The 55,673-nt window shown below is 65.1% G+C and carries 52 protein-coding genes and 1 pseudogene (2 of these 53 running past the window's edge); 13 read left to right on the forward strand and 40 right to left on the reverse strand.

The genetic code is table 11. The annotated features are described in order from the left end of the window. Window positions 1-1,143 carry the 3' portion of a WD40 repeat domain-containing protein gene (locus tag DNA98_RS06675; RefSeq protein WP_158531615.1) on the forward strand. 42 nt of this gene lie to the left of the window's left edge, so 1,143 of the gene's 1,185 nt are visible here — the last part of the coding sequence; its start codon lies beyond the left edge, outside the window; it ends in the stop codon at window positions 1,141-1,143. Between the two features lie 2 nt (window positions 1,144-1,145). Here DNA98_RS06675 and DNA98_RS06680 read toward each other — a convergent pair whose 3' ends face one another. After that, entirely contained in the window at window positions 1,146-1,574 is a 429-nt protein-coding gene (locus DNA98_RS06680) for a hypothetical protein (protein ID WP_110527994.1), read from the reverse strand. 130 nt (window positions 1,575-1,704) lie between these two features. Here DNA98_RS06680 and DNA98_RS06685 point away from each other — a divergent pair, with 130 nt between their 5' ends. The 5 genes from DNA98_RS06685 to DNA98_RS06705 all read left to right on the forward strand — a co-directional run bounded on the left by DNA98_RS06685 (window position 1,705) and on the right by DNA98_RS06705 (window position 7,711). After that, on the forward strand, window positions 1,705-2,415 hold the full coding sequence (locus DNA98_RS06685) for a PucR family transcriptional regulator (protein ID WP_110527997.1): 711 nt from the start codon (window positions 1,705-1,707) through the stop codon (window positions 2,413-2,415). A gap of 402 nt (window positions 2,416-2,817) precedes the next feature. Continuing rightward, entirely contained in the window at window positions 2,818-4,152 is a 1,335-nt protein-coding gene (locus DNA98_RS06690; RefSeq protein ID WP_110528000.1) for an aminotransferase class III-fold pyridoxal phosphate-dependent enzyme, read from the forward strand. 100 nt (window positions 4,153-4,252) lie between these two features. Continuing rightward, window positions 4,253-4,678, forward strand: a complete 426-nt coding sequence (locus DNA98_RS06695) for a bacteriohemerythrin (RefSeq protein ID WP_233493118.1) — start codon at window positions 4,253-4,255, stop codon at window positions 4,676-4,678. 71 nt (window positions 4,679-4,749) lie between these two features. After that, window positions 4,750-6,267, forward strand: a complete 1,518-nt coding sequence (locus DNA98_RS06700) for a CoA-acylating methylmalonate-semialdehyde dehydrogenase (RefSeq protein WP_110528003.1) — start codon at window positions 4,750-4,752, stop codon at window positions 6,265-6,267. Window positions 6,268-6,298: 31 nt separating this feature from the next. After that, window positions 6,299-7,711, forward strand: a complete 1,413-nt coding sequence (locus DNA98_RS06705) for a tetratricopeptide repeat protein (protein ID WP_110528006.1) — start codon at window positions 6,299-6,301, stop codon at window positions 7,709-7,711. Between the two features lie 14 nt (window positions 7,712-7,725). Here DNA98_RS06705 and DNA98_RS06710 read toward each other — a convergent pair whose 3' ends face one another. Next, complete coding sequence (locus DNA98_RS06710) at window positions 7,726-8,208, reverse strand: hypothetical protein (protein WP_110528009.1); 483 nt, start codon at window positions 8,206-8,208, stop codon at window positions 7,726-7,728. Window positions 8,209-8,289: 81 nt separating this feature from the next. On the opposite strand from DNA98_RS06710, the gene DNA98_RS06715 reads away from it, so the two are divergent. Next, entirely contained in the window at window positions 8,290-9,360 is a 1,071-nt protein-coding gene (locus DNA98_RS06715; RefSeq protein WP_370444436.1) for a quinone-dependent dihydroorotate dehydrogenase, read from the forward strand. 10 nt (window positions 9,361-9,370) lie between these two features. Here the strand turns inward: DNA98_RS06715 and DNA98_RS06720 are convergent, their stop codons facing one another. From DNA98_RS06720 to pyrR, 3 genes are read right to left on the reverse strand one after another with little or no spacing between them, the layout of a single operon-like run. After that, a complete protein-coding gene (locus tag DNA98_RS06720) occupies window positions 9,371-10,678 on the reverse strand; it encodes a dihydroorotase (protein WP_110528015.1) in 1,308 nt (435 codons plus the stop codon). 24 nt (window positions 10,679-10,702) lie between these two features. Further along, window positions 10,703-11,647, reverse strand: a complete 945-nt coding sequence (locus tag DNA98_RS06725) for an aspartate carbamoyltransferase catalytic subunit (RefSeq protein WP_110528019.1) — start codon at window positions 11,645-11,647, stop codon at window positions 10,703-10,705. Between the two features lie 27 nt (window positions 11,648-11,674). After that, window positions 11,675-12,214, reverse strand: a complete 540-nt coding sequence (gene pyrR, locus DNA98_RS06730) for a bifunctional pyr operon transcriptional regulator/uracil phosphoribosyltransferase PyrR (protein WP_110528021.1) — start codon at window positions 12,212-12,214, stop codon at window positions 11,675-11,677. A gap of 227 nt (window positions 12,215-12,441) precedes the next feature. Here pyrR and DNA98_RS06735 point away from each other — a divergent pair, with 227 nt between their 5' ends. The 4 genes from DNA98_RS06735 to murJ all read left to right on the forward strand — a co-directional run bounded on the left by DNA98_RS06735 (window position 12,442) and on the right by murJ (window position 18,876). Then, a complete protein-coding gene (locus tag DNA98_RS06735) occupies window positions 12,442-13,146 on the forward strand; it encodes a hypothetical protein (protein WP_110528025.1) in 705 nt (234 codons plus the stop codon). A 35-nt stretch (window positions 13,147-13,181) separates the two neighbouring features. Then, window positions 13,182-14,342 (forward strand): exonuclease SbcCD subunit D, encoded by a 1,161-nt coding sequence (locus DNA98_RS06740; protein WP_110528028.1) that lies wholly within the window; start codon window positions 13,182-13,184, stop codon window positions 14,340-14,342. A 20-nt stretch (window positions 14,343-14,362) separates the two neighbouring features. Beyond that, window positions 14,363-17,077 carry an AAA family ATPase gene (locus DNA98_RS06745; protein ID WP_110528031.1) on the forward strand — a complete coding sequence of 905 codons (2,715 nt, stop codon included), beginning with the start codon at window positions 14,363-14,365 and terminating at the stop codon, window positions 17,075-17,077. 320 nt (window positions 17,078-17,397) lie between these two features. Continuing rightward, complete coding sequence (murJ, locus tag DNA98_RS06750) at window positions 17,398-18,876, forward strand: murein biosynthesis integral membrane protein MurJ (protein ID WP_110528035.1); 1,479 nt, start codon at window positions 17,398-17,400, stop codon at window positions 18,874-18,876. Here murJ and aspS read toward each other — a convergent pair. The 11 genes from aspS to coxB all read right to left on the reverse strand — a co-directional run bounded on the left by aspS (window position 18,866) and on the right by coxB (window position 28,499). Next, complete coding sequence (gene aspS, locus DNA98_RS06755) at window positions 18,866-20,137, reverse strand: aspartate--tRNA(Asn) ligase (RefSeq protein WP_110528038.1); 1,272 nt, start codon at window positions 20,135-20,137, stop codon at window positions 18,866-18,868. The genes murJ and aspS overlap by 11 nt on opposite strands. Before the next feature lie 133 nt (window positions 20,138-20,270). Beyond that, window positions 20,271-21,038 (reverse strand): TatD family hydrolase, encoded by a 768-nt coding sequence (locus tag DNA98_RS06760; RefSeq protein ID WP_110528041.1) that lies wholly within the window; start codon window positions 21,036-21,038, stop codon window positions 20,271-20,273. A gap of 255 nt (window positions 21,039-21,293) precedes the next feature. Beyond that, entirely contained in the window at window positions 21,294-21,770 is a 477-nt protein-coding gene (locus DNA98_RS06765; protein ID WP_110528044.1) for an SRPBCC family protein, read from the reverse strand. A gap of 359 nt (window positions 21,771-22,129) precedes the next feature. Next, window positions 22,130-23,461, reverse strand: coding sequence for a methylenetetrahydrofolate--tRNA-(uracil(54)-C(5))-methyltransferase (FADH(2)-oxidizing) TrmFO (gene trmFO, locus DNA98_RS06770; RefSeq protein ID WP_110528046.1), 1,332 nt, complete (start codon window positions 23,459-23,461; stop codon window positions 22,130-22,132). Between the two features lie 4 nt (window positions 23,462-23,465). Further along, complete coding sequence (locus DNA98_RS06775; protein ID WP_110528049.1) at window positions 23,466-23,870, reverse strand: hypothetical protein; 405 nt, start codon at window positions 23,868-23,870, stop codon at window positions 23,466-23,468. Beyond that, window positions 23,854-24,171: a hypothetical protein gene (locus DNA98_RS06780; protein WP_129865679.1), complete on the reverse strand. Its 318-nt coding sequence runs from the start codon at window positions 24,169-24,171 to the stop codon at window positions 23,854-23,856. The genes DNA98_RS06775 and DNA98_RS06780 overlap by 17 nt, the downstream gene beginning before the upstream one ends. A 12-nt stretch (window positions 24,172-24,183) precedes the next feature. Beyond that, entirely contained in the window at window positions 24,184-24,528 is a 345-nt protein-coding gene (locus tag DNA98_RS06785) for a cytochrome C oxidase subunit IV family protein (protein WP_110528357.1), read from the reverse strand. 27 nt (window positions 24,529-24,555) lie between these two features. Continuing rightward, the gene (locus DNA98_RS06790) at window positions 24,556-25,233 is read right to left on the reverse strand and encodes a cytochrome c oxidase subunit 3 (RefSeq protein WP_110528055.1); all 678 of its coding nucleotides are present in this window, start codon (window positions 25,231-25,233) and stop codon (window positions 24,556-24,558) included. A 24-nt stretch (window positions 25,234-25,257) separates the two neighbouring features. Next, the gene (locus tag DNA98_RS06795) at window positions 25,258-25,866 is read right to left on the reverse strand and encodes a cytochrome c oxidase subunit 3 (RefSeq protein ID WP_110528058.1); all 609 of its coding nucleotides are present in this window, start codon (window positions 25,864-25,866) and stop codon (window positions 25,258-25,260) included. 3 nt (window positions 25,867-25,869) lie between these two features. After that, the gene (locus DNA98_RS06800) at window positions 25,870-27,624 is read right to left on the reverse strand and encodes a cbb3-type cytochrome c oxidase subunit I (RefSeq protein WP_110528061.1); all 1,755 of its coding nucleotides are present in this window, start codon (window positions 27,622-27,624) and stop codon (window positions 25,870-25,872) included. Window positions 27,625-27,677: 53 nt separating this feature from the next. Then, entirely contained in the window at window positions 27,678-28,499 is an 822-nt protein-coding gene (coxB, locus tag DNA98_RS06805) for a cytochrome c oxidase subunit II (RefSeq protein WP_110528064.1), read from the reverse strand. 213 nt (window positions 28,500-28,712) lie between these two features. Here coxB and DNA98_RS06810 point away from each other — a divergent pair. Then, window positions 28,713-30,346 (forward strand): annotated as a pseudogene (locus tag DNA98_RS06810) (IS1634 family transposase). A 166-nt stretch (window positions 30,347-30,512) separates the two neighbouring features. On the opposite strand, the gene DNA98_RS06815 reads toward DNA98_RS06810, so the two are convergent. The 10 genes from DNA98_RS06815 to DNA98_RS06860 form a co-directional block, all read right to left on the reverse strand. Beyond that, window positions 30,513-31,271, reverse strand: coding sequence for a 3-hydroxybutyrate dehydrogenase (locus DNA98_RS06815; protein ID WP_110528067.1), 759 nt, complete (start codon window positions 31,269-31,271; stop codon window positions 30,513-30,515). A 9-nt stretch (window positions 31,272-31,280) separates the two neighbouring features. Next, a complete protein-coding gene (locus DNA98_RS06820) occupies window positions 31,281-31,985 on the reverse strand; it encodes an ABC transporter ATP-binding protein (protein WP_110528069.1) in 705 nt (234 codons plus the stop codon). A gap of 84 nt (window positions 31,986-32,069) precedes the next feature. After that, window positions 32,070-32,801, reverse strand: coding sequence for an ABC transporter ATP-binding protein (locus tag DNA98_RS06825; protein WP_110528074.1), 732 nt, complete (start codon window positions 32,799-32,801; stop codon window positions 32,070-32,072). After that, window positions 32,794-33,753 (reverse strand): branched-chain amino acid ABC transporter permease, encoded by a 960-nt coding sequence (locus tag DNA98_RS06830; protein ID WP_174720050.1) that lies wholly within the window; start codon window positions 33,751-33,753, stop codon window positions 32,794-32,796. Before DNA98_RS06830 ends, DNA98_RS06825 begins: the two co-directional genes overlap by 8 nt. Next, window positions 33,729-34,619, reverse strand: coding sequence for a branched-chain amino acid ABC transporter permease (locus DNA98_RS06835; RefSeq protein ID WP_110528077.1), 891 nt, complete (start codon window positions 34,617-34,619; stop codon window positions 33,729-33,731). Before DNA98_RS06835 ends, DNA98_RS06830 begins: the two co-directional genes overlap by 25 nt. Window positions 34,620-34,627: 8 nt before the next feature. Beyond that, the gene (locus DNA98_RS06840; RefSeq protein ID WP_110528080.1) at window positions 34,628-35,788 is read right to left on the reverse strand and encodes an ABC transporter substrate-binding protein; all 1,161 of its coding nucleotides are present in this window, start codon (window positions 35,786-35,788) and stop codon (window positions 34,628-34,630) included. After that, window positions 35,785-36,189 carry a MaoC family dehydratase gene (locus DNA98_RS06845; protein ID WP_110528083.1) on the reverse strand — a complete coding sequence of 135 codons (405 nt, stop codon included), beginning with the start codon at window positions 36,187-36,189 and terminating at the stop codon, window positions 35,785-35,787. The genes DNA98_RS06840 and DNA98_RS06845 overlap by 4 nt, the downstream gene beginning before the upstream one ends. Next, window positions 36,186-36,989 (reverse strand): alpha/beta fold hydrolase, encoded by an 804-nt coding sequence (locus DNA98_RS06850; protein ID WP_110528086.1) that lies wholly within the window; start codon window positions 36,987-36,989, stop codon window positions 36,186-36,188. The genes DNA98_RS06845 and DNA98_RS06850 overlap by 4 nt, the downstream gene beginning before the upstream one ends. Then, the gene (locus DNA98_RS06855; protein WP_110528089.1) at window positions 36,982-38,472 is read right to left on the reverse strand and encodes a class I adenylate-forming enzyme family protein; all 1,491 of its coding nucleotides are present in this window, start codon (window positions 38,470-38,472) and stop codon (window positions 36,982-36,984) included. Before DNA98_RS06855 ends, DNA98_RS06850 begins: the two co-directional genes overlap by 8 nt. Further along, window positions 38,462-39,472, reverse strand: coding sequence for a 3-oxoacyl-ACP synthase (locus tag DNA98_RS06860; protein ID WP_110528091.1), 1,011 nt, complete (start codon window positions 39,470-39,472; stop codon window positions 38,462-38,464). The genes DNA98_RS06855 and DNA98_RS06860 overlap by 11 nt, the downstream gene beginning before the upstream one ends. Before the next feature lie 83 nt (window positions 39,473-39,555). Here DNA98_RS06860 and DNA98_RS06865 point away from each other — a divergent pair, with 83 nt between their 5' ends. Further along, a complete protein-coding gene (locus DNA98_RS06865) occupies window positions 39,556-42,231 on the forward strand; it encodes a hypothetical protein (protein ID WP_110528094.1) in 2,676 nt (891 codons plus the stop codon). Here the strand turns inward: DNA98_RS06865 and DNA98_RS06870 are convergent. The 14 genes from DNA98_RS06870 to hpaB form a co-directional block, all read right to left on the reverse strand. Then, complete coding sequence (locus DNA98_RS06870; protein WP_110528097.1) at window positions 42,188-42,799, reverse strand: LON peptidase substrate-binding domain-containing protein; 612 nt, start codon at window positions 42,797-42,799, stop codon at window positions 42,188-42,190. The two genes, DNA98_RS06865 and DNA98_RS06870, sit on opposite strands and share 44 nt — an antisense overlap. Before the next feature lie 44 nt (window positions 42,800-42,843). Next, complete coding sequence (locus tag DNA98_RS06875; RefSeq protein ID WP_110528102.1) at window positions 42,844-43,287, reverse strand: thioesterase family protein; 444 nt, start codon at window positions 43,285-43,287, stop codon at window positions 42,844-42,846. Beyond that, window positions 43,284-44,633, reverse strand: a complete 1,350-nt coding sequence (locus DNA98_RS06880) for a phenylacetate--CoA ligase family protein (RefSeq protein ID WP_110528105.1) — start codon at window positions 44,631-44,633, stop codon at window positions 43,284-43,286. The genes DNA98_RS06875 and DNA98_RS06880 overlap by 4 nt, the downstream gene beginning before the upstream one ends. A 65-nt stretch (window positions 44,634-44,698) precedes the next feature. Further along, on the reverse strand, window positions 44,699-45,460 hold the full coding sequence (locus tag DNA98_RS06885; protein WP_110528108.1) for an SDR family oxidoreductase: 762 nt from the start codon (window positions 45,458-45,460) through the stop codon (window positions 44,699-44,701). Further along, window positions 45,457-46,662, reverse strand: a complete 1,206-nt coding sequence (pcaF, locus tag DNA98_RS06890) for a 3-oxoadipyl-CoA thiolase (RefSeq protein WP_110528111.1) — start codon at window positions 46,660-46,662, stop codon at window positions 45,457-45,459. Before pcaF ends, DNA98_RS06885 begins: the two co-directional genes overlap by 4 nt. Further along, window positions 46,659-47,030 carry a hydroxyphenylacetyl-CoA thioesterase PaaI gene (gene paaI / locus DNA98_RS06895; RefSeq protein WP_110528114.1) on the reverse strand — a complete coding sequence of 124 codons (372 nt, stop codon included), beginning with the start codon at window positions 47,028-47,030 and terminating at the stop codon, window positions 46,659-46,661. Before paaI ends, pcaF begins: the two co-directional genes overlap by 4 nt. A 10-nt stretch (window positions 47,031-47,040) precedes the next feature. Further along, a complete protein-coding gene (locus DNA98_RS06900) occupies window positions 47,041-47,790 on the reverse strand; it encodes an ABC transporter ATP-binding protein (RefSeq protein WP_110528117.1) in 750 nt (249 codons plus the stop codon). Between the two features lie 64 nt (window positions 47,791-47,854). After that, window positions 47,855-49,624, reverse strand: a complete 1,770-nt coding sequence (locus DNA98_RS06905; RefSeq protein ID WP_110528120.1) for an ATP-binding cassette domain-containing protein — start codon at window positions 49,622-49,624, stop codon at window positions 47,855-47,857. Between the two features lie 61 nt (window positions 49,625-49,685). Continuing rightward, window positions 49,686-50,717, reverse strand: a complete 1,032-nt coding sequence (locus DNA98_RS06910; RefSeq protein ID WP_110528123.1) for a branched-chain amino acid ABC transporter permease — start codon at window positions 50,715-50,717, stop codon at window positions 49,686-49,688. Beyond that, window positions 50,718-51,911, reverse strand: a complete 1,194-nt coding sequence (locus DNA98_RS06915; RefSeq protein WP_110528126.1) for an ABC transporter substrate-binding protein — start codon at window positions 51,909-51,911, stop codon at window positions 50,718-50,720. After that, on the reverse strand, window positions 51,908-53,503 hold the full coding sequence (locus DNA98_RS06920) for a 3-hydroxyacyl-CoA dehydrogenase (RefSeq protein WP_233493120.1): 1,596 nt from the start codon (window positions 53,501-53,503) through the stop codon (window positions 51,908-51,910). The genes DNA98_RS06915 and DNA98_RS06920 overlap by 4 nt, the downstream gene beginning before the upstream one ends. Before the next feature lie 48 nt (window positions 53,504-53,551). Beyond that, complete coding sequence (gene hpaD, locus DNA98_RS06925) at window positions 53,552-54,523, reverse strand: 3,4-dihydroxyphenylacetate 2,3-dioxygenase (protein WP_110528129.1); 972 nt, start codon at window positions 54,521-54,523, stop codon at window positions 53,552-53,554. Between the two features lie 6 nt (window positions 54,524-54,529). Then, on the reverse strand, window positions 54,530-54,976 hold the full coding sequence (hpaC, locus tag DNA98_RS06930) for a 4-hydroxyphenylacetate 3-monooxygenase reductase subunit (protein WP_174720043.1): 447 nt from the start codon (window positions 54,974-54,976) through the stop codon (window positions 54,530-54,532). Between the two features lie 23 nt (window positions 54,977-54,999). Continuing rightward, window positions 55,000-55,673, reverse strand: partial view of a 4-hydroxyphenylacetate 3-monooxygenase, oxygenase component gene (gene hpaB, locus DNA98_RS06935; RefSeq protein WP_110528135.1) — the end only. 784 nt of this gene lie beyond the right edge of the window; only the last 674 of its 1,458 coding nucleotides appear in the window; its start codon lies beyond the right edge, outside the window; the stop codon is at window positions 55,000-55,002.

Consider the following 55,673-nt stretch of genomic DNA (forward strand, 5'->3'; position numbering starts at 1 on the left):
GGGGCCTTGGCCCAAGGAGGAACCAGCCTCGAGATCCGGTGCCTCTTTCAAGGAGCTTCGTTGGAGGCCGCCCCCATTCTCCTCAACGGGATCCAAGTGGGAACCTGCCCCCAGGTAACTCTGCCCATGCCCTCGGGCAAAAGTAAGATTAGCATCCGAGCGAGCCAGAACGACGGTACCTTTTTGCAGTACGAGCGCAGCTTTCAAGGACCCATTCCCTCTCCCCTCGAGGCTACTCTCGAGCGCTTCGACCCTAGGGTTACCTTAAGCCTCAACACCAAAGCCCCCGGCCTTTATGACAGCGCCATCGCCCCCGATAACCGCTGGCTAGCGGTGGGTGGAAGCGACGGGCTTCTACGCTTGTGGGACTTGGGGGCGGCCCGGGAGGTGCGCGTTTTCAAGGGGCACACCAAGTATATTCGCTCTGTGGCCTATAGCCCCGACGGCAAATGGATTGCCAGCGGTTCGGGAGACGCCACTGTACGGTTGTGGGATGCAGTCAGCGGCAAAGAGCTCAAGAACTTCAAACTGGCCAAAAGCGTGTGGGCGGTGACCTTCGACACCTCGGGCAAACACCTGTTGGTGATTCAGCTGGGGGGCGAGGCCATGTTGCTGGACGTCGCCAGCGGGAAGCCCCTAAAGAGGTGGCAGACCTCGAGCTTCCTGTTCTCTACGGCGTTTTCTCCCTCGGGCCGCACCCTGGTGGTGGGGCGATCCAACGGCGGGGTGGAGTTTTGGGACTTGGCCAACACCCGCCTGGTCAATCAGCTACAGCTCGGCGGAGGGCCGGTCTACGCCATGGCCTTTAGCCCCGACAGCCGCTTTTTAGCGGCTGGCCGGGATAGCGGAGAGGTGATGATCTACGACCTGCTGACACCCGGCGGAGCCCAGCTCGTCGCCACCCTAACAGGGCATACGGATGCGGTGAGCAGCTTAGCCTACAGCCCTGACGGCCGGTGGCTAGCCTCCGGCAGCGCCGACCGTACCGTGCGGCTTTGGGAGCTGGCGCCAGGCGAGGCCCCCAGGCTCAACCGAGTCTGGGTGGGGCATACCGCCACCCTCAACAGCGTGTACTTCCGCAAGAACCTGCTCTACACCACGAGCAATTCCGGCAACATCCTGATATGGGCATTGCCCCAGTAGGATCACTGCCCTGCTTCCACCGCGGCCGCCTGGGCTGCCCAGCGCTCGGCTTCGGCGGGGTCGTTGCGCTGTTTGGCGTAAAAGGCCAGCTGACGCGCCGCTTGGGCAGCCGCCGTGCGCGCGGCGCTATCCCACTCGCCCCCCTTGCTGCGGTAGTCGCTCCAGGCGTTCCAGGCCCGAATGGAGAACTTGGTCTCGCCGTACAGCTCCGCCAGCAAGCGCAAGGCTGCGAGGTTGCCAGGCTCCTTGGCCACCAGGGCCTCGGCCTTTTCCACCGCCGCCTTCCAGGGGGCCAGGTCGAAGAAGCCATTGGGGTAGACCTTGCGGGCCTCTTCTCTAGCCTGCTGCACTTCTTGCAACGTCTGGGCCGAACCGAGACTGAGGACTCCCAGGGTTATCGGGACTGCCAAGCGAATCCAGAGCTTTTTCATCTTGGGCCTCCTAATCGACCTGTAGGGAAAACATCGTTCCCTTGGGAATCATACCGTAGGACCGGCTCCTCCATGTGAGGTACCCCTCAGCAGGGGCTTTTTGCGATAGACTGCGGGCGCACATCGGTTTATGAGCCTGCCTACCCTGCGTCAGATCCTCGAGCTGCCCGCCTTCGCTGGGGCGGAACTCCTGTCGGGCCATTCCCGCCTCGACCAGCTCATCACCTGGGTTCACGTCGCGGAAGTCATGGACGCTTGGCGCTTTTTGTCGGGCGGGGAACTGCTGCTTTCCACGGGGCTGGAGCTGGCTCGAGCCACCCCGGAAGCCCAGGTCACCTACCTGCGCGCGCTGGCCCAGGCCGGGGCGCACGGCTTGGCGTTGGAACTGGTGCAGTGGATGCGGGAGGTGCCCGCCGAACTGCTACAAACGGCGCGGCTGCTCGAGTTCCCCATCTTGGTCTTCCGGAAGGAGGTCCGCTTCGCCGACCTCACCCGCGCCGCCCACGAGCGCATCCTGCGCCCGCATGGGGCGGGGGAAGAGGAGCCCTTGCTCGAGTCCCTCCTGGACGCTTTGATCGAAACGGGCCGGAGCCAGGGCTTCCTCCGGCGCCAGCTCGGCCCCATCCTCTCCCTGCCCAGCCGCCCGCGTTCGACGCTGCTCTCGACGCTCGAGGCCCTGCTGGCTTCGCAGTTCAACATCGCCGAAACGGCCCGGCGGCTTGGGGTGCGGCGGCAGAGCATCTACTACCGCCTGGAGCAGCTAAAGGGCATGTTGGGCGACCTCGACAGCACCGAGCGTCGGCTGGGGCTGTGGGTGGCGCTCGAGCTGCTCAAGCGGTAATCTTGGCTTCGCCGGCTTAGAATGTAGGGAATCTACCCCTAGGTGTACGAGCTTTGCTCGTCCTGACAGGGAATCTACCTCCGGGTGTACGGAGCTTGCTCCGTCCCGAAAGGAATCTACCTCTGGGTGTACCGGCCCTGCCGGTCCCGACAGGGGATCGTCCTCCGGGTGTACGGGCACCGCCCGTCCCGAGACGCTTCCTTCGCCGCCGGTAGGCGGGGTAGGGAATCTACCCCCGCGTTTAGGGTAAGACGTACGACGTACGACGTAAGTCGCGTTTAGCGTACGACGTACGACCTAAGTCGCGGGCGTACCAGACCCCCCGGCTTTTACACACTGTCCATTGCATCCTTTCACCTAGCGGGGCTACCATTGGGGGAACCAAGGCACAGGAGGTCTTTGATGGAACGCCCCTCGTCGGAAATCATCCAGGAGAACCGCGACTACACCCTCTTCTCCTGGTCGGTGCAGAGTCAGGCCAACCCCATCCACATGACGCACGCCCAGGGGGTGTGGTTCTGGGACGGCGACGGCAACAAGTGGCTCGACTTCAGCTCCCAGCTCATCAACATCAACGTGGGGCACCAGCACCCCAAGGTACTCGAGGCCATCAAGCGCCAGGTGGATGAACTTTGCTTCGCCGGGCCTTCCTTCGCCACCGAGCCGCGCGGGAAGCTGGGCAAGAAGCTGGCCGAGGTCACCGGGTTGGCCAAGAGCTTCTTCACCCTGGGCGGGGCCGAGGCCAACGAGAACGCCATGAAGATCGCCCGGCTTTTCACCGGGCGCGACAAGATCATCACCCGCTACCGCTCCTACCATGGGGCCACCATGGGCGCCATGACCGCTTCCGGCGATCCCCGCCGCTGGCCGGTGGAGCCCGGCATCCCCGGCATCGTGCGGGTCTTCGACCCCTACTGCTACCGCTGCCCTTTTGGCAAGACCCCCGATAGCTGCAAGCGCGAGTGCGTGAGCCACATCGAAGAGGTCATCCAGATGGAAGGCCCGCACACCATCGCGGCGATCATGGTAGAGGGCATTACCGGCTCCAACGGCCTTCTGGTTCCGCCAGACGATTACTACCCCAAGCTGCGCGCCCTGTGCGATAAGTACGGCCTCCTGCTCATCACCGACGAGGTGATGTCGGGCTTCGGGCGCACGGGAAAGTGGCTCTCCACCCAGCACTACGGCATCAAGCCCGACATCGTGACCTGCGCCAAGGGCCTCACCAGCGGCTACATGCCCTTAGGGGCGGTGATCGTGAGCCAGCCCATCGCCGATTACTTCGAGAACAACATGCTCTGGGGCGGCCTGACCTACTCGGGCCACCCGGTCTCCTGCGCGGCGGCGGTGGCCAACCTCTCGGTGTATGAGGAGGAGCACCTCTTCGAGAACACCGAGGTGCAGGGGCGCTACCTCGCCGAGCGGCTCGAGGCCATGAAGCGCAAGTACGCTTGCGTGGGCGATGTGCGCTACAAGGGACTGTTCAGCGTGCTCGAGCTCGTGCGCGACAAGGCCACCAAGGAGCCCTTAGCCCCCTGGGGCGGGACTAGCCCCGAGATGCAAAAGCTGGCCGGATACCTCAAGTCCAAGCACGTCTACGCCTTCAGCCGCTTCAACATGCTGTGGGTCTGCCCGCCCTTGGTCATCACCCGAGAGGAGCTGAAGTACGGCCTGGACATCTACGAGGAGGCCTTGGCCTTGGTGGACCAGACGTTGGGAGCGGTAGCCGCCGATTGATCCGCCAAACCGGTGCGGATTCGTCTAGCGCGCGGTTTTGGCGGTCGGTCCTGGGGGACATTCCTCCCAGGCTTTTTTTGCACACTTGCTCGTGGAGGGGGTGGAAATCGTGGCGATTGAGTGGAGCCCCAGCTATGAAACGGGCGAGATGCGCATCGACAGGCAGCACCGCACCTTGTTTGATCGGGTGAACCGCCTCGAGCGCATGCTCGAGGCGGGTGAGGTATTGGATCAAGATGAGGTGGAGAATCTTTTGATCTTTTTGGAAAGCTACATAAACACCCACTTTGCCTATGAAGAGCTGTGTATGACGCTACGGGGATGCCCCATAGCCCGAAAGAATAAGGAAGCCCACGACAAACTTCTGGCGTTCTATAACGACTTCGCTCAACGTTATGCCGCGCGCGGAAAAGCCGACGTGGCGATGCTGCGGGAGCTGCATGAAGTGCTGAGCAAGTGGTTGGTGGGGCATGTGTGCAATATAGATGTGCGCTTGCGTAACCACGTTCCCGCCGGGGGGTTGTAGCCGCATGGACACACTGTCCATTGCACTGCTTCGGCCCAGGTTCTACCATAAGGCATCTTTGGGAGGTCGAAATGGCAGTTCGGGAACCTGAGGTGGGCATCAAGCGCGTGTCACACTGGATCGGCGGAAAAGTCGTGGAGGGCAGCTCCGGGCGCAGCGGGGTGGTGTGGAACCCGGCTACCGGGGTCCAGCAGGCCACGGTGGACTTCGCCAGCGTGGAGGAGGTGGACCAGGCGGTGGCCGTGGCCAAGGGGGCCTTCAAGGGCTGGCGGCAGACCCCCCTCTCCCGGCGGGCCGAGATCATGTTCAAGTTCCGCGAGCTCATCGACGCTAACCGTCGCAAGATCGCCGAACTCATCACCCTCGAGCACGGCAAGACCCTCCCCGACGCCCTGGGCGAGGTAGCCCGGGGGCTGGAGAACGTCGAGTTCGCCTGCGGCATCCCCAACCTGCTCAAAGGGGGCTTCTCCGAGCAGGTCAGCCGTGGGGTGGACGTCTACCAGATCCGCCAGCCGCTGGGCGTGGTGGCGGGCATCACCCCCTTCAACTTCCCCGCCATGGTGCCGATGTGGATGTTTGCCAACGCCATCGCCTGCGGCAACACCTTCGTGCTCAAGCCCTCCGAGAAAGACCCCTCGGCCAGCTTGTACCTGGCCGAGCTGCTCCAGCAAGCAGGTCTGCCCGACGGCGTGTTCAACGTGATTCAGGGCGATAAAGTGGCCGTAGATCGCCTCCTCGAGCACCCCGACGTCAAGGCCATCAGTTTCGTAGGCTCGACCCCCATCGCCAAGTACATCTACGAGACCGGCACCAAGCACGGCAAGCGCGTGCAGGCCCTGGGCGGGGCGAAGAACCACATGGTGGTGCTCCCCGACGCCGACATCGAGATGGCCGCCGACGCTGCCGTCTCGGCGGCCTATGGCTCGGCGGGCGAGCGCTGCATGGCCATCAGCGTGGTGGTGGCGGTGGGCGAGGTGGCCGACCCGCTCATCGAGGCCATCAAAGAGCGCATGCCCAAGATCAAGGTGGGGCCGGGGCTCGAGGAGGGCAGCGAGATGGGACCCCTCATCACCAAGGAGCACCGCGACAGGGTGGCCTCCTACGTGGAGAACGCCCCCCAGGAAGGGGCCACGGTGGTGGTAGATGGCCGCGAAGATCCGGTGAGCGAGCGCGAAGGCTTCTTCCTGGGCACCTCGCTCCTCGACAACGTCAAGCCGGGCATGAAGTGCTACGATGAGGAGATCTTCGGCCCCGTGCTGAGCGTGGTGCGGGTCAAGACCTACGAGGAGGCCCTCAAGCTGGTCAACGAGCACCCCTACGGCAACGGCACCGCCATCTTCACCCGCGACGGCGGCGCGGCCCGCCAGTTCCAGTTCGACGTCGAAGCAGGCATGGTGGGCATCAACGTGCCCATTCCGGTGCCGGTGGCCTACTACAGCTTCGGCGGCTGGAAGGCCAGCCTCTTCGGCGACCTGCACATGTACGGCCCCGAAGGCGTGCAGTTCTACACCCGCGCCAAGGTGGTCACCAGCCGCTGGCCCGATCCCAGCACCTCCAAGGTGGACCTGGGCTTCCCGCAGGTGCGGTAGAGTTCAGCCCGCGCGGATGTGAGGGGTTGCTATGTCCCTGGTCGATAGTGCGGGCAACCCCGTGACCGCTGCTGATCCTGCGGCTTTGGGGTATTTTGACCAGGCCCTCGATGACTTCTTGCATTTCCGCGGGGACCTGGTGGGAGACATCGAGCGCTCCATTCAAGCCGACCCCGAATTTGCCCTGGGCTATGCCTGTAAGGGTTATGTCGGCGTGCTGGGTACCGAACCCGCCGATGCCGCCGCCGCCAAGGCGGTGCTGGCGGCCTACCTAGCCCGCGCCGACCTTTCCCGGCTGAGCGAGCGCGAGCGGATGCACCTGCGGGCGGCTTGGACCCTGCTCGAGGGCGACTTTCACCGGGCCGGGCAGCTTTTGGCCGAGATCTCGCTGGCGTATCCTCGCGATACCCTGGCCCTGGCGGTGGGTCACCAGATTGACTTCTTCACCGGGAACGCCGAGATGCTGCGGGACCGGCTGGCTGGGGTAATGTATGCCTGGACCCCCGAGGATCGCCATTACCCCAACCTGCTGGGGATGCTCTCCTTTGGCCTCGAGGAGACCGGGCATTACCAGCGGGCCGAGGAGGTGGGCCTGGAAGCGGTGGAGCGCAACCCCAAGGACGTGTGGGGCATCCACGCGGTGACCCACACCTACGAGATGCAAGGGCGCTTCGCCCAGGGGATGCGCTTTATGGACCAGCGCCGCGAGGACTGGGCCAGCGGCAACTACTTCATCCTGCACAACTGGTGGCACTATGCCCTCTACGCCCTCGAGGCCGGGGAGGAGGAGCGAGCCTTGGCGATCCACGACACGGTACTGCTCACCGCCGATAATGCCGGGGTGGCGCTGTCCCTACTGGACGCCACCGCGTTATGTTGGCGGCTTTACCTCGAGGGCCACGACCTGCGCCCCCGGTTCGCGGACCAGGCCGAGCGTTGGAAGCGCAAGGTAGAACCGGCTTTTTACGCCTTCAACGATATGCATATGGTCATGGCCTTCGTGGGGGCGGGGCTCGAGAGGGAGGCCGAGGAACTCATCACCAGCCGGGAACGCTGGCTCCAGACCCATCCCCCTGAGCACGTCAGCAACGTGCGGATGACCCGCGAGATCGGGCTGCCGGTGTGCCGGGCTATCCTGGCCTTTGGACGCGGCCAGTACCGCCGGGTAGTAGAGCTTCTGTACCCCATCCGCCGCCGGCTGCACGAGTTCGGCGGCAGCCACGCCCAGCGCGATGCAGTGCTGCGGACTCTGCTCGAGGCCGCTATCCGCGGGGGGGAGTATGCGCTGTCCCAGGCCCTCCTCGGCGAGCGGATCAGCGTCAAACCGCGCAGCCCCTACAACTGGCTCAAACAGGCCCAGCTGCTCGAGCGGGTCGGAGAGAGCGCCAAAGCCGAACTGGCCCGCAAAAACGCAGCCCGCCAGCGCTTAGGTAGCGTTGGTTAGGTGGTGGGGAGGCCTTAAAACACCGCTACCTTGGCGACCATGTTGCGGAACTGGAGGGTTCCTCCGGCGAGTTGGCCGCTCTTGAGGCGCACCCCCAGGTAAAGCTCCCCTTTATTCACCCCCGAGGTAAGCTCGCTGCCTTGCCAGGTAAAGGGCTGGGTGGCCCCGCTCGAGAAGTTGACCTGGCCGATGCTCTCGAGGTTGGGGCTGTTGGCCGGGCAGGTGTAAACTCCGCTGAACGCAGTTCCGCAAGGAGGCTGGTCGGCGGCGTAGAACTCAAGCGTCACGTCCTGCTGCTGGTAGGTGACGTTGCCCACGATCTCGATGCTCTTGAGGGCCACCCCGGGCCGCTGGTCGAGCTGGGCTCGTTGCAGGACGACCGTACTGGTGCCGACTAAGGCGACTTTGGTATCGTAATCCTTGATCGAAGTGCTGAAGGGGAGAGCCGTACAAGCCGCCAGCAATCCTAAAAGGGGCACGACGAAAAGACGCTTCACGCTGCCCAGTCTAGCGGGTATGGCGGTGGCGGGGGAGTCAGCCCCCACAAACGCGGTATCATGCGCCGGATGTACGCACGGATAAGACCCTGGCTCTTCCGCCAAGACCCCGAGACCATCCACGAACGGGTCATGCACCTCCTGGCCTTTGCGGCGGGGGGGCGGCCCCGGCTCGAGCTGCTGTCGGCGTTGTTTGGCGTGCGAGATGAGCGGCTCAAGGTGAGGTTGTGGGGGCTCGAGTTCCCTAACCCCATCGGCTTGGCGGCGGGTTTCGATAAAAACGCCCTGGCCGTTCCCGCCTGGCCCGCTTTGGGCTTCGGCTACGTCGAGATCGGCAGCGTGACGGCCTTGGCCCAGCCGGGGAACCCCAAGCCCCGGCTTTTCCGGCTTCCCCAGGACCAGGCCCTCGTCAACCGCATGGGCTTCAACAACGACGGCGCGGAGGTGATTGCGGCCCGGCTCGAGCGCTGGCAGCAGATCCACGGCAAGGTGCCGGTTCCCTTGGGGATCAACCTGGGGAAATCGAAGCTCACCCCGCTCGAGGAGGCCTCCGCCGACTACCTCAAAAGCCTGGGGCGGCTCTGGCCCTATGGCGATTACTTCGCGATCAACGTGAGCTCGCCCAACACGCCGGGGCTGCGGCAGCTGCAGGAGCGGGAGCGGCTGGAGGAGCTGCTGGGGGCGGTGATGGGGTTTGCCCGCGCCCAGCCGGAAGCCAAGCCGGTCTTGCTCAAGATCGCCCCCGACCTGTCCTGGGAGCAGGTAGACGAGATCCTCGAGCTGGCCGAGCGCTACGGGCTCTCCGGCCTCATCGCCACCAACACCACCGTGGCCCGAGCTGGCCTGAAAACTCCCCTTGACGAGGCCGGCGGGTTGTCCGGTAGGCCGCTCAGGGCGCGCTCCCTGGAGGTCTTGCGGTATCTGCGCCGACAGCTCCAAGACCGCCTCCCGATCATCTCGGTGGGCGGGATCTTTACCGCAGAGGACGTGCTCGAGCGCTTGCAAGCGGGGGCCTCGTTGGTCCAGGTATACACCGGATTCGTCTACGAAGGCCCGTTCATGCTCAGGAAGCTGAACCGGGGGCTGCTCGAGCACCTCGAGCGGTTAGGCCTGCAGGGCGTCGAAGATCTGCGCCGATCCTCCAGCCCATGAGGGCGAAAAATCAGGCCCCTACCGTAAGGCTCGGATGGACGAAGACCTCGCGTCCTTCCACCAGGGTCATCACCGGCCAACCGGAGAGCCGCCACCCCGCCCAGGGGCTGAACTTGGCCTTGGAGGCGAAATGGGTCGGGTCCACCGCCCGCTCGCTGTTGGGATCGAGAAGGGTCAGGCTGGCCTCGTGGCCCTCCTCGAGGCGAATTGGCCTGAAGCCCAGTACCCGCCGCGGCCCGTCGGTGAAGCGCTCGATCAGGGTGGCTAGAGGGAAGCCCTGTTTGAGGCAAAGCTCGGTGTAGAGGAGCGGGAATGCCACCTCGAGGCTGGGAATCCCGAAGGGGGCCCGCAGCAAATCCTGTTCCTTCTCGGCCTGGGTGTGAGGGGCGTGGTCGGTGCCGATGCAGTCAATCGAGCCCTCCAGCAAACCTCGGATGAGCGCTTCGCGGTCGGTTTGGGTACGCAAGGGCGGGGCGACTTTGTACACCGGGTCGAGGCTTTCCAGCCGCTCGTCGGTGAGGGTGAGGTGGTGCGGCGCGACCTCGGCGGTGACGGGCAGGCCCCGGGCCCTGGCCCGGCGGATAAGTTCCAGACCTCGAGCGGTGGATAGGTGCTGGATATGCAGCCGGGCGTCCTGCGCCGGGCGCTCCAACACGTAGCTTAGGATCTCCAGATCCCGCGCGATCCTGGCTGCTTCCGCCGCGGCTGGGTTTCCGGGCAAACCCAAGCGGAACGATACCGGCCCCTCGTTCATCACCCCACCCCGGCGCAGGCCGGCGTCCTCCGCGTGCACCGCGACCGGCAAGCCCCAGGAGGCCGCGTAGGTAAGACCCAAGGCCAGCACCCCGGCGTCTTCATTGGTCTTGCCGTCGTCGGTGAGCATGACCGCCCCGGCTTCCTTGAGCAGCTTGGCTTCGGTGAGGAGCTTGCCCTCTTGCCCTTGGGTGAGGGCGGCGGCGGGATGGAGCCGGGCCTGGCCGATCTGGCGGGCCTTTTTGATGAGGGCTGCCACGACCTCAGGCTGATCTACCGGGGGCGTGGTGTTGGGCATCGAGACCACGTCGGTGTAGCCGCCTCGGGCGGCGGCGGTGAGGCCGGTCTCGAGGTTTTCTTTTACCTCCTGCCCCGGTTCGCGCAGGTGGGCGTGGGGATCGAAAAAGCCAGGGCAGAGGATGAGCCCGCCGGCATCGAGGGTGCGCTGGGCATTTCCACCGTCCAGCGCCAGGATCTTGCCTTCACCAATCAATACGTCGGCTGGGCCGCGCTCGCCGGAGGCGTCCACCAGCCGGACGTTTTTGAGGAGGATTTCGCCTTGCACGAATGCTCCTTTCGAAAAAACTGGCTAAGCGCCTTTTCTCCCCACCAGCAGGTGGTACAGCACCGCCATCCGCACCGCCTGGCCGTTGGCCACCTGGCGTTCGATGAGGCTTTGGGCAGCCTCGGCTAGGGTGCCCTCGAGCTCCACGTCGCGGTTCATCGGGCCGGGGTGGAGGAGGAGGGCTCCCGGCTTGGCCCATCCCAGGCGTTCTTGGGTGATCTGATAGCCGGCGACGTACTCAGGCTCGCTGGGCAGGAGCCCCTTGTCCATCCGCTCTCGCTGTAGCCGCAGGGCCATCACCGCGTCGGCATCCTGGAGGGCTTGGCGGAGGTGGGTGGTCATCGTGACGTTGGGAAGCCCGCCGGGCAGCAGGGTCGCCGGGCCACATAGCCAGACCTCGGCCCCCAGCATGGGCAGCAACTCGGCGCCCGAGCGGGCCACGCGGGAGTGCAGGATGTCCCCCACGATGGCGATCTTCTTGCCCTCGAGGGAACCTAAGCGCTCGAGCAGGCTAAAGGCATCCAAGAGCGCCTGGGTGGGGTGGGCCCGCCAACCGTCCCCGGCGTTGATGATGGGTTTTCCCAACCACCGGGCGGCCTGGTGAGGCATCCCGGCGGCGTCGCTGCGGATCACGTAGGCGTCAATGCCCATCGCGTCCAGGGTGAGCAGGGTATCCTTGTAGGACTCTCCTTTGGCCAAGGAGGAGGTGGCGGCACTGAAGGAGAGCACATCGGCGGACATCCTCCGGGCGGCCAGCTCGAAGGAAAGCCGGGTGCGCGTAGAATTCTCGAAAAAGACCGTGGCTACGGTGAACCCGGTGAGGGCGGGAACCTTCTTGACCGGCCTCGAGAGCACCTCTTGCATCAGCTTGGCCGTTTCAAAGAGGTCTTCGATGTGCTTGCGATTCCAGCCTTGGAAGTCGAGCAGATGTTTGGGGAAGGCGGCTTGCTGGGTCAGCTCAGCGATCATGGCTCCTCCTGGGGGTAGAGGGGTGAGCTACGGTCGCTCCCATAGCTCCACCCCGTCCTCTCCGTCGGTCTCGCTGATCTTGACCTTGACCAGCTCGCTTTTGCTGGTGGGCAGGTTTTTGCCCACGAAGTCCGCCCGGATGGGCAACTCGCGGTGTCCTCGGTCTACCATGACCGCCAGGTAGATGCGCTGGGGGCGGCCCAGATCCACCAGGGCGTCGAGGGCCGCCCGCACCGTGCGCCCGGTGTAGATCACGTCGTCTACCAGCACGACGGAGCGCCCGGCGACGTCAAAGGGAATGCGGGTTTCGCGCACCTTGGGCTGGATGCCGATCTCGGAGAGGTCGTCGCGGTAGAGGGTGATGTCCAGCACCCCCACCGGGATCTCCACCCCTTCAAAGGTTTCGATGATCTCGGCGATGCGCTGGGCCATGGGGATGCCGCGGGTGTGGATGCCCACCAGCGCCAATCCCTCGGTACCCTTGTTCTTCTCTACGATCTCGTGAGCGATGCGGGTGAGGGCCCGCCGCACGTCGTCCGGGGTCATGATCTGGGCCTTGAGGGTCATGGGCACCTCCGGCTAAAGACTCTGGCCTGCGGCAAAAAAAAGGCGCCCGAAGGCGTACTAAACCTCGAGCTGTGCGGATAAAGCTCCATTTTCCTCCCTTCCCGGCCTCGCGGGGCCGGACTTAAAGGTCTACCCAAGATACGCCCCGCCCAACCGGCCGTCAAGCTTTGCCCCCGTCAAGATTAAGGTTTTGCTCATGTTCGCCGGGCCGCGCTTTGGGGCAGAATGTGAGAAGGGCACCCATACCCTTTGGAGGTTTTGGTCTGCTGCTCGTCAACGGACACCCGGTCATCCACGGGCTTCTCAAGATCCCCCGGGTACGGCGTCCGGTGGCCGAGTTTTACCTCCCCGCCTCCGGCCAGGGCCGCCGCCCGGTACGGCTAGGGGAGTCGGTGAGTGTGGACCTCGAGTTCGGCCCGGAGTTTCTCATGCACGTATTCTTCGCCGAGGCTACGGGCGAAGGGTACCGGGTGCGGTTGGTGGGGGGAACCGGCGGCCTCTCCCGCGTCATCCCCGCCAAGGTCTACGAGAACGTGCGGGCTTCGAGGGTGGTCCTGGAGATCCTAGCCGAGGTAGGCGAGGGGGCCGGGGAGATCAGCCTCTCTGAGCCGCTGCGGCGCTGGGTGCGTGGGGCTGGTCCTGCCTACCAGGCCCTCGAGGCCTTGGTGCTGGCCCTCGACTGCGACTGGCGCATGCTTCCCGGGGGAGAGGTGTGGGTGGGGAAAGAGCAGTGGCCGCGTTACGAACGGGTGGTAAAGGTCGCCCGGGCCTCCCCCCAGAGCGGGCGCTATACCTTTCCGCTCGAGCCCGAGCTCCTCCCCGGTACCTTGTTGATGGGCCAGTACCGGGGGATGGAGGGGGTGTTGGGGCGGGTGGAGCAGGTCATCCACCGGATTGGCGAGGAGCCCTACACGGAGGTGCTCTGCTCCTGATGCCCAGGTTGGGCGGGGCCGAATAGAATGGACCCATGCGCATTCTGCACACCGCAGACTGGCACCTGGGCAAGCTGCTCAAAGGAACCGACCGCACCCCGGAGATCGCAGCGGCGCTGGAGGAGCTGGTATCGCTGGTTCGTTCCGAACGGGTGGAGCTGGTGCTGGTGGCGGGCGACCTCTTCGACCGGCCTCAGGTCTCCGCCGAGGCGGAGGCGGCGGCGTTTGGCTTTTTTCACAGGCTGCACGAACTCCAGGTTCCGGCCTGGGTGATCGCGGGGAACCACGACCCCCGGGAGCGGCTCGAGGCCCTCGCCCCGCTGCTTGCCTTGGCGGGGACTACGGTGCGGGGGGAGGTGCGGCTCTCCGGCCAGGGGGGGGTAGTCTGCTTCCCGGGTGGTCAAGCCGCGTTGCTTCCCTTTCTCTCCGAGCGCCGATTGGTCAAGGCCCAGATGCTTCTGGAGGGGGAGGGAACCCAGTGGAAAGGGATCTACGCCGACGGGATGCGCCGGGTGGTGGACAACCTCTGCGCCGGGATGAACGCCGCGGGCGTGAAGCTGATCATGGGTCACCTCACCGTGGAGGGCTCGCGGCTGGGGGGTGGGGAGTTTCAGTTTTACTGTAGCAATAGCTACGCGGTCTCGCCCAGCATCTTTCCTACCAGCCTGAGCTATGTGGCCTTGGGGCATATCCATCGCCAGCAGCAGGTTTCGGAAGCCCCGGTGGCCTGGTATCCGGGTTCGCTGGTGCAGCTCGACTTCGGGGAAGGGGAAAACGCCCCACGAGGAGCCCTCCTCATCGAGGTTGAACCGGGGACCCCGCCCAGGGTTCACCCCGTTGAGGCCCGCTGGGGCAAGCCCCTCAAGACCTTCCGCATCAAACTGGAACACCTCGAGCGCCGCCTGGACGAGCTGGCCACCTGGGGGGGCTACGCCAAGCTGGTGCTGGAAGGCCGGGGCAACGCGGCTTTGCGCGAGCGGCTGTTCAAGGAGTTTCCAGGGCTGCTCGAGGTCGAGTTCCACACCCCGGAATCCGCAGCCACCCCCCCGGTCGCGCCGATGCCAGAGGAACTCGACTGGGCCGATACCTACACCAGCTACGTCCGCGACACCTATGGCGGCGAGCCCGACGAAGCCCTGCTCTCGGCGTTTCGCCAGGTTTATGAGGAAGTCCACGCTGCCGAAGCGGCGATCTGACCGCTTTCCAAAGGAGATCCATGCGACCTCTCCGACTCCGTGTAGAAGGCTTTGGGGCTTACCTCGAGCCGCAGGAAATCCTCTTTGACGAGGTGGAACTATTCGCCATCACCGGCCCCACCGGCTCGGGCAAAAGTACCCTTTTGGACGCGATCACCTACGCCCTCTACAAGCAGACCCCGCGCATCGGGGCCAAGGGATTTTCCGAACTCAGGCATCCCGGCGCGGCCCATACCCGGGTCGAGCTCGAGTTCGGCGTGGCCGAGCAGGTCTGGCGGGTGGTGCGGGTGCTGGGCAAGGACAACCAGCACCGGCTCGAGTACCTCCAGGATGGGACTTGGCGGGTGCACCTTTCCTCTGAGAAGGCCAAGACCTTAGATGCCCAGATCGCCCATCTGCTCGGCATGGACTACGACACCTTCACCCGTGCCATTTTGCTGCCGCAGGGCCAGTTCGACCTCTTTTTACGCGGGGCAGCCAAGGACCGCCGCGAGACCCTGATCAAGCTCTACGGCCTGGAGCGCCTCAAGGCGATGCGCGAGCGGGTGGGCGAGCACCTGCGGGAGGCTCGGGAAAGGCTGAAGCTGCTGGAAGGAGAGCTTCTGGCTCTAGAAGAGGCCGAGGAAGGTCGGCTCGAGGCCTTGCGCGAAGAGATCGAAAAGCTCAGGCGCGAAGAGGGCTCCCTCGAGGCCCAGGTGGCCCAGGCCGAGCGCGACCTAAAGCGGCGTGAGGAACTGGCCCAGAAGTTCGAGGAGTGGGAGCGCATGCAGCGCACCCTGAAGCGCCTGGAGGTCGAAGCGACGGATCTTGCTCAGTTCAAGCTCCGGCTCGAGCGGGCCCAAGCCGCGGAGCGGGTGTTGCCCCAGGTGGAAGCCTTCGAGGCTGCCCAGCGCGAGGCCCACCAAGCGAGAACTCACGCCGATCGGGCACGCTCCGAGGCTGAGCGCTTGCAGGCCGAACTCAGCCGCCTCGAGGCCGGCTACGACCTGGCCGCGCTCGAGGCGGCCAAGGCCGAACTGGCCCGGCTCCCGCTGCTCGAGGCGTGGGAAAAATCGCTCATGCGCCACGGCGGAAACCTGAACCTCCGGCATCCTGCCCCCCTATCTTTCGATGAAGACCGGCTCAAAGCGATAGGAGAAGCCGAGCGCGCCTGGGGGGAGGTGGAAAAGCTCGAGGGGCGGCTGGCTCAACTCGAGGGTGAGCTCGCCCAAGAGCAAGCCCGTCTGCGCAGACGCCAAGCGGAGCGGGACGGGCTCGAGCGGGAGCTGGAGCGCCTCAAGGCCTTGGGACAGGAGGCGGCCAAGGTTCACGAGGCCGCCAAGGCAGCCTTCGAAGCGGCGCAGCAAAAGGCCGGGGTGCTGCTCCACCGGCACCTGCTTCGCGCGGGAGAGCCCTGCCCGTTGTGTGCGCAGCCGGTGGCGGCGCTCCCCCCCGAGGCCCCCCTTCCGGATCTGGAGGGGTTGCGGCTCGAGCTAGCCCGTACCGACCAGCAGTTGCAAGAGCTGCGCGGCGCTTACCAGGAGAAGCGCGGCTCGCTCAAGGCCCTTAGCGAGAGCCTGCCCGAGGAAGCGCAGCGGCTCGCGGCCCGCCAGCAGGAGCGGGACAAGTTGGCGGGGGAAGTGCAGCAGCTCAAAGCCGGGCTCTTCGGTTCGCCGGAGTCGCTCGCGGAGGAACGGGTGCGGATGCTGGCCGGGTTGGCCGCCCAACTCCGGGCCGCGACCGGCGGGGAGGCGGTAGGCCGCTTCAAAGCCGCGTTGCAGAAGAAGGCCTCCGACCTCGAGGCCACCAGAAGCCGCCTGGAAGAGGCCGAGCAGCGCCTGGCCGAAGCCCAGCGCAAACACCTGGCCGCCGAGGAGGCCGCCAAAGCCGCCGAAAGCGGGCTGGCTCGGCTTGAGCAAAGCCTCTCGATCTCGCTGCGAAACGCCGGGTTTACCGGTCCTGACGAGGTACGTAAAGCCCAGCTGAGCCCGGCGGAGCGTGACTCGCTAACCCAGCGCATCGAGAGCCACCAGAAGGACAAAGAATACGCGACCAAGCGGCTCGAGGTGCTCACTGCCGAACTCATCGGGCAGCCGCTGGTGGGGCCGGAGGCGGTGCGGGAGGCGAAGGGCAGGCTGGACGAGCTGCGCGCGCGGGCCAAGGAGGTCCACGGGCGGCGGGTGGGGCTCGAGGGCGATCTGGATCGGCTGGAAGGGCAGCTCAAGCGCAAACGCGAGATCCAAGGCGAACAGGCCAAGCTAAGCCAATCCGTAGATCTATGGGAACGCTTGGCCCGGGACCTGCAAGGTGACCGCTTTCAGGATTATCTGCTCGAGCGCTACCAGACCGGGCTCTTGCAGCGGGCCACCGAGCTGATGGGCGAACTCTCCGGCGGGCGTTACCGCTTCTGCTTGGATGGGGGGGAGTACGCGGTGGAAGACCGCTGGATACATGCCGTCCGCCCGGTGCGCACCCTCTCCGGCGGGGAGAGCTTTTTGGCCTCGTTGTCGCTGGCGTTGTCGCTCTCGGAACACCTCTCGCGGGGTAGGATCGGGGCGCTATTCCTCGATGAAGGCTTTGGAACGCTGGACGCCGAGACGTTGGAACAAGTAGCCGGGGTTTTAGAAGCCTTGCCCACCCGAGGCCGCCTGGTGGGGATCGTCACCCATGTCGAAGCCCTAGCCGAGCGGCTCCCGGCCCGGTTGGTGGTGGACAAGCACCCTTCGGGGAGTCGGTTGCGCTGGCTCGAGCGTTAAGCCACCCCTCGCTTTGCTCGGCGAAAATACGCCACCCCACGGCTTGCGCCGAAACAAGCGTCTCGCTACCCCGCCTACCGGCGGTGAAAGAGGCGTCTCGCTCGGCGAAAATACGCCACCCCTCGCTTCGCTCGGCGAAAATACGCCTCTCGAGGTACAGCTTGGGCTCGCGCTGGGGGGCGGGTATGCTGTAGGTCGTTTGGCTCTTGGGGTATGAAGGGGAATCCGCTTGATCCGTCCTTATTGTTGGGGCCCCCCACAGGGGGCGTAACCGATAGGCCTTGGCTTGCATTTGGCGGAACGCCTCGGGCGGGGTTCGCATGACCCGTATTTTTCGTAACTCCGTGGTGGTCATGATCGGCACCCTAGCCAGCCGGCTGCTGGGGGTATTGCGCCAGATCGTCTTCAATAACGCCTACGCCTCGGATACCCTCAAGGACGCTTTCAACGTGGCCTACCGGGTGCCTAACCTCTTCCGCGAGCTGCTGGCCGAGGGCGGGGTGCAAAACGCCCTGATCCCGGTGCTCAAATCCTTGCCCGACGCGGAGGTTCCGGTGTTCGCCCGCCGCTTCGGGGCCTTGTTGCTGGGGCTCAACCTGGCGGTGATCGGGCTGTGCTGGGCGGCGGCCCCTTGGCTGGCCGGGCTCCTGATCTCGCCGGGCAGCCCCCACCTGCGAGAGCCGCAGAACTTCCAGACGGTGGTGCTCCTGATGCGGCTGGCTTTGCCCTTCCTGCTGGGCATCTCGATGTCGGCCCTGTTCACCGCGCTCCTCCAGGCCGACGAGCGCTTCGGGGCCAGCAGCTTCAGCCCCTTGGCTTTCAACCTGGGCTCGATGGCCTTGATGCTCCTGTGGCCCGGCGACCCGGTGATGCTGGGGCTCTCGGTCACGGTAGGGGGATTCTTGCAGGCATTGGTGCAGCTTCCTTACCTGCGGGGGTTTGGCCTCGAGTTCAGGCCCCACCCCGCTCTTGGGCGCGCTCTGGCCCGGATGGGTCCTTTTGTCTTCACCACCTCCACCCGCCAGGTTCTGAACTTGGTGTTGGTGAATATCCTGACCTTTTACCCGCAAGCTACCGTGACCGGTTTTTACAACGCCGAGCTGGTCTACCTCACCGCTTTGGGGGTACTGGCGGTTTCCCCGGCGATGGCCGCGTATCCCCGCATGTCCGAGCTATATGCCAAAGGAGACCTTCCCGGCTTCAACCGCCTCCTTGAGGGGATGATCGCTCGGGTAGCGGTTCTGCTAGGGCTGGCCTCTGCGCTGATGGGTTGGTTGGCTCCTTGGCTGGCCTCGGTTTTCGCCTGGACCGCGAACTTCACCCAGGCCAACCGCGAGCTCACCACCCTCTTCCTGCTCACTTTCAGTTTTTCCCTCCTCCCCTGGGGCCTCAACGCCCTCTTGGTGCGAGGGTTCTATGCGGTAGGGGAAGTCCAGCGGGCGGTGCGCATCTCGGTGCTGGTGGTGCTCTTGAACACCCTGGGCTACTGGCTCCTCAAAGGGCAAAGCCTCTATCTGCTCAACGCCGCGACGGTATTGGCCGGTTTGGTCGGGATGCTACTCTACGCCCGCCGATTAGGAATTTTTGGGCATTTGCGCCTGGGCTGGTTGGTTTTTCTGCTGGCCCGGGTGGGCCTCGCAGCCCTCATCTCGGGAGCTCCGGCCTACTTCGTGGCCCGCCTCTTCGGGCCGCCGCAGAATTTTTTTCACGACCTCCCGGCCTTGGTCGTAGCCGGGGGGGTGGGGCTTTTGGTGTATGTGGGGGTGGCTCGAGCCCTGCGGCTGTCGCTCAGGGGGTGAGCCGGTGGCGGTCGCGGGGGAAGGCCCGCGCATAGCGCACGTTGGGCAACCCCAAGAGCTTCTGGGTGAGCCGTTCCGCCCCGATGGCGAACCCGCCGTGGGGGGGCATCCCGTACTTGAACACCTCCAAGTAGCCTGTGAAGTTCGCCGGGTCGTTGCCTTTTTTCCTTAGTTGCTCGACCAAAACCTCGTACTGGTGCACCCGCTGCCCACCCGAGGTGATCTCCAGCCCGCGGAATAACAGGTCGAAGCCCCGCGTCACCCCGTTTCCCTCGGGGTAGGCGTAAAAGGGTCGGGCCACTTCGGGGTACTTGGTGACGAAGAGGAAGTCCACCCCCCACCGCTCCTTGGCGTAAGCCCCCAACGCCCGCTCGGCCTCCTCGTTGAAATCCTGGCCAACCGGCATAGAAAGCTCTTCGCGCAGGATGCGCCGAGCTTCGGCGTGAGAGAGCCGGGGCATCTCTTGGGTGTTGGGCCACTCCACCTCGAGCATCGCCAGCTGCTTGGGCGTAGCCTGCCGGGCCTCCTCGAGCATGGCCCGCAGCAGGTTCTCCTCGAGGTCGATAACCTCGAACTCGTCTTGGATGAAGCCCATCTCCACGTCGAGCGACAGATATTCGTTCAGGTGGCGGCTGGTGGCGTGCTCTTCGGCGCGGAAGACCGGGGCCACCTCGTAGACCCGCTCGTAGACCCCCACCATGATCTGCTTGTAGAGCTGGGGCGATTGGGCTAGGTAGGCCCGTTTCTCGAAGTAATCCACCCCGAAGAGGTTACTCCCCCCCTCGGCCCCCGCCGAGACGATCTTGGGGGTGTAGATCTCGGTGAACCCTTGCGCATCCAAGTAGTTGCGGAAACCGCGCACCAAGGCCGCCTGCACCTTTAGGGCGGCCCGGGCTTTCTCCCCCCGCAAGCTCACGTAGCGGTACTCGAGTAGGGTCTCTGGGTTGACCCGCCACTCTTCCTTGGGGATCTCGATGGGGGAGGGCTCGAGGGCCGCCGACACCACTTCGATCCCGTTGGCCAGCACCTCATAGCCGCCGGGGGCTTTGGCGTTTTCCACCACCTTGCCCGTTACCCGTAGGCTCGACTCGGCCAGGGGGAGGTTCACCCCCTTCTCCACCACTACTTGCACGATCCCGCTGCGGTCACGCAGGAGGGCGAACTGGATGCCCCCCAGGTCGCGCTTCCAGTGCAAAAAGCCCAGCAGGCTAACCTGCTCCCCGACGTGATGGGGTACTTCGCTTGCCAGTACTCTCGACATCGCTTTGCTCCTCATCGAAAACCCCCCGGCGCAAGGGCGGGCCGGGGGGCGTTTGCCTATTCCCCCGCTTAGGAATTGTCGTCCCTACGACCCCACATCTTGCTAGAGAGTCTACGGGCAGGCTTCCTCCGGGTCAAGCGAAGGCAAACAACCGCTGGGCGTTTTCATCGGTGAGGTGCTCCATCGCTCGGCTTTCCATCTCCCTCAGCGCGGCCAGCTGCTCGAGGGTGTGGCGCACCAGGGCCGGATGGTTGCGCTTGCCCCGGTGTGGCTCGGGGGGGAGAAAGGGGCTGTCGGTCTCTACTAACAGCCTGTCGAGCGGCACCTGCCGGGCGGCATCTCGCAGGGTGTCGTTCTTCTTGTAGGTGAGGGACCCGGCGAAGCTGAAGTAGCCCCCGAGCTCCAAGCCCACCTGCAGCAGTTGCTTATGCCCCCCGAAGGCGTGGAGCACGAACCGGGGAGGGCGGTGGAGCCGGAGCCACTCGGCCAGCTCGCGCTCGGCGTCGTCGCTGCCTTTGGCGCTGCGGACGTGAAAGATGAGGGGGAGGCCCCGGCTTTGGGCGAGTTGGGCTTGGAAGTCCAAGGCCCGGTACTGGGCAGAACGGGTTTCGGGTTTCCAGTAAAAATCCAGCCCACTTTCGCCGATAGCCCGCACTTTGGGGTGCCGGGCGAGTTCGCTCAGGTCGGCCTCGAGGTGGGAGGAGAGCTGCTCGGCCTCGGTGGGGTGTAGCCCGACGGCGGCCCAGACGTTGGGGGTTTTCGCGGCGATTTCGAGGGCTTTGCGGTTTTTCACCGGGTCGGTGCCGATGGTTAGGAGGGCGCGGAAGTCGCGCGCTGCATGGAGGGCAGCCTCGAGTTCGCCTGCTTCTAGGTAGTCCAAGTGGCAGTGGGTGTCGGTCACGCGGACTAGGGTATCGGGGAGGGGAAGAGGGCATTGGAGCGTAAGGAACGTTGCCTAGGGGCCTGGTAGCGCTGACCGCACGTCAGACGTGGTACGTCACACGTCCTTCGTACGAAGGAGATCGGTCCCCTAGGTGTACGGGCATCGCCCGTCCCGCTAGGGAATCTACCCCCGCGTTTAGCCTCTGGCGTTTTGCGTATAGCGTACGACGTAATTCGCGTTAGGGCCGCTATGCGGCCCTAGATGTATATCCGCTCATGCAAGAGAAGAGGTCGCTTTGCTTGATGCCCGGGCCTCAACCTCGCGTTTGAACTCCTCTAGAGTTACTTTCAAAAGCTTGTGGGGTTCGCCAAACATGCTGGCGTAAATGTCGGCCGCCCGGTTCATCAGGGGGGACTTGAAGTGAGGTTGACCCTCGAAATGAAGCCTAACGCGGCTGCCGTTTTCGGTAGGCTCGAACCACACCGATCCCTCTACCACCAAGTCGTGTTCGGCTCCTTCGATGCTGGCAAAACGGACATAACGAGGGGCTTCGCGCTCCACCGCTCGAGCGGTCCAAACTAGATCTACCGGAGGCATACCCCGAGCCCGGAACATCCATCCTTCGCCGTGGCGCTTGACCTCCTTGAGGTAAGTGGACCAGCGGGGCCAGCTGGAGAAGTCTTGGAATGCTTCCCAAACGACTTCGACCGGAGCGGCAATTACGATCTCGAGGTCCTCTTCGAAGCGCATTCCACACCTCCTGCAACCCAAGCTTTGGGACTGTGGGCAAAGAGGGTCTACCCGGGGTGTTCTCTATAAAATAATCGGGACATTTGTCCCGAATTGTGACGGTGTTGCAAATTGTTCTGGAATGGAGTCAACTTATACCTTTCCAGTCGCTGCGTACCCTCTTGCGGAAAGGGTTTTCTCCGGGCGTACGTCTATTGGCTTCCACGGCGCACGCCTTATTGCGGAGGACGCGCGGTCGGCAGTGGGCTAAGCGCTCTCCGGAAGGTTCTCGGCTTGTGGGACCCTGGAGGCAGGCTGGTGACGCGGTTAGCCCGCTTTTCTGCTTTAGCGTGTTGCCTCTGGTGCGCCTTTCCGGAGCACTAAAGGCTCCCCGTGGGGTGTTGGTGGCGAGGTGAAACGACCGCCTCGAGCCATCCTACAAACGCTTGCAACCCCCGGTGGTACATCTGCAGGCGCCTTTCGGCCTTGCTGGCTTTGCTCTCGATAGCAGGAACCAAACCCCAGCTGGCGTTCATCGGTTGAAAACCTTGGGGGTTGGCCGTGGCCAGGTAACGAACCAGCCCACCCAGCATGGAGGTCTCGGGAGGGACGACGGCCTCTGCGCCCAAGGCCAGCCGCGCCGCGTTTACCCCGGCCAGCCAGCCAGTCGCGGCGGATTCCAAGTAGCCCTCCACCCCAGAGAGCACCCCGCAAACCAGCAACTCGGGGTGTTGGCGTAGCTGCAGGGTGGGGTGGATGAGCCGAGGGGCGTTGAGGTAGGTGTTACGGTGCATGACCCCATAGCGCACGATCTCGGCATGCTCGAGCCCGGGGATACTCTGCACCAAGAGCTTTTGGTCGCCCCACTTGAGTCCGGTCTGGAAGCCTACCAAGCTCCACATCCGCCCCGCCGGGTCCTCCGCGCGCAGCTGCACCACCGCAAAAGGCTCCTTGCCGGTACGCGGATCGGGCAGGCCCACCGGCTTCATGGGGCCAAACCGCGGGGTCTGATAGCCGCGCCGGGCTAGCTCCTCGATGGGCATACAGCCCTCGAAGAACTCCAGGTGCTCCCAGTCGTGGGGGGTGTGCTTTCTCGCCTGCGTCAGCAGCTCGTAAAAGCGAGCGTACTCCTCCTCGGTCAAGGGGCAGTTGAGGTAATCGGCGCTTTGTCCGTATCGGCCGGCGCGGTACACAACCTCGAGGTTGATGCTCTCTCCCAGCACCACCGGGGCCGCCGCGTCGTAAAACCCCAAAAACTCCTCCCCAATCAGCGATTGCAGATGGGCCGCCAGGGCGTCGGAGGTGAGCGGACCGGTAGCGATCACCACGATCCCCTGAGGGATCTCAGGGATTTCCTCGCGGACCACTTCGATGTAGGGGTGGCTCGAGACGGCCTGGGTAATGAAGGCCGAAAACCCCTCGCGCTCAACCGCCAAAGCCCCCCCAGCCGGGATGCGGTGCAAGTCCGCGGCCCTCATCACTACCGAGCCCGCCGAGCGCATCTCGGCCTGCAAGAGTCCCTTGGCGTTGTTCGGCCCCTCCCCGCCCAGGCTATTCGAGCAGACCAACTCGGCAAAACCCCCGGTACGGTGGGCCGGGGTCATCCTGTGTGGGCGCATCTCGTAAAGGCGAACCCTCACGCCCGATTGGGCAGCAGCCAGAGCCGCCTCCGACCCAGCCAACCCGGCTCCGATGACATGAATACGGTCCATCCTTCTACTCTAGCGCGTCTCGGGCCGGCCGATCCTGGGGTTGACCCCTCAAGCTGCTTAAGATCCTCCCCATCGTCCCTAGGCTGCTTCCTATGAAGCCTCCGACACCTCCGCCTACAAGCCCGATCGCAGCCCCCGCAGCTCCCCCTACCTCGTGGGAGAGGGCGGCCCCGAGGGCCAAGCCCACCAAGGCCCCCATCAGGGCCCCACAGAAGACCCCGCTCAAGATACCCTTCAACCGGCTGCTGGTCCGGATCCAGACCAAGACCCCCGTCACCGCTCCCACCACGGCCCCCCCCAGACCGCTCATCACGCCCACCACGAAACCTACGATCTGTAGGGTCTTGGCATCGGTGCTATGAGCCCCTTCAGCAGCCGCCAGAATCAAAGCTTCAACTATCCCATTCATCGAAACCATCCTTGGCGGGGCGGTTTCCCAGCCCGGAGCGGTACAGTAAATACCCCAGCACCCCCACCAGAAGGAAAGGGACGGGTACCATCAATCCAAGCCCCCAGGCATGACCCATACCTACGTCAGCGCTTACCTCCGACCCCGAATCCTGCGCGAGCGTGCAGAGAGAGGTCGGGATGCCCTCGGTCAAAAGGTAGGGTTCCCTAAACCCCGCCGCGACCCCCGCCCGCACGCTCCACCACAGGGCCCCAGCGGCGAATCCCACCGCCAACGAAAGGGCCAGAACCATCCGGCGCACCGGCTCCTCCCCCTATCGCCCGAAAAAGAGCTCCCGCACCCCGGCCACGTAGTTGCCCTCGGGGAGCAGGATCGCTACCAAGGCCATCAGCAGTAAAGGCGGCAACAGGATCGCCAGGATCAAGCCCAGCCGCTCAAAGCGCATGTGCATGAAAAACCCCACGATCAGCGCGGCTTTGATCAGGGCAAAGGCGGTGATCAGGAAGTGCCGCAGCCAGTCCGGGTGCACATCGAAGTAATCCAGGAAATAAGACATCGCCGACAACACGAAGAGCAGACCCCACACGATAAGGTAGACCCTTATCGGCTGGTGCTGCTCGCCTTTGGTTGTGCTCGCGGGGGTTTCGGCGTATTCCATGTTTCCTCCCTTGGCCCGGTGCACGGTTTAGAACAGGTAGAAGAACGCGAAGATGAAAACCCACACCAAATCCACGAAGTGCCAGTAGAGCCCGCAAATTTCCACACCCACGTAACTGCCCCGGTCGTAAACCCCTTTTAGCACCCGCACCGCTACCGCGGTGAGGTAGATCACCCCGATGGTTACGTGCAGGCCGTGGAAGCCGGTGAGCATAAAAAAGGAAGAGCCGAATTGGGGTGCGCCCATGGGATTGCCCCAGGGGCGGAAGCCCAGATCCACGATGAGGTGAGTCCACTCAAACGCCTGCATCGAGACGAAGGTCAGGCCTAGCAGGGCGGTGAGCACCATGAATATGGCAGTCTGCACCTTACGTTTGGCGTAGGCGTGATAGACCGCGATGGCCATGGTTCCGCTCGAGCTGATCAGCACTACCGTCATGATGGCGATAAGCAAAAGCGGGACTTCGGTCTCGCCGATGTGCAAAGCAAATACTTCTTTAGGGGAAGGCCAGGAGTTGGTTGTGCTGGCCGCTAGCCGGGCCGAGGCGTAGCTGGTGATAAACGAGCCAAAGATGAAGGTGTCGGAGAGCAGGAAGATCCACATCATGGCCTTGCCCCAGACCACCTTGAAGGCCGAGAGGTCGCTGGCCCAATCGCTCACCAGTTGGCTGGGGCCCTTTAGGGTTTGCTTAGGGTGTCGCTCCACGCCGCCTCCTCATTTGCCTGCGCCTCAAGTCAATAGCAACAGCCCGTATAACGCCGCCCAGACCGCCAGCAGAAAGTGCCAGTAGAGGGCACAAAGTTCAATCCTGAGGGGGGTGGGGCGGGCGCTCACCGCTGCCCAGGCCACCAGACCGCCGGCCAGGTGCAGGCCGTGCAGGGCGGTGATCAGGTAGAAGAAGCTCGAGGAGGGGTTGCTGCTCATCCCAAAGCCCAGGCTCTGCAGCTGCCTCCAGGCCAGCAGTTGCCCCAGGATAAAGAGCCCCCCCAGGACTCCGCCCAGCCGCACCCCGGTGCGGACCCCCTGCGCCTCTCCTTTGCGGGCAGCCCAAGCAGCCCGTTGGAAAAACAGGCTCGAGCAAGCCAGCACCGCGGTGTTGAGCCATAAAAGCCCCGGCTTAGGGCTGCTTTTCCAGTCCGGTAAGCCCATCCGCACCAGGTAAGCGCTCACCAGGGCCGAGAACATCACCGTGACTATCGCTAACAAGATCCATACCCCGATCTTCGCGGTGGGTAGAGGGAAGGCTCCAGGGGGAGGATCCCCTCCCCCGCCGCCTGATCCCCGGCCTCCGCGGTGGTGGACCCCGCCAAGGCTATCCCGCTCTTTCACTTGGGGCATAGCCTACTCACCTCCGCCGCCCGCAGCCTGAGGTTGGAGGGTGGGCCGATTCTGCGGGATAAAGTCTTCTGCCTCGCCAGGCACGCTATAGTCGTAAGGCCAGCGGTACACCACTGGAGGGGGTACCGGGCCCCAGTTGCCATGGGGGGCTGGGGTGGGGGCCACCCACTCCAGGGTGGCTGCACGCCAGGGGTTTTGCCCTGAATGCTTGCCCCAGAAGATGCTATGCACCAGGTTGTAGGCAAAAAGCAGCTGGGCCGCCCCCACGATAAGGGCCACCACGGTGATAAAGCGCTCGAGGCTATGCACCGATTCGGGGACGAACTGAAGGTTATTGAAATCGTAGTAGCGGCGGGGAACCCCGGTGAGGCCGATGTAGTGCATCGGGAGGAAAATCGCGTAGGTACCGACAAAGGTAACCCAAAAGTGAATCTTACCCAGGGTTTCGTTCATCAGCCGACCCGTCACCTTGGGAAACCAGTGGTAGATCCCGGCGAAGATCGCCACGATGGCTGCCACCCCCATCACCATGTGGAAGTGCGCCACCACGAAATAGGTGTCCTGAAGCGGAAAGTCTAGCACTACGTTGCCCAAGAAGAGCCCGGTCAGCCCACCGATCAAGAACGTGTTGAGAAAGCCGATGGCGAAGAGCATGGGGGTGGTGAGGTGAATGTTGCCCCGCCATAACGTCAGCACCCAGTTGAACACCTTAACCGCAGAAGGTATGGCCACAATTAGCGTGGTCACGGCAAAGAGGAAACCAAAGTAAGGATTCATCCCGCTGGTGTACATGTGATGGGCCCATACCACAAAGCTCAAAGCCCCGATCACCAAAATCGAGAGCACCATCATGGGGTAACCGAAGATCGGTTTGCGCGCGTGCACCGCGATGATCTCGGAAATCACCCCCATCGCCGGAAGAATCACGATGTAGACCTCGGGATGGCCGAAGTACCAGAAGAGGTGCTGGAACAAAAGCGGGCTGCCCCCCTCGTGCGGCTGGAGTTGGCCGAACTGTACGATGGTCGGGATGAAGAACGAAGAGCCCGCCAACCGGTCGAGGAGCAGCATTATGCAGCCCACAAAGAGCGCTGGGAAAGCCAGCAAGGCCAGGATGGTCGCCACAAAAATCCCCCATACCGCAAGCGGCATCCGCATCAGGGTCATGCCTTTGGTGCGCAACTGCAGCACGGTGGTGACGTAATTGAGCCCACCCATGGTGAAGCCGATGATGAACAGAATCAGCGAGACCAGCATCAGCACGATGCCTAGGTCCGAACCTGGGGTTCCTTTGAGGATGGTCTGAGGGGGATAGAGGGTCCAGCCACCCCCGGTAGGGCCGCCCGGAACAAAGAAGCTCGCCAGCAGCACTAACACGGAGAGCAGATAAGCCCAGTAGCTGAGCATGTTGACGAAGGGGAAAGCCATGTCCCTGGCCCCCAGCATGAGGGGGATCAGGAGGTTGCCAAAAGTCCCCAGCAAAAACGCCGTCAGCAAGTAGATCACCATGATCATCCCATGCTGGGTTACCGCCTGGTAGTAGCGGCTGGGGTCAATGAAGGAGAACTGGCCGGGAAACCCTAGCTGCAAGCGCATGCCCCAGGAAAGCACCATTCCCACCGCTCCTACAAAGAGCGCGGTGAGGGCGTACTGGATTCCGATGACCTTGTGGTCTTGGCAGAATACATACCGGGTCCACCAGCTTTTGGGTTCCGGGCCGACGTAGTGATCGTGATAGCCAGGGTTGTAGTGCGCCATTCCTTTACTCCCCTCCTCTCTCGTCTGAAGCACGCCAGGCGCTCGAGTGCGGGCTACCGCTGGGCTTTAGGGCTGGGGCCAAATATCTGAGCCACGGTAGGGCGCTCAGAGAGCCACTTTTGGAAAGCGTCTGGCTCCATCACCACCACTTTCCCCACCATGCTGTAATGCCCCACCCCGCATAGCTCAGCGCAGATCACCTGGAACTCGCCAGTCTTGGTGGGGGTAAACCATACCTCGGTGACCATCCCCGGCACGACATCCCACTTAACCCGGAACTCTGGGACATAAAAACTGTGGATCACATCGTTGGAGCGCATTCGCAGCAACACCGGCTGGCCTACAGGCAAAGCCAACGGGCCACCCAGCACGGGGATGTCGTCCTGGCTGGCGGGGGCCTGGGGGTCTAAGCCGAACTGGTTGGCCGGGGTGAAACGTTTGATGCTGGCCGGGCCCAAGACACCGTCTTTACCCGGGTAACGATAGCTCCATAGCCATTGTTGGGTCAGCACCTCTACCACCATATGGTTTTGCGGGGGGCGGATGAGCTGGGCGTAGTAGTAAAGCCCAGGCCCCAACAACACCACAATCCCTACGGTAGTGACCGCGATCAACCCCCACTCCAGCCGGGGATTATCCACGAAGAAGAGCGCTTTGCGGTCCTTCTGGGCACGGTGATAGTACACCGAGTAGGCGATGAAGAGATTGACCCCCACCAGCGCCAAACCGGTAACGGCAAAAGTGATGACGATGAGGGTATCGAGCGACCCCCAATTAGAGGCCAAGGGGGCGAACCACCACACCTTAGCGACGGTCAAAAAGATCGTCGCCACAATCATAGCAACCAGGGTGAGGGCCACCGCCAGAGCTTGCATTGTCAGCTCCTTTATCCTTAAAAGTTTAGCGCTGACTTTATGGATTGTGAATGGCCGGCCGTACTGTTTCAAACAGCCTTTTCGTGATTTTTTGCACTACGCTGTACGCAAGACGCTAAGCGGGATGGAACATCTTTAGCGTGAATCTTGTTACCAGACCACTGGCTCTAGCCGATATTCCGCACCCCTCCCCTCCGGCCTTAGGATTTTGGGGTGGAACCCACACCCGCGCTCCAGGTTTACGACCTGGCCCATCTGGGCCTGGTGGCCGGCATCATGGACCGCATCGGCTTGGTGGGGGTGGTGGATCAGAAGGTGGGGCCCAGGCCACAGGAGAAGGTCTCCACCGGCATGGCCCTCAAAGCCGCCGTCCTTAACGCCTTGGGCTTCGTGGCCTCCCCCCTCTACCTCTTCGGCCACTTCTTCCAGGGCAAGCCCACAGACCACCCCCGAGCTTCTGAACGACGACTGCATGGGCCGTGTACGAGGCGGGGGTGACGGAGGTGTTTCTGGGGATCGTGGGGGCGGCCAAGAAAGCCTTCCCCTTCCCTGTCCACGCTCTGCACGTGGACTCCAGCAGTTTCCACGTGCACGGGGCTTATGGGGAGGAGAGGACGGAGGGGGAGGCGGGAGGAGAGGAAGAGCCCCGGGCCATCCGCATCGTCCACGGGTACAGCCGGGACCACCGGCCCGACCTGAGGCAGTGGGTGATGAACCTGGTGTGCGCGGACACGGGGGGCATCCCCCTGCTCTACGCCCCGGGGGACGGGAACCAGGCGGACCGGGAGACCCTGGTCTTTCTGGTGGCCCGGTACCGGGAGGCCTTGGACCTGGGGGAGGTGGTGGTGCTGGACGGGGCCAGCTACAGCCGGGAGAACCTCCTGGCCCTGGAGGGGTTTGGGTGGATCCTGCGGGTCCCCGCCACCCTGAAGGAGGCCCAGGCCCTCTTGGGGAAGGAGGTGGCGGAGGGGGCAGTGAAGCCGCACCAGCGGCCCGGCGATGCCGGTACTCAGTGGCTTCCCCTTCTCCCTGGGTACCGGGGCCTGGAGGTGGAGGTGACCTACGGGGTGCGGCAGCGGTGGCTTTTGGTGGAGAGCGAGGCGCGGCGGAGGGAAGCGGAAGAGGCCCTGGCGCGCAAGGTGGAGCGGGGGGAGGAGGAGGCGGGGAGGGTGCTCAGGCGCCTCCTTGCCCGGCGCTTTGCCTGCGAGGAGGACGCCCGGAGGGCCCTGGAGGCGGCCAGCGCCTCCCTGGCCTACCACCGGCTGGTCTTCCTGGGGTTGCGGGAGGAGAGGCGGCGGGGCCGGGTAGGGAGGCCGAGGAAGGGGGAGGGGGCTTTGGGGGTGAGCTACCGGCTTCTGGCGCGGGGGGAGGTGGACGAGGGGAAGGTGGCCCAGGCGCGGCGGGGGCTTGGGCGCTTTCTCCTGGCGACCAACGTGCTGGACCGAGAGGCCCTTCCGGCCCGGGAGGTGCTGGTGAGGTACAAGGAGCAGGGCAAGACGGTGGAGCGGGGCTTCCGCTTTCTCAAGGACCCCTTGTTCTTTGCCTCCAGCACCTACCTCAAGCGGCCGGAGCGGGTGATGGCCTTGGGGATGGTGATGGCGGTAGCCCTTTTGGTCTACGCCCTTGGGGAGTGGGAGCTAAGGCGGCGGCTCGGGGAAGAGGGGGTGCGGGTGCCGGACCAGAAGGGGAAGCCCACGGAGAGGCCCACCCTGCGGTGGATGTTCCAGTACTTCATGTGGGTCCGCCTGGTGGTGCTTGAGGGCAGGGTCTTGGTGCTCAACCTCTCCCCTGACCATGAGAAGGTGGTGCGGCTTCTGAGGGTGGAGCGATATTACCTCCTGGAGTGAGGGGGGTGCGGAATGTGGGCTCTAGTATGATTTTCGGGGCATTTTGCGGCTCCCACGTCCTACGTCATACGCCAAAGGCAGGGTGCGGGGTACCACCCCCGTAGAGCTTGCTCCAAAAACTACACAAATCTTGTTACCGGCCCACTAACCGTGAAGAAGCTTCGCTCTAGCGGGCTGTCCAGCCCAGATCGATGACCTGGGCCGACCCGGTGATGGCCCCAGCTTTGTCGGAGGCCAGGAACAGGGCGTATTCGGCTACCTCCCAGGGCTCGATCAAGCGCTTGATGGCTGCCGGGGCCAGCATCACCCTCTCCACCACCTCGCTCTCAGGGATGTGTAGGGTGCGGGCTTGGTCGGCGATCTGCGCCTGGACGAGGGGGGTATTGACGTAGGCGGGACAGATCGCGTTGCAGGTGATGCCGTACTCGGCCACCTCCAGCGCGACGGTTTTGGTGAGGCCCAGCAGCCCGTGTTTGGCCGAGATGTACGCCGACTTGAAGGGGCTGGCCACCAGGCCGTGCAGGCTCGCGATGTTGAGAATACGGCCCCAGCGCTTAGCCTTCATCCCTGGCAGGGTGTACTTGATGAGCTGGAAGGGCGCGCTTAGGAGTACCTGGAGCATCAGGTTCCAGGTTTCCTCGGGAAATTCCTCTACCGGGTGGATGCGCTGGAGCCCGGCGTTGTTGACCAAGATGTCCACCGGGCCTCCCTCCAGCGCCTTCCGGGCGAGCTCCTCGACCGCTTCTTGGCGCGAGAGGTCAGCCTGGATGAAGCTTCCTCCCAGCGCCCGGGCGAGCTCTCCGCCGCTTGGGGAGAGGTCGTTGAGGATGACCTTGGCGCCCTCGCGGGCAAAGACCTCGGCGATGGCCTTGCCGATACCACTCCCGGCCCCGGTGATCAGCGCGGTTTTTCCTTGCAGCTGCATAGCCTTATCCTATAGAGCCAGATACGCTTTCCGCACGCCTTCGTCGCGCACGAGCTGGTCTGCCAGACCCGAGAGCATCACTTTGCCGTGCTCCATCACATACCCTCGGTCGGCCACCTCCAGGCTCATGGCCACGTTCTGCTCGACCAAAAGCACCCCGATGCCCTCCGCCTTGACCCTCGAGAGCGTCAGGAGCACCTCCTCGGCCAGCTTGGGGGAGAGGCCCAGGCTGGGTTCGTCCACCATCAAAAGCTTGGGCCGCCCCATCAGGGCCCGCCCGATGGCCAGCATCTGCTGTTCGCCGCCGGACATGGTCCCGGCCAGTTGCCTGCGCCGTTCGGCCAGGCGAGGGAAGAGGGCATAGATGCGCTCGAGGTTCTCCTGCCGACCTTCCCAAGCCAGGAAAGCTGCTCCCAACAGGAGGTTTTCCTCGACGCTCATGAGAGGGAAGAGCTGCCGCCCCTCGGGGACGTGCCCCAGGCCCAGCCGGGCGCGTTTTGCGGCGGAGAGCCCGCCGAGGTCGCGCCCATCTAGCCGTACACTCCCGCCCCAGGGCCGCATCAGCCCGGAAACGGTGCGCAGCAGGGTGGTTTTGCCGGCCCCGTTGGCGCCTAGCAGCGCCACCAGCTCGCCCTGGGAGACCTCGAGGCTCACCCCGAAGAGCACCTGGGCCTTGGCGTAGCCGCCGGTGAGGTCGCGGACGCTAAGCTTCATCTCGGCCTCCGGCCCTGCAGTTCGGTCGTACGTCGCGCGTCATACGTCCTACACAATTCGGCGCACGGCGTATGACCTCTCGGTTCACGCGCTCCTCCCCAGATACGCCTCGCGCACTTTGGCGTTTTGCGCCACCTCGTCGTAGCGACCTTCAGCGATGACTTGGCCATAGTCCATCACCACCACCCGATCCGCCAGCGCCCGCACCACCGGCATCAGGTGCTCGATGAACAGGATCGCGACCCCGCTGGCGCGGACCTTCTTGACCAGTTCGACCGCCTCCATCGCCTCGGCAGGCCGTAGCCCGGCCATCACCTCGTCGAGCAGGAGCAGCTTGGGTTGGGTGCAAAGCGCCCGGGCCATCTCCAGCCGCTTGTCCTCGAGCAGGGTCAGCTCGCCCGCCGGGGTCTCGGCTTTGGGCTCCAGGCCGGTCAGCCTGAGCACCTTCTCCACCACCTCGTGCGCAGTTTTCAAGGGGGTTTGCGGCTTGCCATAGATGCCGCCTACCAATAGGTTTTCCCGCACGGTCATCTCGGGGAAGGGCTGCACGATCTGGAAAGCCCGGCCCAGGCCCCGCCAGGTGCGTTGCTCGGGCGGAAGGAGGGTGATGTCGGCCTCGAGAAAACGTATTGTGCCAGCGTCAGTGGGGTAGAGCCCGCTGATCAGGTTCAAGAGGGTGCTCTTGCCGGCCCCGTTGGGCCCGATCACCGCCAGGATCTCGCCCTGGCGCACCTCGAGGCTCGCGTTGTTGACCGCCACCAGCCCGCCAAAGCGCTTGGTCACCCTGGAAAGTTGCAGCACGACCGCGCTAGACATGCTGTTCCCCCTGCGGGCTCGAGCTGGGGATGGGTTTGGAGCGAGATCTGACCAACCCGACGAGCCCTTTGGGCAGGAAGAGGATGGTCAGTACGAGGATCACCCCGTACACCACCAGATATCCCTCGCCGATGCGCAGGCGCAGCCAGGTCTCGAGCCCCACCAGCAAGATCCCGCCCACAAGCGGCCCCGCCGTGGTGTAGAGCCCGCCGAAGATGGGGATGACCAGGGCCTCCACGGCCCGCGCCAGCCCAAAGGCGTCGTAAGGGGTGAGAAAGAGGGTTTTCATCCCATACACCCCGCCCGCGAGCCCGGCTAAGGCCGCTGAAATGGCAAACACCAGCAGCTTGACCCGCACCACCGGCACCCCCAGCACCCGCGCCACGGCCTCCCCCTGGCGGGTGGCGGCCATCGCATAGTGGAGGCGGCTTTGGCTCACCCCCAGGCTCACCAGTGCGCACCCCGCTAGCACCGTCACCGCCAGGTAGTAGCCTCCCAGCGGGAGTTGCCCCCCGAAAGCGGGCGGCACCGGCAGGCCGATGGAGCCCCCGGTGAACTGGGCTTTGAGCACCAGAGTGCGCATCACCTCGGAGAAGGCCAAGGTGGCGATGGCGAAGTACATCCCCTGTAGGCGTAAGGTAGCGAGGCCGAGCAGCAGGCTCGAGGCGGCAGCTATGGCCATCCCTACCAAGAGCGCAGGGATCGTCCCCAGCCCTGGGGCCGCCAAGGCCGCCGCGTAAGCTCCCAGCCCAAAGAACGCCCCGTGCGCCAGGGAGAGCTGACCGGTGCGGGCCAGCAGATCCCAGGAGAGGGCTAGCCCGGTAACGATGAAGGCGAACTGCGCCGTGTCGAGCAGAAAGGCCCGCCATGCCCCCAGCGGCAGCCCCGGCAGAAACAGGGCCAAAAGGAGTACCATCCCGACCAGGATCAAAGTGCCCTCCCGCGCTTCCATCGCCTCGCGAAGACCTCCTGCCAGCTACGCCAGGTGAGCGCCACGAAGATCACCAGGAAGAACACCGCCTCCACCCAGCCCCCTCCGCCCGGCAGGTAAGTGCTTACGAGGGCTTCGGCCAGGGCCAGAATGATCGCCGCGGGGATCACCCCGCGCAGGTTGCCCAGCCCGGCCATGACCACGATGGCGAAGGCCTTGAGGGTATAGGCGAAGCCCACCGTGGGCGAGGCATATAGCACCACCGAGAGCATTACCCCCGCCACCCCGGCAATGGCCGCGCTAAGGCCGAAGGCCAGCAGGTACACCTGCTCTTTCTCGATCCCCAAAAGCCCCGGCGCGACCCGGTTCTGCGCCACCGCCCGCACCGCGAAGCCCAGGCGGGTGCGGCCTAAGAACCCGTAAAGCCCGCCCAGTATGCCCAACGAGAGCAAAAACGCCGCGAACTGGGGAACCCCAAAGGAGAGCCCGGCCAGGCTGATCGTGCTGCCCTGGTAGGGGGGGCTCACCACCCGGGTCTGGGCCCCAAACACCAGCAACGCCACGTTCTGCAAAGCCACCGAGAGCCCGAAGGTCAGGAGCATCTGGTTGAGTTCGGGCGCGGCAAGGACGGGGCGGATCAGGCCATAGTAGCTGGCCGCTCCTACCAAAAAGACCACCAGCGCAGCGATGCCCAGCGAGAGGAGGGGATCGAGGCCAAAGTAGCTGAACATCCAGTAGGAGACGAAGGCCCCGATCATCAAAAACTCGCCGTGGGCGAAGTTGACGATGCCCACTACGCCCACCGCCAGGGCCAGCCCGCTGGCCACCAAGGCGTAGATCCCGGCGGCCAGCACGCCGTTGATGAGGGTTTGCAGCAGCAGCTCCATACAGGCCGCTAGTAGCTGCCGGGGTAGCGCAGCGGACGGCTGGCCCGCTCCTTGGGGAAGACCGGGCGGCGGGAGCCCTCGAGGTACTGGAACTGCAGCCAGATGCTCTGGTTGAAGCCCTGGTACTTGGTCTTACCGGTGTCGGAGGGTTTGAAGGAAAGCGGCCCAAAGGGGGTATCCATCTGTACCTTGGCCAGCGCTTCGGCGAGTTTGTCCTTGTCCGCCGATCCAGCGGCCTCGAGGGCCCGACCCAAGGAGAGCACGATGGTGTAGCCCATGGGGGCCATGTACTCGTCGGTGACCTCGCCGTACTTCTTGCGGTAGGCGCTTACAAACTTGCGCGACTCGTTGTTGGCCACCGAGGGCAGCCAGGCGGTCATGCCGGCGATATCGTTGGAGAGGTTATTCTTCTCAAACCCAGCGGGCCAAGCCGGCGGCGCGCCGTAGATGAGCTTGGGCTCGAGACCCACCTGACGGGTCTGGGCGGCGATGGGCAGGGCGTCCACGTCGTAGCCGATCCAGTAGAGGATATCCGGCTTGAAGGATTTGAAGCGGGTCAGGATCGCGGTGAAGTTCCCCGAACCCGATTTGAAGGGTTCGGCCTGCACGGCAAATCCGACCTTCTTCAGCTGGTCTTGGTAGGTTTGGATGCCCGCCGAGCCGAAAGGGCCGTCTTCGTAGAGGATGGCCACCTTGCGCGCGCCCTCCTGTTGGTAGAGGTATTTGAAGAACTCCATCGCGGCGGCGACGTTGTGGTAGTCCCAGGGGTGGTAGTGGAAGAAGCGATCATAGCCGCTGAAAGCCTGCTCGACCACGCTGCTGGCCGCGCCGATGCAGAGGAAGAGGGGCCCATACTGCTTGACCGGCCCGGAGAGCGCGAAGGTCACGCCGGAGGAGAGCCCGCCGATTACGATATCCACCTTGTCCACGGTCATCAGCTTGGTGAGGGCCGGGACCGCCGCCGCCGCGGCGTTGCCGTCGTCGGCGATGACCAGCTCGAGCTTCACCTTTCCGGAAGCGTTGACCTGGTCGGCGGCCAGTTGGAGGCCGTACAGGGCAGCTTTGCCGGCCACGGTGGAAATGGGCAGGAGCACCCCTACCCGGGCGGTGGTTTGGGCCCAAGCCAGGCCCATCAGGATGAAGACAACCGCTAAGATGCCTCTTTTCATGCTTCCTCCTCGTACAAAACCGTTGCCTCTCCTTCGATGACTTGTTCCCCGCGCTGGTTGGTGCAGATGGTCGTTAGCGTGAGGATGGGCTTATCCTCTCGGATGGCCTTGACCGTGACGGTCGCGGTGATGGTATCCCCCAGCTTGGTGGGCTTGAGGAACCTGAGGGTCTGCCCTAGATAGACCGCCCCGACCCCTGGCAGCTTGGTACCGATACAGGTCGAGATCAGCCCGGCCACCAAGATGCCCTGGGCGATCCGCTCGCCAAAGCGGCTGCGCTTGGCGTACTCTGCGTCTACGTGGAGCGGATTGGTATCCCCTACTGCGCCGATGAACATCGCCACGCTGGCCTCGCTGATGGTCTGGGTGTAGCTGGCCGAATCGCCGACCCTAAACCTCATGCATCCACCTCCAAAAACTCCCGGATTTCCTGGGCCAAAAGGGTGGGCACCTCGGCCGGGGCGGCGTGCCCGGTTTGGGGTAAGACCCGGTGCTTGGCCCCCGGGATGGCTTGGGCAATCTCCTGGGCGTATAGGGGGGGAAACAGCAGGTCCTCCTCGCCCGAGAGCACCAGGGTCGGCGCGGTGACGCCGCGCAGTTGGGGCCGCAGGTCGCCGAGGGTGAAGAACCCGGCCATCAGGTTGCGCTGGGCCTCTGCGGTAGGGGCGGCGAGCTTCATCTGCTCCAACGAAGCTGCGCTGTCTACCTCGGGGTGGGCCTCGAGATGGGCCCGTCCCCAGATCCAGGGCAAGGCGATGCGCAGTCGTCCCTCGGGGCCGCCCCATTCCAGCCCGAGCCGCCAGCTCTCGACCTTGGCCCGGATCAGCGGGTCAATCCGAGATGTGGTGCAGAGCAGGATCAGCTTGTGCAGGCCAGCAGGTTGGCGCGCCGCGTGGACCTGGGCCACGATCCCGCCGTTGGAGAGGCCCAGCAGGTGGTAGCGCTCGATGCTCAGCGCCCTGAGCAGCGCCTCCAGGTCATCGGCGTGGAGCTGGGGGGTGTAGACCCCTGGGGGGGTGCTCGAGCGCCCTTGTCCGCGCATGTCGTAGCGCAAGACCCTAAACCCCCTCAGGTGCGGCATTAAGGGCTCCCAAGCCTCGACCCGCTGAAAGATGCCGTTGGCCAGCACCAGCACAGGGCTGTCCATGCTGCCTTCCATTTGGTAGTAGAGTTCGATGCCGTTCGCGCTGACCTTAGGCATTTCGACCTCCGAAGCGCTTGGCCAGTTCGGCCTTGAGGATTTTGCCGGGGCCGCTTTTGGGTAGTTCCTCCAGGAATACGAAGTGCTTGGGAATCTTGTACCCGGCCAGCCTGCCCTTGAGGAAGGCGCGAAACTCCTCTTCCCAGCCGTGACCCTGAGCGGCCGCTTCGGCCTTGAGCGCGATGGCCGCCAAACCCACCTCGCCCCACTGGGCATCGGGTACGCCCACCACAGCGCACTCCGCCACCGCGGGATGGTCGTAGAGGGCGCGTTCGACCTCGATGGGGTAGACGTTTTCGCCCCCCGAGATGAACATCTCCTTGACCCGTCCCACGATGTAAAACCGCCCTTCCGCGTCCCGCCGGGCCAGGTCGCCGGTCTTGAGCCAGTCGCGCCCCTCGTGCCTGACCAGACACCTTGCGGTGTCCTCGGGGCGTTCGAAGTACCCCGACATCAGCGTCGGCCCGCTGAGCCAGAGTTCGCCCTCGCTGTGGGCTTCCTTTCCCTCCGCGTCCATCAGCTTGGCCCACAGGTGGGGCATCGGTCGCCCCACCGATTCCGGGTAGCGCTCGGCCTCGTCAGCTTCGAAGGTGAAGCAGTTCACCCCGCACTCGGTCAGGCCGTAGCCTTGTTTGAAGCGGAGCCCCTTAGCCCGGTACGCCTCGCGTACCGGAGCCGGGCAGGGTGCGCCGCCGGAGATGGCCCAGCGCACGCTGGAGAAATCCGTTCGCTCAAAATCCGGATGGTGGGCGAGCATCTGGTACATGGTGGGTACCAAGAACAACAGGCTCACCCGGTGCTGGCTCACCCAGGCCAGGTACTCGGCGGGGTCGAACCTCTCCTGGATCAGCACGCTCGCCCCCAGGTACAGCAGCGGGGTGCAGAGGGCGTTCAAGGCCGCGTGGAACATCGGGGTGGCGACGATGTAGCGGTCCTGGGGGGAGAGTCCCCAGCTCATGCAGGTCTGGAAGGCGTTCGTGAGCAGTTGCCGGTAGGGGATCAGCGCGCCTTTGGGTAGCCCGGTGGTGCCCCCGGTGAAGAGGATCAACCCCGGGTCTTCCAGCTCCACACGGTGTGCAGGGAGCGGGGCCGGGGGCAGGGCGGCCAGGGCCTCGAGGGGGTATGCGCGGGAGTCCAGGGCGTGGGCTAGCTCTGCCAACCCGTCGCTGTAGAAGAGGGCTCGAGGCCGGGTGTATTCCAGCAGCCCTTGCAGCTCGGCCCTGGACAGGCGGTGGTTGAAGAGGGTAGGGATGCAGCCCAACAGCGGCGCGGCGAAGTACAGCTCGAGGTAGCCGATATGGTTCCACCCCAACACCCCCACCCGCTCCCCCTGGCCGATCCCCAGCCCAGCCAGGGATTCGGCGGCGCGTACAGCCCGGGCATATAGCTCCTGGTAGCTGATCCAGCCCTCCCGCCAGAAGACCGCCGGGCGGTCGGGGTGGTATTCGGCCAGGCGCGCCAGCCAGTTGGCGTTAAGTTCCATTGCCCCTCTCCCAACGCAGCACCGCGGCCCCCCAGTGGTACCCGACCCCGGCCGCGGCGAGGGCGATGAGGCTACCGGGGCCGATCTTTCCCGCATCCCGGGCCAGCTTGAGCGAGAGGATCGGGTCGAGCTGGCCCAGATGGCCGTACTCGGCCAGGTAGATGCACTGCTCCTCGGCTATCCCTAACCCCTCGAGCACCGCCCGGTGCGCCGAGGGTTTCATGTGCAGCAAGGCCAGGTAATCCAGATCGGCGGCGGTGTATCCGGCGTCGTGCAAGGCCCCCTGGATGACCTCGAGGAAACCCGGCAGGGAGACGGCCTCGAGCCGGGTCTTCATCCACTCGGGGTTGGTCACGCGCAGCTTGAACTGCCCGGCATTTTCCGGGGTGACGGGGGCGGCGGTCCCGCCCACCGGGACCAGCACGCTCTGGGCCAGGGTGGGATCGGTCTTGAGCCGGGTGGAGAGGAGCCGGATCCCCGGCCCCCCGCGCCGCAAGACGGCAGCCCCCCCGCCCGCGGCCAGGTCGTACATAAAGCGCACGGTTTCGTCGGTGTAGTCGATCAGATCGCCGTTGCGGTAACCCCCGGCTACCAGGATCACCTCCACCTCGGGCCGCGCGGCGAACAGCCCCTGGGCTACGGTGAGGGCGGTGATAAAGCTGGCGCACTTTTGGTTGATGTCGAAGCCCCAGGCCCGGTTTGCAGCGACCTCCAGGGCGATGTAGGGCGCGCTCGTCCACACCGGGTAATCTTTGTACTCCTCGACGATGGAGAGCACCACGTCTACCTCCGCACCGCTTGCCTCGGCATCCTTCAGGGCTTCTGCCGCAGCCTTGGCGGCCATCTTGGCGGGGTCGTCGCCGGGGCCGGGTACGGGCTTCTGGTGGATGCCCAGCTTCTCCCGTACTACCCACTCCGGCAGCCCCGACCGCAGGGCGATTTCGCCGCTGGTCATGCGTGGAACGGGTAGATAGACCCCTAGGCCGCTGAGGTAAGCCATGATGAACCTCTGACTTGATCGCCAAAAGTCTATCGGGTGGCTGTTACAAGCTTGTTACAAAGGTGGGCGTTAAACTGGGTGTAATGCCTTACCGCGTGCCCAAGAGCCGCCTGCTTCCCCCGCGCACCGCCCACGAGGTTCGCCGGGAGCGGCTTTTGCATACCCTCCGCCAGGGCTTCCCCCAAAGCCCGGTGCTGGTGCTGGCCGCGGGGGCGGGTTACGGGAAGTCCACCCTTATGGCCTCCTACGGAGGGCTGTGGCTCTCCCTGGGGGAGGAGGCCAAAGACCCGGTGGCGCTGGGCTGGCATTTGCTCGAGGCCTACCGCCCCCGGCTAAAAGATCCAGATGAAATTGAACAGGCCCTCGAGCGCGGCGCCTGGACGTTGGCGGGAGAGGCGTTGTTGGAGGAGGTGAGCGCGCTCGAGCCCCACACCCTGGTGCTGGACGAAGCTCAGCGGGCCGCCAGCCGCGAGGCGGTCTCGCTGGTTCGGACGCTGGCCCAGGCCCCGCAGGTGAACGTGGCCGTCCTCTCCCGCCGGGCCGCGCCGTGGGAGGTGCTGGGAAGGGTGATCGGGGAAGCGGAGCTGGCCTTTGACCCCAACGAGGCGCTCTTGCTGGCTCGAGCCCTCACCCCCGAACTCCCGGCTTTCGAGGTGGAGCGGGCCCACAGCCTGGTGCGGGGGTGGCCGCTGGGGCTGCGCCTGTTGTTGCGGGCCATGCAGCGGGGCATCCAGCCCGAGGAGGCCCTCTACGCCCACCCCGATGCGGCGGGCCTGCTCGCGTATCTGCTGCCGGGATTGCCCGAAGCGGTGCAGAGGTTGGCAGCCCGCGCGAGCGTGCTGGGGGAGTTGGGGCCGGAGGAGGCGGAACTTTTGGGCGTTCCCAACGTCGGTCTCGAGTTCTACGCCGAAGACCTTCTGCTCGAGCGCGTGGGTTCCCGGCTGCGCTTTCACCCCCTGGTGCGCCGGGCCTTGATGGGCACGCTCGAGCCCGCCGAGACCCGGACTTTGCTCAGCAAGGCCGCAGATGCGGCGATGGCGCGCGGAGAAGGGGTAAGGGCGGCGGGGTATTTGCTGGAGGCTGGGCGGTTAGGCCACGCGGCGGATCTGCTGCTCGAGCAAGGCGAGGGGTGGCTGGCCTCAGGGCTCATGCATACCGTCCTGAGCCTCTTGGACCGCATGCCGGATTCGCTGGTACAAGCCCGGCCCGGCCTGCTCTACCTGCGGGCCGAGGCCTTGCGCCAGGCCGGTCGCTACGCCCAGGCCGAGGCTGCCTACCGCGAGGCGCTCTCGGCGGGGGTCGGGCGGGCGTTGCTGGGGTTGTCGCGCCTGTACCTCGACACGGTGGAGCCGGCCAAGGCCTGGCCCTACCTGGAGGCGGCCCAGGTCCAGTTTCCCGAGGCGGTGCGGGCCTTGCGGGCGGAGAACCTGCTCAATGCGGGCCGGGTGGAGGAGGCCGCGGCGCTCGGATTGACCGGGCCCAGGGTGCTGCTGCGCAGCGGACACCCCATCTGGGCGCTCGAGCTGCTGCGGGAAAGCCCGGCGCCCCAGGTGGACCGCCCACCCGGCAACCACCGCGAGGATGCCCTGCTCCTCTCGCTGCTAGAGGCCATCGCGGGGAGCGCGCAGGCCGCCGAGGCCGCCGCGTTGCGGGGGCGCAAGCGGGGCGAGGCCACGGGCAGCCCCTTTGTGGTGGCGCTGGCCGAGGCCCGGCTGGGCCATGCCCTGCTGGCGCAAAACCGCTGGGAGGAGGCTCGGGCTGCCTATGAGCGGGCCCTTTCGCTGGCCGAGGGCGGACCGGGACGGCTCAAGGTCGAGGCCCTCGGGGGGCTCGCGGCCACCGACGGGGAGGCGGCTTACGCCGAGATGGTGCGGTTGGCCCGGGAGTCTGGCGATGCCTGGGTGGAAGCCTTTATGACCCTTGTCGTAGCCTACGCCCGGCGGCGCCAGGGGAAGACCTTCGCCTTGCCAGCCCTGGCCGTACAGGATCCGTTTTTGCTCGAGCTGGCCGAGGCATACCCCTGGGACCAGGGGGGCGCGGCGACCCTGGAGCGCTACCCCTTCCTGGGCGAGGCCACGCTGTTTGCCCCTCCCGTTGAGCGGGTGCGGCGCCTGCTGTGGGAGATGGGGCAGCTCGAGGTCGCCTACCATCCCGGGGTGCGGGTGGAGATACGGGCTTTGGGGGGGCTATCGGTTGCGGTGAACGGCCAGGCGGCGCGCTTCAGGCGGGAGAAAACCCAGCTTCTGTTGGCTTTGTTGTTGCTACGGGATTGGGGCAAGGAGGAGCTGATGGAGGCGCTGGAGGTATCGGACGGCGAGTTTCGGGTGCTGTGGTCGGAGCTGTTGCACCTCTTGGAGCCGGGTCGTCCCGCCCGCACTCCGGGGTATTTCTGCAAGCCGTATGGCCTGGTACGGCGGCCTGAGCTATGGGTAGACCTGTGGGAGCTCGAGCGCCAGAACTTTGCCCCGCCCTTCGCCGGCCTCGAGCATCCGTTGCTGGAGGAAACCCGAGCCGAGCTGACCCAGCAGTACCGGCAGCGGATGCTCCGCCGCGGCGATGAGGAAGCCCTGCTGGAAGCCCTCCGCCTGGACCCGCTGGACGAGGCGCTGGTAGAGCGCTTGCTACAGACCACACAGGCCGAGGCGGCGTGGTCCGCCTACACCCGGGCGCTGCGCGAGCTTGGGCTCGAGCCTGACGCCCTGTTGGTGCGCAGGGCTAGGCTGAGACTGAACCCCCCGGCTGCTGGAACTGCTGGATAAACCGCTGTAGCCGTGCAAAACGCTCCAGCAGCGAGGGGGCTTCGAGCAGATACTGTCGCAAAGGGGCATCCGCGCCGAGGTTTACGCACAAGAACGAAGCATGGTACAGCGGGTCGTCGGGTAGGCTGTGGATAGCCTGCTCCAGCGCTTTAGGGTCCATGCGCCCTTGGGCGAAGCTGCGAAAGGCTTCCATGGCGTCCCAAGCGGCGATGCGCTCCGCGGCCAGGTCACCGCGCTCGAGGGGGTAGGGCTGCTCGGGAATCGAGAGGTAGGGGTGTTCGCTGGCGTCTACGTCCTCAACCCGGCAGCGCTCAGTGCCCCGCGTGAGCATAGTGAAGGTGCCGTCAGGGTTCTCTGATACCGCCATCACCTCGACGATTCCGCCGATTGAGCGCATCTGTCCCGGCTCCGGACCCGCCAGGGTGATGACGAACCTGCGCTTTTCCTGGGGCAGGGCGAGCAGGTCCCGGGTCATCTGCTTGTAGCGCTCCTCGAAGATGAACAATGGGATCAAGAGGCCCGGGAAGACCACGGTCTCCGGCAGGGGGAACAGGGGAAGGCGGCTCACGGGATCAGCTTAGGCCGGATCGGCGGGGATAAAAGCGGCCTGGTCTAGCTTCTCGCCTGCCGGAAGCTGGCCCAGCGCTCCTCGAGCTTCTCGAAAATGCGCTCGAGCTTGCCCTTGGGTAGGATCACCTGCTCAGTCTGGCCCTCGCCGATGAGGTCGCCGAGTTCGTTCCACACCTTGAGGGCGGTCCAAACACGGTTGCCCTCGGTGCGGGTGTGCTCGGCCAAGAGCCGCACCTTCATCCCCGGCAGGGCCGAGGCCAGGTGGTTGACGCTGACCTTCGAACCGATGCCCTCCTCGCCCTCCTCGAGGAAGTCGAGGATGATCATGCGCCCGGCCATCTCCATGTGCTTGGCCATCCAGTAGGTGGCGTAGACGGCGTGCAGCTTGCCCAGCCGGGGGTCGTGGGGGTGCTCGAAGTCTACGGTCATCTCATCGGTGACGGTGAGCTCGAGGGTGGCTTGATATCCGATGGGGATGGGCTTCATCCTAAATTCCTCAAGTCGGCCACGCGCTTGAGCTTGCCGCCTTCGCTGCGCGGGGCGGTGCCGGGGCTGATGAGCGTGACCTTGACCGAGACGCCGATGTTGTCCTTGACCTTGTGGGCCACCTTGTCGCGCAGCGCCGAGAGGCGGTGATCGGCCTCGATGACCTCGTCGGAGAGCATCTGCGCGCCGATCTCGCGGAAGAAGGACTCGGCGACCTCGAGCTTGAGCTCGAGTTCGTCCATGGTGCGCTCGCGCTTGAGCACGATCTGGTAGTGCGGGGCTACCTCGGGGATCTGCAACAGCACGGCCTCGATCTGGGTGGGATAGACGTTGACCCCCCGCACGATGAGCATGTCGTCGGTGCGACCCCGGATCTGGGCCATTCGGGCGTGGGTGCGCCCGGAGGCCCCCGGCTCGCGGGTGAGGTAGGTGAGGTCGCCGGTCCAGTAGCGCAGCACCGGCATGGCCTTCTTGGTGAGGGTGGTGAGCACCAGCACGCCCACCTGGCCCTCGGGCAGGGGCTCGCCGGTCTCGGGGTGGACGACCTCGGGGTAGAAGTGGTCCTCCCAGATGTAGCTCAGGCCATCGCGTTCGTTCACGTCCTCGTTGGAGACACCGGGGCCGATGATTTCGGAGAGGCCATAGATGTTGGTAGACTTCACCCCTAAGCCCTCGTCCACGCTCTTTCGGATGGCCTCGGTCCAGGGTTCTGCGCCCAACACGGCGTACTTGAGGCTGATCTCCTCCGGACTCACCCCGCGCCGCTTGAACTCCTCGGCCAGGGTCTGGGCATACGAGGGGGTGCAGCAGATGACTTCGGGCTTGAAATCCTGAATCAGCATGATCTGCCGCTCGGTCATGCCGCCGGAGACGGGTACCACGATCATGCCGAGCTTCTCCGCGCCCCCGTGCAGCCCCAGCCCGCCGGTGAAGAGGCCATAGCCGTAGGCGTTGTGCAGCATCATGCCAGGCTCGCACCCCGCGGCGGCCAGCGAGCGGGCCACCACCTCGGCGAAGACCTCGAGGTCGCCCTTGGTGTACCCCACCACCGTAGGCTTGCCGGTAGTGCCACTGCTGGCGTGGATGCGGGCCAGCTCGTGGCGGGGCACGGCGAAGAGGCCGAAGGGGTAGGTGTCGCGCAGATCTTTCTTTTTGGTGAAAGGCAGTCTGGGCAGGTCTTCTATGCCCCGAATGTCTGAGGGCTTGATCCCTCGTTCGTCGAAGGCTTGCTTGTAGAAGGGTACGCGCTCGTAGACGTAGGCCACCTGCTCGCGTAGCCGCTCGTCCTGGAGCGCTTTGAGCTGGGGGCGGGGAAGGGTCTCGAGCTCGGGTTGGAAGATGGGCATGGGAACCTCCTATAGGCGCAGGTCGCACGTCTTACGTCGTACGCAGGACGCAAGATGCTGGCCGGTCATAAAGCCGTCATCCCCCCGTCCACGGCGAGCACCTGGCCGCTGACGTAGTCGGAGGCGGGGGAGCAGAGGAAGAGCGCGGCCCCGGCGAGTTCGCCGCTGCGGCCCAGGCGGCCCAGGGGGGTGCGCCCGCTCACGGCGGCCTCGATGCGCGGCAAGACCTTCTCGGTCATGCGGGTGGGGAAGAAGCCGGGGGCCAGGGCGTTGACCCGGATGCCAAAGGGGCCCCACTTCACCGCCAGGTCGCGGGTCAGGGCGATCAGGCCGCCCTTGGAGGCCGAGTAGGCGGCGGCGTCCATGAGCTCGCTGGGGCTGCCCATCAGCCCAGCCACCGAGGCGATGTTGAGGATCTTGCCGTAGCCGCGCGCTTTCATGCCCCGGGCGGCGATGCGGCTGGCCAGGAAGGCCCCGGTCACGTTGATATCCAGCACCTCGCGCACCTTGGCCACGGGAACCTCGAGCGCGTCCTGGCCCCAGGTCACCCCGGCGGCGTTGACCAGCACGCTGAGGGGCCCGAGTTCGGCTTCAACCTTGGCGAAGGCCCGCTCAAGGCCCTCCTCGTCTTGCACGTTGCCCACGATGGGTAGGGCGTCGGGGATGAGCTTGAGGGCGTCTTCGAAGAAGCCCTCCCGGCGGGCCAGCAGCGCGACTTTGGCCCCGGCCTCGCGCAGGGCGTGGGCGATCTCGAGCCCCAAGCCCCGCGAGCCCCCCGTCACCAGGGCCACCTTGCCGTCGAGGCGGAACTGCTCGAGCACCCTCATACCCTCTCGACGACCATCGCGATGCCCTGCCCCACCCCGATGCACATGGTGGCCAGGCCGAACTGCACCTCGCGCCGCCGCATCTCGTGCACCAAAGCGGTGAGGATGCGCGCCCCTGAGGCCCCCAGCGGGTGACCGATGGCGATGGCCCCACCGTTCACGTTGAGCCGGGGGTCCTCGGGGTCCATCCCCCACTCGCGCAGCACCGCCAGGCTCTGCGCAGCGAAGGCTTCGTTGAGCTCGATCAAGCCGAGGTCGGAGAGGGATAGCCCGGCCCGCTCGAGCGCCTTGCGGGTCGCGGGCACCGGCCCGATGCCCATGATGCGCGGCTCGACCCCCGCCACGGCGATGGAGCGTACCCGGGCCAGTGGCTTGAGTCCGTGGGCCTGGGCGTAGTCCTTCGAGGCCAGCAGCACCGCTGCCGCCCCGTCGTTGAGGCTGGAGCTGTTGCCGGCGGTGACGGTGCCGCCCGGGCGGAAGGCCGGCTTGAGCTTGGCCAGGGCCTCGAGGCTGGTGTCGGCCCTGGGCCCCTCGTCCTTGCAGACTTGCTCGAGGTTGCCCTTGCGGTCGCGGACCTCCACCGGGACCATCTGGCCGTCGTAGGCGCCCGAGAGCTGGGCAGAGATGGCCTTCTGGTGGGAGCGCAGGGCGAACTTGTCCTGTTCCTCGCGGGAGATCTGGTACTGCTCGGCCAGGTTCTCGGCGGTCTCGCCCATGGCCTCGGTGCCGTACATCTCCTGCATGCGCGGGTTGACGAAGCGCCAGCCCAGGGTGCTGTCGTAGACGGTCACGTTGCCGGTGGCGAAGGCCCTCTCGGCCTTGGGCATGACCCAGGGGGCGCGGCTCATGCTCTCCACCCCACCGCCGATGTAGACTTGCCCTTCACCGCAGGCGATGGCCCGGGCTGCGCTCGCTACCGCCTCCAGGCCGCTGCCGCACAGCCGGTTGACGGTCGAACCCCCCACCGAGATGGGCAGCCCCGCCAGCAAGAGCGACATCCGCGCCACGTTGCGGTTGTCCTCTCCGGCCTGGTTGGCGCAGCCCATGTAGACGTCCTCGATGTCGCTTCCCGGCAGGCCTGTTCGCTGCAAGAGGGCCCGGATGGGAATGGCCCCCAGGTCGTCGGGGCGCACCGAGGAGAGCACCCCCCCATGCTTGCCGACGGGCGTGCGGACGGCATCTACAATCCATGCTTCGCTCATGACCTCTCCTCGCTCATCCTATAGACCGTTCCGGTGAAGAGGGCTACGGTCTGCCCCTCCCGGGTGATCGCGATGCGGTAAGTGGCGGTCCGCCGCCCCAGGTTCTCTTGGCTGGCCTGGGCTTCCAGCTGGTCGCCCTCCCGCACCGGCTTGAAGTATTCCATGTGGGTTGAAAGGGCCACCGCCGCCACCCCATGGGAGTTAGAGGCCAGCGCGAAGGCGGCGTCGGCCAGGCTGTAGAGGAAGCCGCCGTGGCAGGAGCCGTGAAAATTGAGGTGCTGGGGGCCAACCCGCGCCGCGAGGTGGGCTCGCCCGGCCTCTACCGAGCGGACCTCGATGCCCAATAGCTGCATGAACGGATCGGTCATGCCCCTTCTCCTAGCGCTCGAGGTTGGGCGTGGCCTCTTCCCTAGCGCGAAGGCCCAGGTAGGCCTCGACTACCCGTGGGTCGTGCAGGAGGTCTTGGCCTCGCCCTTCCATCACCAGCTCCCCGGCCTCGAGCACGTAGCCCCGGTCGGCCAGCTTGAGGGCCATGCGGGCGTTTTGCTCCACCACCAAAATCGGCACCCCCTCCTTTTTGAGTTCGCCCAGGATGTGGAAGATCTCCTGCACGATGAGGGGGGCTAGGCCCAGGCTGGGCTCGTCGAGCATCAGCAGCTTGGGCCGGGCCATCAGCGCGCGGCCGATGGCCAGCATCTGCTGCTCGCCGCCGGACATGGTCCCGGCCAGTTGCCTGCGCCGCTCGCGCAGGCGAGGGAAGAGGGCGTAGACGCGCTCCAAGTCCTCCCGCACCCCTTTCTCGTGGCGCTGGTAGCGGCTGAAAGCCCCCAGCAGGAGGTTGTCCTCTACCGCCATCGAGGCGAAGAGTTCGCGCTTTTCTGGTACCAGCACCATGCCCGCCGCGGCCAGCGCTTCCGGGCTGCGGCGATGGAGAGTCTGGCCCTGGTAGCGCACCACCCCGCTGGCGTGCACCAGCCCGACGATTCCCTTGAGGGTGCTGGACTTGCCCGCCCCGTTGGGCCCGATGAGCGTTACCGCCTCGCCCCGCTCTACGCGCAACGAGAGGTGCCGCACGGCCTCCACCGCCCCGTAGCGGACGGTCAGGTCGCCCACCTCGAGGACGCTCATAAACCCTCCGTCCTGCGTCCGACGTCTAGAGAAAAACCCCGCCGTAGGACGTATGCGACCCCCCTCATGCCACCGCCTCCCCTAAGTAGGCCTCGATCACCTTCTTATTATTCTGCATCTCCTGGGGGGTGCCCTCGGCCAGCTTTTCGCCGTAGTGCATGACCACCAGCCGGTCTACCAGCCCCATCACCAACTCCATGTCGTGGTCTACCAAAAGCACCGTAACCCCTTCGTTCACCAGCTTGCGGATGAGGGCGGCAAACTGGCGCTTCTCCCCAGCCCGCAAACCTGCGGCGGGCTCGTCCAAGAGCAGTACCTCGGGATGGGAGGCGAGCGCCCGGGCAATCTCCAGTAGCCGCAGCTGCCCCACCGTGAGCCCGTCGGCCTTTTGGTAGGCCAGATGGGCCAGGCCGACCCGCTCCAAGGCGCGGTAGGCCTCCACCAGGCTGGCCTCCTCCTCTGAGCGCGAGAGCCCCCACATCGAGGCTAGGAGGCCTGCTTGGGTCCGGGCATAGGTGCCGAGGGCGGCGTTCTCGAGCACGGTCATCTCGGGAAAGAGATGGGGGTGCTGGAAGGTGCGGGCCAGGCCCAGCCGGTGCACGCGGTAAGGGGGAAGACCGGTGATGTTTTGCCCCTTGAAGCGCACTACCCCTGCGCTGGGAGAGAGGACCGAGGTGATGAGGTTAAAGCAAGTGGATTTGCCCGCCCCGTTTGGCCCGATCAGTCCCAGGATCTCGCCGCGCCGAAGCTGGAAGCTCAGGCCGTTCACCGCCAGCAGCCCGCCAAAGCGCTTGGTGAGGCCGCTGACCTCGAGCAACACCTCTCCCGGTTGGCCCGCCACCATGCGCGTGGGGAGCCCTTCCCCCTTAGGGATTATCGGTTTGGGCTTGGGCAAGTAGCGCTCGATAAAGGGCCATAGACCCCGGGGGGCGAACATCAGGATCAGCACCAGAATCAGGCCGTACGCGATGATCTCGTAGTTTCCGGTACGCCCGAAGATCGTCGGAAGAATGTCCTTGAGGGCTTCTTCCAGGCCCGTTACCAGCCCGGCGCCCAAAAACACCCCGGGGATGCTCCCCACTCCGCCCGCGACCGCGGCGATGAGGTACTTGATCGAGGCCTCGAGGCTGAAGGGCGAGGGGTTGATGAACTGCTGGTAGTGGGCGTACAACCATCCTGCCACCCCGGCATACACGGCCGAGAGGACAAAAACCCGCAGCTTGAGCGCTCCGGGGTTTACCCCAAAGCTAGCCGCTGCGATGGCATCTCCTTTGGAAGCGCGCATGGCCCGTCCGTTGCGGCTATTGGTCAGGTTCCAAGCCGTCCAGGCCCCGGTCAGGGCGAAGAACCAGGATAGGTAGAAGAAACTGCGCGAGTCAGAAAGCTCGAGGCCGAACACCTTAACCGCGGGGATGTCCCGCAGGCCGGTGTGCCCCCCGGTCAGCTCGGTCCAGCTCCCCAACACGATATACAGCGCCATGCACCAAGCGATGGTGGAAAGGGGTAGGTAGTGTCCTTTAAGCCGGGCGGTGATCCCCCCCAGCATTACTGCCCCCGCCATCGCCGCCAGCACCCCTATGGGCAGGGTCAGCCAGGGGCTAAAGCCCCGTTCGCTGGTCAGGAGGGCCGTGGTGTAGGCCGCCAACCCCATAAAGGCGGCCTGCCCAAAGCTGGTCATTCCGGCTAGGCCGGTGAGCAGGTATAGCCCTAGCGCCACCAGCGCCCCGAAAGCGATGTAGTTCCCCAGGCTCAGATAAAACGAGGAAGCCGGGAGCAGCAGCGGCACCACCAGCAGAAGGGCCACTGCTCCCAGGGCGAGGGGGGAGAGCTTCATCGCGTCCTCCAAGGCCCCGCCTGTACACTCGGCGTCAAGCGTTTGGCGTTTGGCGTGGGGATCATTCTTCTTCCTCCACTTCCCGGCTGCGCAGGCTGCGCCAGAACAAGATCGGCAGCAGCAGGGTGAAGACGATGGCATCCTTAAAGGCGCTGGCCTGGAAGGAGGCCCACGACTCGAGCCCCCCCACCGCTAAGGCCCCCACCACCGCCAGCGGGTAGCTGATAAGACCGCCCAGGATTCCCGCCACGAAGCCCTTGAGCCCCAGCAAGAATCCCTGGAAGTACGCTGGCTGGATGAGCGGGGCCAGCAGCATTCCGGCCACCCCGGCGATCAAGGTGGCGATTCCAAAGGAAACGTAGCCAGCTTGTGCCGGGTTGATCCCCAGCAGCCGCGCCCCCAACCGGTTCACCGCGCAGGCCCGCAGCGCCTTGCCATAAAGGCTGCGGGTGAAAAATAGGTACAGCCCCAGCATCGCGAAGAGAGCGAAGCCATAGACCAAAAAGGCTTGGTTGTTGATGGGAACGCTGCCAAAGGCAGTCTGGCCCGGTAGGATGGGGGGCAGGCGGTATTGCTCGGGACCGAAGAAAACCAACCCCAATCCCTGGTAGGCAAAATGTAACCCTACGGCGATGATCAAGTAGGTCAGCACGCTGGCGTTTCTGGCCGGCTCGAAAAAGAGCCGGTAACTCGCCGGGCCGATGGGAAAGACGATGAGTACCGCAAAGATCCAACCCAGCCACAGCGGAACTCCGTGTGCGCCCCACCAGGCCAGGCCCAGCACGGCCAAGGCCCCGCCCAAAAGCACCCCCGCGCGGCGCGGGGCGGCCCGGTCCAGCACCGCCCACACCGCGAGCATTCCCGCCGAGAGCCAGGCGGTGCCGGGGATCGCCCCCTGCAGTTGCAGACCGCTGACCTCGCCGGGCAGAAAGAACACGTAGGTGAGAGGAGCAAAGACCAACAGCTCGCCGATGGGCACCAGGATCACCCGGGTCACCGCGAACACCAGCACCAAGGCCAGAGCCAGCAGTGCGTAGATGGTGCCGTTTTGCACCGCATCAGCGGCGAGAAAAGCGGCGATGGTCCAGTCCATTTACCTAAACGTCCGCACCAGTTTCCAGTCGAGCTTACCGCCCTCGCCCTTCACCACCTCAACCATTACCGCAGCCTCCTGGAACTTGAGGCCCAGGTGGTCAGTAGGGGACATGGTAAAGACGCCATGGGTGCCCACCACGCCCTTGGTGGCTTCGATCTCGTCGCGCAGCACCTTACGGAAAGCAGCCAGGTTGCTGGTCTGCTCTTTCTTGAGCGCGCGCTCCAGGGCCGGGCGCAGAATCGCCCAGGCGTCATAGGCATGGCCGCCGAAGGTCGAGTAGCTGCCGATGCCGTACCTGGCCTCGTACTGCTGCACGTAGCTCTGGGCTACGTTCTTGTTGGGAAAGCTGCTGGGAAGCTGGTCGAAGACCAAAATGGGGCCCGCCGGCAGCCGGGTGCCGATGACATTGTCCCCGCCTACCCGCAAGAAGTCAGGGTTAGCCACGCCGTGGGTCTGGTAGATGAGCCCCTTATACCCCCGCTCCTTGAGGGTGCGCTGGGGCAGCACCGGGGCAGTGCCCGAGCCGCCGATGAGCACTGCGTCGGGGTTGCGGGAGAGGATGCGCAGGATCTGTCCGGTCACCGAGGTGTCGGTGCGGGCGAAGCGCTCCGAGGCTACCACGGTGATCCCGGCCTCCTTGGCGGCGGCTTCGAAGGCTTTGGCCCAACCCTCTCCGTAGGCGTCGTTGAAGCCGATGTAGGCGGCGGTCTTGACCCCGCTGGCCTTCATGTCCTGCACGATGGGGGTGCTCATCTGCTGCTCGGTTTGGGGAGTCTTGAAAATCCAGCGGCGCTTCTCATCCACCGGATAGACGATCTCGAGGTTGGCCGCCAGGGAGATCACCGGGACGCCTGCTTCGGCGGCGGGATCGATCATGCCCAAGGAAGCCGGGGTGGTGGTGGTTCCGATGATGGCCAGCACCCCATCTTCTTGGATCAGCTTGCGGGTAGCCCGCACCGCTTGGGTAGTGTCCGAGGCGTCATCGATGACGATGAACTGCACCGGCCGGCCCGCCACGCCGCCGCGGCGGTTGACCTGCTCCTCCAGGATCACCATCGTGTTGCGCTCAGGGATGCCCAAGCTGGCCGCGGGGCCGGTGGCCGAGACCACCACCCCGATCTTGAGCGGGGCCTGTTGGGCTAGTCCAAGTCCCATCCCTAGTGCCAAAAGTCCGATTAGAGCTCGCTTCATGGATTGCCTCCTTGCACCGAAGAGTTCCAGTGCCTGCCGCTAAAGGATTCGCTGCCGGTCGCGACCATTCGCTGTAGCAGCGGATGTGGCCGATAGCGGTCTTCGCCCAATTCGCCGTGTAGGCCTTCCAGAGCACGCAGCACCGGCTTGAGCCAGATGGCCTCGGCCCATTCTAAAGGGCCCCGGGGGTACCCGGTGCCAAGCCGCATCGCCCGGTCGAGGTCGGCTGGGGTCGCCAGCCCCTCCGCCACCGCCGAGACCGCTTCGTTGATCAGCAAGGCCAGGATGCGAAACCCCACCCCGCCGGGCTGGTCGGGAAGCTCGAGCACACGGTGGCCGTGAGCCTGGAAGTAGCGCTGGGCCAGCCTTACTGCCGCATTTTCCCCCGAGATGGGGGCATAGACTTCGGCGATATTCCCCTCGGACAGAGGGGGTACCAGGCTGAACCCCGCTACCGGGCGGTCGGGATAGGCCTCTGCGGCTGCGCTCGCCGAGTGTCCCCAGACCAGCGTGACCACCGGTAGGCGCTCGGGGAGGTTTCCCTTGCGCTCGAGCTTCACCCGACAGTCGAGGATGAAATCGGCTTGGGCTGGCTCCTCGGTATGGCGGTAGCGCTGCCGCAAGGACTGAGCCAGCGGATGCGGCCCCACGATGAAGGCGGTGGGGGCTTGCTCGAGGTTTGCGGATGGGGCCTCAGGCAGGGGGGGCGGGCCCGGCGGGTAGGTGTACCACCCTACGCCGCTCTTGCGCCCCAACATGCCCGCCGCGACCCGCTGGGCCTGCAAGGGGTGGGGCCGGTAGCGCGGCTCGCCGAAGAAGCCCTCGTACACCGAGCGGCTGGCGGCCAGGTTCACATCCAACCCGATCAGGTCCATCAGCTCGAAGGGCCCCATGGGAAACCCCAGACCCTTGGCGATCCAGTCGATGTGCTCTTTGGGGATCCCTTCCCCGTATAGTCGCAGCGCCTCGCCGTAGAAGGGCCGGGCCACCCGGTTGACCAAAAAGCCCGGCATATCCGCTGCTTGTACCGGCTCCTTGCCCCAGCTTCGGGCCAGCTCGAGGGCCTTGTGGACCACCTCGGGCGCGGTGCGCAGGCCGGGGATCACCTCTACCAACCGCATCCGCGGAGCCGGGTTGAAAAAATGCAACCCGATGACCCGCTCCGGTTGGGGGCAAGCGGCGGCGATCGCCGAGACCGAGAGGGTGGAGGTGTTGGTGGCCAGAATGGCCGCTGGAGCTATCTGTGCGGCCTGGGCCAGGAGGGTCTGTTTGAGCTCGAGGCGTTCCGGGGCGGCCTCGATCACCCAAGCCGCCTCGGCCATCTGCCCGCTCAGCTCATGCGCGGTTTGGATCCGCTCGAGGATGGCTTCGGGGTTCTCGCGCAGCCGCCCGCGTTCAGCCTGCCGGCTCAGGTCCGCGGCGATCTCGGCTTTAGCCCGCTCGAGCGCCTCTTGGCTGGGATCGTAAAGCCAGACCGGGTGCCCGGCCTGCGCTGCGACCTGGGCGATGCCCCGACCCATCGTGCCCGCACCTAAAATGGCGACCATTTCTCGCCCCATCTTGGCCTCTCGTTGCATTTGGGTTTCACGCACCTAACCCCTAACCTAACAAATGTTTGTTATTTTGCAAGAGCGGGCCGCTTAGATGACGTGCTGGGGAAGCCCCTGGAGGGCGGATTCCCTGGCCTCGACCCAGCCCCCTTCGAATGCCTCCATCCGGCTGCCCTCCTCAAACCAGCTTCTTGGGGTCTTGGCGCCCCACAGGGTCTGGCGCCGCGGGTCGTTGAGGTGCCAGCGGATCGGCTCGAAGTCGGGGTCCACGGTGAGGTAATCGGAGGTGTACAGCTCGATGCGGTGCCCGTCGGGGTCGCGCAGGTAGAGGAAGAAAGCGTTGGAGATGCCGTGTCGGCCCGGCCCGCGCTCGATGGCGTCGGTCTCCCTGGCCCCGGCCAGGATATCGCAGGCCCTGAGGATGCTATTGGCATCCGGCATCCAGTAGGCGAAGTGGTGCAGCCTTGGCCCGCTTCCGTTGGTCAGGGCCAGGTCGTGCACCCCGCCGCGGCGCTGGATCCAGGCCGCCCAGATGCGCCCCTCGTCGTCTTCGGTGTATTCGGAGAGGCGGAAGGCCAGCCGGTCCATGTACCAGCGCATGGTGGCTTCCACCTGGGGGCTCATCACGTTGACGTGGTCGATCCGCTGGAGGCCGGGCCCCCGGTGCAGGTGGTAGCTTTGCAGCAGCCAGGGGTACTTCTGGCTTTCGGCGTAAAAGGCCACCGGCACCCCGAAGGGATCTTGCATCCGGAGGAGCCGGGGGCGGTCTTGCTCGCTCTCCCAGCGCCAGGGGAGCCCCTCGGCCTCGGCCAGGGCGACCAGGGCGTCCAAGTCGGCCTGGGTGGCCACGCGGTAGGCCAGGTGTTTGATCCCTGCTGCTGGAGCCTGTTCCAGCTTCAAGGTCCACTCCCGGTCTTCCACCCCGCGCAGGTAGAGGGCCCCAGGGCGCTCGTGCAGGACGTTGAGCCCCAGCAGGTCCACGTAGAAGCGCCTCGAGCGCTCGAGGTCGGTTACATAGAAAACGCCGTGTCCGATGCGGATGATGTTGGGCGTCGTCACGATGCCTCCTTACTCGATCCTGCGATAGGCGCGGTTCCAGTAGAGCAGGGGATGGCCCCCTTCCCCTAACCGGACCTCCTCCACTTTCCCCACTACGATGCGGTGATCCCCACCCGGATAGAGCCGCCACACCGTGCAGTACAGCGTAGCCAACGCCCCCTCGATGGCTAAGTCCGCTCCCAACGGCTCGAGGTCCGGGACGGGCTTTCCAGCGAAGTGGGCCGAGACCCGCTCCTGCCCCTCCGCCAGGAGGTTTACTGCAAAGCGCCCAGCCCTCTCGAGCACCGGCAGCAAGTGGGCTTTCTCGTCCACGCATACCAGGATCAAGGGGGGCTCGAGGCTGACGCTGCTAAAGCTGCTGGCGGTCATTCCCCGCCGCTCTTGGCCCCACGCGGCGGCTACTACCGTCACCCCGCTGGGCCAGCGGGCCAGAGCGGCTTTGAAAGCCGCACTCAGGGTAGGCTGAGCGAGGCTACTCATCAGTCCCCCGCCACTGCCTCGGGCTTGGGCGTGCGGGCCCAGCCCAAAAACTCGCGGATGCGCTGTTTGTAGGGCTCCTTGTCGTAGACGCCGAAGAGGGTCTGGTACATGCGCACCGGATCGCCGAAGAAGAAGCGTTCGTATAGCTCCTGCCGCGCCCCGAAGCCCGAGAGGGTCATGTCCCAGGCCAGCCGGAAGAGCTGCACCCGCTGGTGGGCGGGTAGGGTGGCAGACTGGAGATACTTCTCCAGATACGGCCCCACGGGCGAGTCAAAATCGGCCTCGGAGGGCAGGGTGATGAGCCCGGAGGCGCTGACTTGCTCCACGATCTCCCGGAGGCGCGGGTACAGGCGGGGGAAGAGGTTCCGCGCCCCGTCGATGGCCCCTCGGTCGGGGCAGATTAGACCATACCTGTTGGGCTTGGCGTCGCGTTCAGCCCGAGCCCAGAAGCCCTTCATGGCCTCGAGGTAGACGATGACCTCGGCGATCTTCTCCTGCACGTGGGGGAAGGCGTCGGCCCCGATGGCCTCGGCGATCAGGCTCACCAGGCCCAAGAAGGCTTCGGTCTTGGCGTTTTTGAGCACCACTACCTGGTGGGCCATGTGCATGAGCGCCCCGGTCTCGGCGTAGGCGTTGTTGCACCTGGCCAGGTCGCCCAGAATGAACACCCGCT

Origin of the sequence: Meiothermus sp. Pnk-1 (assembly GCF_003226535.1) — a bacterium.
Lineage (GTDB): Bacteria > Deinococcota > Deinococci > Deinococcales > Thermaceae > Allomeiothermus.

Bases quoted from the DNA above. Each gene is read 5' to 3' on its own strand.
- DNA98_RS06830 (WP_174720050.1), bottom strand. From the start codon at position 33,753: ATGGAAGCGCGGGAGGGCACTTTGATCCTGGTCGGGATGGTACTCCTT.
- DNA98_RS06880 (WP_110528105.1), bottom strand. From the start codon at position 44,633: ATGCCCATCTTCCAACCCGAGCTCGAGACCCTTCCCCGCCCCCAGCTC.
- DNA98_RS06745 (WP_110528031.1), top strand. From the start codon at position 14,363: ATGCGACCTCTCCGACTCCGTGTAGAAGGCTTTGGGGCTTACCTCGAG.
- DNA98_RS06700 (WP_110528003.1), top strand. From the start codon at position 4,750: ATGGCAGTTCGGGAACCTGAGGTGGGCATCAAGCGCGTGTCACACTGG.
- DNA98_RS06685 (WP_110527997.1), top strand. From the start codon at position 1,705: ATGAGCCTGCCTACCCTGCGTCAGATCCTCGAGCTGCCCGCCTTCGCT.
- DNA98_RS06905 (WP_110528120.1), bottom strand. From the start codon at position 49,624: ATGAAGCTCTCCCCCCTCGCCCTGGGAGCAGTGGCCCTTCTGCTGGTG.
- DNA98_RS06690 (WP_110528000.1), top strand. From the start codon at position 2,818: ATGGAACGCCCCTCGTCGGAAATCATCCAGGAGAACCGCGACTACACC.
- pyrR (WP_110528021.1), bottom strand. From the start codon at position 12,214: ATGACCCTCAAGGCCCAGATCATGACCCCGGACGACGTGCGGCGGGCC.
- DNA98_RS06875 (WP_110528102.1), bottom strand. From the start codon at position 43,287: ATGAAGCCCATCCCCATCGGATATCAAGCCACCCTCGAGCTCACCGTC.
- DNA98_RS06835 (WP_110528077.1), bottom strand. From the start codon at position 34,619: ATGGAGCTGCTGCTGCAAACCCTCATCAACGGCGTGCTGGCCGCCGGG.
- DNA98_RS06860 (WP_110528091.1), bottom strand. From the start codon at position 39,472: ATGGCTTACCTCAGCGGCCTAGGGGTCTATCTACCCGTTCCACGCATG.
- DNA98_RS06775 (WP_110528049.1), bottom strand. From the start codon at position 23,870: ATGAATGGGATAGTTGAAGCTTTGATTCTGGCGGCTGCTGAAGGGGCT.
- DNA98_RS06915 (WP_110528126.1), bottom strand. From the start codon at position 51,911: ATGAAGCGAGCTCTAATCGGACTTTTGGCACTAGGGATGGGACTTGGA.
- pcaF (WP_110528111.1), bottom strand. From the start codon at position 46,662: ATGAGCGAAGCATGGATTGTAGATGCCGTCCGCACGCCCGTCGGCAAG.
- DNA98_RS06795 (WP_110528058.1), bottom strand. From the start codon at position 25,866: ATGCCCCAAGTGAAAGAGCGGGATAGCCTTGGCGGGGTCCACCACCGC.
- DNA98_RS06840 (WP_110528080.1), bottom strand. From the start codon at position 35,788: ATGAAAAGAGGCATCTTAGCGGTTGTCTTCATCCTGATGGGCCTGGCT.
- trmFO (WP_110528046.1), bottom strand. From the start codon at position 23,461: ATGGACCGTATTCATGTCATCGGAGCCGGGTTGGCTGGGTCGGAGGCG.
- DNA98_RS06815 (WP_110528067.1), bottom strand. From the start codon at position 31,271: ATGCAGCTGCAAGGAAAAACCGCGCTGATCACCGGGGCCGGGAGTGGT.
- DNA98_RS06765 (WP_110528044.1), bottom strand. From the start codon at position 21,770: ATGCGCTTCGAAGAGGACCTCGAGATCGTAATTGCCGCTCCGGTCGAA.
- DNA98_RS06845 (WP_110528083.1), bottom strand. From the start codon at position 36,189: ATGAGGTTTAGGGTCGGCGATTCGGCCAGCTACACCCAGACCATCAGC.
- DNA98_RS06680 (WP_110527994.1), bottom strand. From the start codon at position 1,574: ATGAAAAAGCTCTGGATTCGCTTGGCAGTCCCGATAACCCTGGGAGTC.
- DNA98_RS06850 (WP_110528086.1), bottom strand. From the start codon at position 36,989: ATGCCTAAGGTCAGCGCGAACGGCATCGAACTCTACTACCAAATGGAA.
- DNA98_RS06800 (WP_110528061.1), bottom strand. From the start codon at position 27,624: ATGGCGCACTACAACCCTGGCTATCACGATCACTACGTCGGCCCGGAA.
- paaI (WP_110528114.1), bottom strand. From the start codon at position 47,030: ATGACCGATCCGTTCATGCAGCTATTGGGCATCGAGGTCCGCTCGGTA.
- murJ (WP_110528035.1), top strand. From the start codon at position 17,398: ATGACCCGTATTTTTCGTAACTCCGTGGTGGTCATGATCGGCACCCTA.
- DNA98_RS06910 (WP_110528123.1), bottom strand. From the start codon at position 50,717: ATGGACTGGACCATCGCCGCTTTTCTCGCCGCTGATGCGGTGCAAAAC.
- DNA98_RS06865 (WP_110528094.1), top strand. From the start codon at position 39,556: ATGCCTTACCGCGTGCCCAAGAGCCGCCTGCTTCCCCCGCGCACCGCC.
- DNA98_RS06705 (WP_110528006.1), top strand. From the start codon at position 6,299: ATGTCCCTGGTCGATAGTGCGGGCAACCCCGTGACCGCTGCTGATCCT.
- DNA98_RS06900 (WP_110528117.1), bottom strand. From the start codon at position 47,790: ATGAGCGTCCTCGAGGTGGGCGACCTGACCGTCCGCTACGGGGCGGTG.
- DNA98_RS06740 (WP_110528028.1), top strand. From the start codon at position 13,182: ATGCGCATTCTGCACACCGCAGACTGGCACCTGGGCAAGCTGCTCAAA.
- DNA98_RS06855 (WP_110528089.1), bottom strand. From the start codon at position 38,472: ATGGAACTTAACGCCAACTGGCTGGCGCGCCTGGCCGAATACCACCCC.
- coxB (WP_110528064.1), bottom strand. From the start codon at position 28,499: ATGCAAGCTCTGGCGGTGGCCCTCACCCTGGTTGCTATGATTGTGGCG.
- aspS (WP_110528038.1), bottom strand. From the start codon at position 20,137: ATGTCGAGAGTACTGGCAAGCGAAGTACCCCATCACGTCGGGGAGCAG.
- DNA98_RS06785 (WP_110528357.1), bottom strand. From the start codon at position 24,528: ATGGAATACGCCGAAACCCCCGCGAGCACAACCAAAGGCGAGCAGCAC.
- DNA98_RS06725 (WP_110528019.1), bottom strand. From the start codon at position 11,647: ATGATCGCTGAGCTGACCCAGCAAGCCGCCTTCCCCAAACATCTGCTC.
- DNA98_RS06885 (WP_110528108.1), bottom strand. From the start codon at position 45,460: ATGAGGGTGCTCGAGCAGTTCCGCCTCGACGGCAAGGTGGCCCTGGTG.
- DNA98_RS06825 (WP_110528074.1), bottom strand. From the start codon at position 32,801: ATGTCTAGCGCGGTCGTGCTGCAACTTTCCAGGGTGACCAAGCGCTTT.
- DNA98_RS06820 (WP_110528069.1), bottom strand. From the start codon at position 31,985: ATGAAGCTTAGCGTCCGCGACCTCACCGGCGGCTACGCCAAGGCCCAG.